Below are 55402 nucleotides of genomic sequence, written 5' to 3' on the forward strand. Positions count from 1 at the left end.
GCCGACGATGTTGCGCCGGATCGCCGACCACCCGCCGGTGCCCGGCGAGGACCTGAGCTCCCTGCGGGCGGTCGTCTCCAGCGGCGCGCAGCTGACCTCAGCCGTGCTGGCCGCCGCGCTGAACCGGTTCGGCTGCCCGGTCATCAACGTCTACGGCTCCAGCGACGGCGTCAACTGCCGTACGACGTGGACGGATCCGCACCAGGACGTGAGCCGGGTCGGGACGCCCGACCCGCGCGTCACCGACCTGCGCGTCTGCGGCCCGGACGACCGGCCGCTGCCGCCCGGCCGGAGTGGCGAGATCCAGGCGCGCGGACCGATGAGCCCGCTCTGCTACGTCGGCGCGCCCGAGCTGGACCACCGCTATCGGACCACCGACGGCTGGGTCCGCACAGGCGACCTGGGCGTGATCGAGCCGGGCGGCACGCTGCGCGTGCTGGACCGGCTCAAGCAGGTGGTCATCCGCGGCGGTTGGACCATCAGCCCGGCCGAGGTCGAGGAGCAGGTGCACGCCCACCCGGACGTCGCCGAGGCCGCCTGCGTGGCCGTCCCGGACCCGGACCTCGGTGAGCGTCTCTGCGCCTGCCTGGTCCAGCGGCCCGGCACGCCCCCGCTGGACGTCGCGAGCCTCGGTGCCTACCTGGGCGGTGAACGCGGTCTGGCCCGCCGCAAGCTGCCCGAACTCGTCCTGCATCTGGACCGGTTGCCGCTCGCGGCCACCGGCAAGGTCTGCCGCCGCACCCTGACCGCCACTGCCCTGACCGCCGCAGCCGCCGCGTCCCACACGGGGGAGCCGGGGGAGGCGCCGGCAACCACCTGAGCGGGAGACCGCACGACCGCACGACCGCACGACCGCAGCACCGCAGCAAAGCAGCACCACAATGCAGGAGGAGCACCCGCCCGATGGAACCCGCGTCCGCACTCGACACCGCGGCCCAGCCAGGAGCCCAAGCCCCCAGCCAGGCAACGGTCGTGACCCTTCCCGTCCGTCCGGCCGGAAGGTCGGCCGACGGTCCGGTGATCACGCCCGGCAGCCGGCGCGCCTACGCCAAGCTGGCCAAGCTCGACATCCTCGACTACTACCTGAGCATTCCGCTGGTCGCGGCGATGCTGGTCCCCTTCGGCGCGGCATCCGACCTGGCCTACGTGGGCCGGTCCGCCCTCGTGCTGCTGCTCTTCTTCCTCGGTGAACTCACCATGGTCGCCGGGATGGTGGCCTTCGACGACGTCACCGGCTACCGGGACGGCAGCGACGCCGCCAACTACGGCCCCGACGCCGCCGCGCGACGCCTCGCCCGCAAGCCGCTGATCGCCGGGACACTGACGGAGCGTCAAGCACTGCGCTTCGGCTCGGCCGCAACCGCGCTCTGCGCCGGGTTCTGGGGCGCGAGCGTGGCGCTGGCGCCCGCCCGGCCGCTGTGGGCGGTGCTCGGGACCGGGGCCTGTTTGGTCTTCGGGTTCCAGTACTCGTGGTGGCTCAAGCTCAGCTACCGGGGCTTCCAGGAGCTCTTCCTGGCCGCCCTCGGCTGGGGTTACGTGCTGCCGCTCTTCGGCCTGCTGACCGGGCAGGCCCCCGGGTTCGTCGTCGTCCAGGCCCTGGTCTTCGGCCTCGGTCCGGCACTGTTCGGCGTCTACTCCAACATCAACGACCGCGACGGGGACCGCGCCGTCGGCCGTCTCACGGTCGCCTGCGTCGCGTCCGTGCGCGGGAACGCCGCGTTCATCGGCGCGGTCTCCGCGTTCGAAGCCCTGCTGATCATCGTCCCCTCGTCCGTCGGGATCGGCCCGTGGTGGTTCCCGCTGCTGATGTCGCCGGTCATCGCGCTGCGCGCACTGCAGTGGGTCAAGGGGAACCTGCGCGGCAACGTGTTCGGCGCGCGGACGCTCGGCATCCGGCTGCACCGGATCGCCACCGCGCTGATGATCTCCGCCGACCTGCTGCTGGCGGTGACGCAGCGGTGAAGCCCCTCCACCCCGGCGTCGTCTTCGACGCGCTCGCCCGGCGGCGCTCGCCGACCATCGTCCATCTCAGCCGCCCGCTCGACCTCGCCCCCGAGGCGGGCACCCGGTGGACCGTGCCGCAGGTGGCCGGGCTGGTCCGTGCCACCGCGGCACGGCTGGCCGCCGCCGGAGCCCGTCCCGGCGACCATGTCGCCGTCGTCAAGCGCAACCACTGGGACTACGCGCTGATCGCCTGCGCCGCCGCCCGGATCGGCGCGGTCCCGGCGCTGCTCTCCGACCACCTCGACCCGCAGGTGCTGGACAGCCTGCTCGACCGGCTGCAGCCCGCCGTCCTGGTCACCGAGACGCGCCTGCTGCGCGCCGGGACCGCCGCCGGGATGGAGCTGACCCGGCACGCCGGGCAGACGGTGACGCTGGACCGGGGCGCGCCCGGCGACGGCCGCCGATCCGGTGTCACCGCGCTGCACGACCTGCCCGACGAGCCGCCCGCCCGGGTCCACCGCCGCGCGGACGATCTGCCGCTGGCCGTGTTGCACACCTCCGGCACCACCGGCGCGCCCAAGCTGGTCGTCCACTCCACCACGACCCTGATCCGTCGGCTGACCGGCTTCGAGGCGATGCCCTGGCCCGTCCTCACCGCGGGCCGCGCGGACGTCTTCGCCAGCGCCACGTCCTTCGCCCACGGCCGCGCGCTGTCGTGGACGGTGAGCACGTTCTGGCACCAGCCACGCGAGGTCGTCATCGTCGCCGACTCCGACTCCGACCCCGACACCGCCGGTCGGCTGCTGGACGCGCACCCGCCCACCATCGTGGAGGCGCTGCCGTCCACCTACGTGCGCTGGCACCGACTGGCCGCCGCGCAGCGCAGCCCGTTCCGCGACGTGCGGCTCTACATCTCCACCTTCGACGCGGTCCACCCGCCGACCGTTCGCGCCTTCCTCCACGCCAGCCGGCGCCGCGTCCCGCTGTGGATGCAGGGGTGGGGCCAGACCGAGACCGGGCCGCTGACCTTCCGGTTCCTCACCCGCCGCGCCCTCGCCCGGCGTGCCCAGCGGCACCCCACCACCCGCAACCTCGGCCGTCCGCTGCCGGGTTGGGTGGGCCTGCGGGTGGTCGACCCGCACACCTTCCGGCCCGTCGCGCGCGGCGAGGTGGGTCTGGTCCTCACCCGGACGAAGGCCTGCTGCCTCGGCTATCTCGGCGAGCAGGACCGCTGGCAGCAGAAGGTGCGCGGTCCCTGGTTCAACACCGGTGACCTGGCCGTCCGCACGCGCTCCGGCGCGGTGCTGCTGCTCGACCGCGAGGTCGACATGATCCCCGGCGTCAGCTGCGTCGAGCTGGAGGACGTGCTCCAGGACCGTCTGCCCGAGGTCGAGGAGGCCGTCGTCCTCGGCGGCGTGGACCGCACACCGCAACCGGTGCTCATCGTCAACGGGCCCATCGAGCCCGGGCGTTGGAAGGAGGCCGTGCGCGACCTGCCGGCCCTGGCCGAGCCGCTCGTGCTGGACCGGGACGACGTCCCGCGCACCGGGACCGGCAAGGTCCGCCGCCACGAGCTGCGCGACCGCTACCTGGCCGGAAGCGTCGGCCACGGCACGGGACGGTGGACATGAACGGCCTGGAGTCGGGTGGCGCCTCGGGTCTCGACCTTGACGTCGCCGTCGTTGGCGCGGGCATCGGCGGACTCACCGCCGCCTACCGGCTGCAGCAGGCGGGACGCTCCGTCCAGGTCTTCGAGGCCGCGCCGCGCGTCGGCGGGCGGATGGCCAGTTCCCGCGTCGACGGATACCTGATCGACGAGGGCGCCGAGACCATCGCCGACCGTGGCTACGAGGCCACGTGGCGGCTCATCCGCGAACTCGCCGTTCCACGCGAGGACCTGGTGCCGATCCGGGCAGGATTCGCGCTGTGGCGCGACGGGCGCGCCCATGCGCGGCTGGGCCACCCGCTCGGCCTGCTGACCGGTGCGGGCATGTCCTGGCGCGGCCGACTCGCCTGGCTCCGCTCCACCGCCCACCTGCTCGGCAACCGCGCGGAGTTCGACGCCGACCGCCCCGAGGTCTCGCCCCTCGGCGCGGCCACCGTCGCCGAGTACGCCGGCGCCTACCACCCCGAGCTGCTCGACTGCCTGCTGCAGCCGTTCTCCAGCCACTGCTTCGGCTGGCGTCCCGAACGCTCCGCAGTCGCCCCGATGTTGGCGTTGCTGCTCGCGGTCGGCGGCGCGGGAGCGCGGTGGTCCACGTACCGCACCGGGATGGACACGCTCGCCCGTGCTCTGGCACGGCAGGTGCCCGTGCAACTCGGCAGCCCCGCGCTGGTGGTCGAGCGGACCGGGTCGGACCGCGCCCGCCTTCACCTCGTCGACGGCCGCGTACTGACGGCCCGTCAGCTCGTGCTCGCCGTCCCGGCACCGGTCACCCTGGCCCTGGACGTGGACGCGACGCCGGAGGAGCGCCCCTTCCTGGAAGCGTGCACCTTCGCGCCGATGCTCAAGGCCGTCTGCCTCCTGGACCGGCCGCTGCCCAGCCCGACGCGCACCCCCAGCTACGCCCTCTCGATCCCGGAGCGGGAGAGCCGCATCTGCGCCGGGCTGCTGTTGGACCATCTCAAGGCCGAGGGCCGCGTCCCGGCGGGGCGCGGGATGGTCACCCTGTTCGCCTCACCGTGGGCCGGGCCGGACCTGCTGGACGCGCCCGACGAGGAGTTCACGCGGGTGGTCGCCGCCGAGGCCGAACGGTTCCTGCCCGGCCTCGGCGCGGCCACCACCCGCACGTTGGTGCACCGCTTCCGCCACGGCCTTCCGGAAGCAACGCCCGCAGCGCTCCGCCTGCGCGGCGCGTTCGCCGCGCGTCCGGCCGGCCCAATCGAGTACGTCGGCGATTGGACCCTCCTGCGGCCCAACAGCGAGGGCGCGGTCCGCTCCGCCGAACAGGCCGTGCGCCGCGTCGCCGGGTCGCTCGCAGCGGCCCCCCTGTGCGCCCGCATCCGCGGGTGACCGCTCACCCCTTAACCCTCACTGGAGGAAGTCTCATGCGTCGTACCGCAACCGTCATCGCCGGGGCCCTGGCGGCCTTCACGGCCGTCGTCGGCCTCGCCGCCGGTCCCGCGCAGGCGGCGACCGGTCAAGTGGTCGTCTTCTCGACCGAGCTCCAGCCGCTGGACATCTACCAGAACCCGACCGGCTGCCAGAAGCTGCCGCCGCTGGCCCACGTGGTGGACAACCTCACCGACAGCACCATCCGCGTCTACGCGGACCCGTTCTGCATGATCCCGGCCAGCCTCCCCGGCTCCGCCGGCGGCGTCGGCACGCTGGCTGCGGGCTATGGCTCCCACGTCTCGGGCGTCGGCAGCTTCTCCGCCTAAGGCCCGCTCTGACCGCTCGCGCGACGGCGCGAGCGGTCAGAGGTCCAGCCGCATGCTCTGGGCCTGCACCACGTACCCGAGGCTGTGGTAGAGGTTCTGAGCCCTGGTGTTGTCCCCGAAGACGTTCAGACCCATCGACGTCGCCCCGAGCTGCCGCCCGGCGTCCGTCGCCGCGTGCATGAGTGCCCGGCCGTAACCTTTGCCTTGGTGCGCCTCGTCCACGCCGACGAAGCAGATGTAGGCCTCATTGCTCTTCCCGAGGGCGCGCATCGCGATCCACAGCGTGCCGACCTGCTCGTCCGTCTCCGCGTCGTGCGCCATCCACAGGTGGTTGTCGGGCGTGGCGAGTCCCTTCGGTAGCAGCTGGTCGAACGCCTCCCGGGACTTCGCCAAGCCCTCTGCCGCGGACCAGAACCCCGCGTTGACGTTCGACCGCGCGTACGTCTCGACCCGCCGCTCCTCCCAAGGACCGAACTCGTCCTCGGTGAACGGCTCCAGACGCACACTCCGCACAGACTTCTCCATGCCGCCGATCGTAGATCACCTGTCCGTCGGCCCGTCCAGGATTCCGCCTGGGGCCGGGACAGCTTGTGCGGAGCTGTCCGTTCCGGGGTTTTTGTGAAGCCACAGTGAAAACCTGCAGGTCAACGCGGGGATCGTCCTGGCTGTCTGATATCCCTACCAACGGTTGCACATTGCTGACTTTGAGTTGTTAGGGATTGCCGCGTGAAGTCGATATTCTCCGAGGCCTTTCTCCGTCACGCGGAGTACCACGCCGCCTGGGGGACCGAGCAACTCGACGCGCTCGGGCGCGCGTTGCCTGCTGGCGGGGAGTGGACGGCGGACCTGGAGCAGCAGGTGTACCGGGCAGCGGGTCGCACCGTCCGCGTCGGACTGCTCGGCACCTTCGACGTCACCGGCCGCTCGTGGCTGTGGGCGTGGGCCAATCCCAGCCTCCGCGGCACGCCGGTCGTGGTGGCGAGCGAGCGGGTCGCCGAGTTCGGGAAGCGCAATCGCATCCCCGAGCTGCGGGAGGCGGGCGTGGACCTGTCCGGCTTCGACGATCCCCGCTGGGCCGCCGAGGCGCTGGCCTTCGTCGCGATGGGCGTCCTCAGCGCGCCCGGCTACATCGGCCAGTCGGCCGGCTCGGACACCCGGGTCTACTTCACTCCGGACGACCCGCAGATCCAGCTCGCCCCGCTGGACCCGATCGCCATGCCACGCTTCCTGATGACCGGCCAGACCCTCTTCAGCCGCTCCGCCCGCCAGGTCGTCCGGGGCTACTTCGCCCACCACGGCATCCGCGCCGAGAAGACCATCGACGGCACCCGCGCCCACCTGCCGGACGGCAGCACGGTCCAGGTCACCTTCGACCCCCTGGGCCGCATCGCGAACATCAGCGCGGGAGCGCGGACGAGCTGACCGTGCCGCGGGGGCAGGGTCAGGGTCGGGGTCAGGTCGGGGTCAGGTGAGGGATCGTCAGGACGCGTCAGTAGGCGACCGGCAGGGCGACCAGTCCGCGGGTGCGGATGGAGGGGCGGTGGCGGAGGTCGGCCGCCGGGACGGCGAGCGTGAGGTGGGGGAAGCGGGTCAGGAGAGCGTCGAGGGCGATCTCCGTCTCCAGGCGGGCCAGGGGTGCGCCGAGGCAGTAGTGGACGCCGTGACCCAGCGCGAGGTGGCCGGATGACGCGCGGTCGAGGGCAAGGCGGTCCGGCTCCGGGAAGCGGTCCGGGTCGCGGTTCGCGGAGGCGAGCGAGAGCAGGACGGTCTCCCCGGCCGGGATGGTGACGCCGTCGACGGTGACGTCCTCGACCGGGAAGCGCCGGATGGCGAGCGGCGCGGGAGCGTCGAAGCGCATCAGTTCCCCGACCGCCGCCCCCATCCGCTCCGGCTCCGCGCGGAGGGCGGCCAGTTCGTCCGGGTGGGCGAGGAGAGCAAGCACCGCGTTGCCGATGAGCTGGACGGTGTTCTCGTACCCGGCGAAGAGGATCAGGAAGGCGAGCGAGAGCAACTCGTCCTCGCTGAGACGCCGACCTTCGTCACGGTCCTCGTCCCTGGCCTCGATCATCGCGGACAGCAGGTCGTCGCCCGGGTGTTCGCGCTTGGTCGCGATGAGCCGGGTCAGGTAGCCGAGCATGCCCGCGATCGCGGTCCTGGCCTCGTTCGGGCGGGAGGGGTCGGGGGCGACGAGGGTGTCCGTCCAGCCGCGGAAGTCGCGGCGTTCCTCCGTGGGCACGCCGAGAAGCTCGCAGATCACCGTGATCGGCAGCGGCGCGGCGTAGGCGGCGACCAGGTCCACGGGGCCTTCGGCCGGGAAGGCGTCCAGCAGGGATTCGGCGGTGCGCCGGATCGGTAGCCGCAGTTGCTCGATGCGCTGTGGGGTGAACGCCTGGGACACCAGCCGGCGGATCCGGGTGTGGTCGGGGGCGTCCATGTTGAGCAGGTTGGCGTCCAGCGCGGCCGGGAGTGACAGGCCCTGGTAGTTGCCGGGCAGCGCGTGCCGCTTGTCCAGCGAGAGCCGGGGGTCGGCCAGCCCGCGGCGGACGTCCTCGTAGCGGGTGACCAGCCATGCGGGACGCCCGTCGGTCCCGGCGACCCGGTGGACCGGTCCGGCCTCCCGCAGGCGGGCGTACGCGACGTACGGGTCGGCGGCCAGTTGGGCGGCCAGTTGGGCGGCCGTTTCCTGGGCCGTTTCCTCGGCTGTTTCCTTGGCGTTCGTGGTGGCGTCAGAGCCGGAGAGTTCGGCGGGCGCGTGCGATGACATGGCCACAGGGTAGCCAGGCGCGGTGCCTCGTGATCAACGCCTGGAATCAGCCGAGTTGGGCGGAGTGGCACGGGCGGATCGGTGGCGACCGGGCATAGCGCCGCGCCTCTGGTTGGCTCGCCGGGGCCTCGACGCTGTGCCTGGTGGTCATCGGCTTCGGGCTCTCCATGGCCCCGTCCGCCATCGGTTGAGTCTGAACCACCTTCAGCTCGGGCCGGAACCTCGCGGGACGATGCGGCCCCCACCAGCGAAGACGCGGCAGGAGCGGCTGGTATAACGGCTCTCTCAAGACCCCGTCATGGAGACGGGGTCTTTGTAAGGAGCACAGATGCGCATTCGCATAGCGGCGCCGACCCTGGTCGGCGCGCTTGCGCTCGGCACGCTGGCGGTCCCGACCGCCGCGTCCGCCACCACCCCGTCGCCCGTGATCACCCACGCCTCGGCGACCACTCTCGTCCTGGGCCTGACCGGCAAGGCGTCCGAGGTCATCCGGATCAGCGCCACCGACCCGGACGGGATCGCGTCCGTCAAGGCCCTGCCGTGGCCGGACAACGCCGCCGCCGGCGGCGAATCGATCACCGCCGCCGATCTCGCCTCCAGCCCGGCGCTGCCGGTCGTCAGCCGCACCTCGACCGGCGAGACCGCCGGCATGACCGACACCGAGACGTACAACGTCAAGACGATGCAGATCCCCGACGCCATGGCGGGAATGGTCTTCGACATCGCGGTGCTCGTGAACGGCAAGGACGGCAGGACCACGTTCACGCCGAAGGCCGGCACTTTCACCATGTTCGCGCGCGCCGACGCCCTCACCGTCAAGCCCTCGGCCGCCACCGTGCGCAACGGCGCCTACCTGGCCGTCAAGGGCCAGCTCAACCGCGCTGACTGGGAGAAGTTCGCCTGGCGCGGATACGCCGGACGCTGGGTCGCCCTCCAGTTCCGCAGGGCCGGCTCCAGCACCTGGACCACCGTCCGCTGGGTCCGCACCAGCAGCACCGGCGCGCTCAGCACTTCGGTCCGCGACTCCCGCTCCGGCTCCTGGCGCTACGTGTACGGCGGCGACGCCACCAGCGGTGCGACGGTGTCAGCCTCTGCCTGGGTGACCGTCAAGTAGGAGCCCCTCGCCTCGGCGACGACGATTGAGCACCACGACGGCGGGTCCGTCTGACCCGCACGGGATCGATCGGTTGGACGGGTTGGTCCGCAGGTCCTCACGTACTGCGGACTGGCCCTTCGGCCCGACTCAGCGCTCCCGCCCGCGCGGCTGGAGCGGGTGGGTGGGGAGCGCCGGGGCCGGAGTGGACGCGCCCTCGTAGCCGAGGACGTGGCCGAAGCGGTCGCCGGTCGCCCAGTCCTGCCGGGCCGTGGCGATCTCGTCGTGGGTGCGGCCGACGAAGTTCCACCACATGACGAGCTTCTCGGCGAACGGCTCGCCGCCGAGCAGCAGGAACTGCGACTCCCCGTCCACAGCGCGCAGCGGCAGGTCACGGCGGCCGGTGCCGAGGTACAGCATCGAACCGGGGTCGAGGCGGACACCGTCGACCTCGGTGGTGCCGGACATGGTCAGCACGGCGTACTCGAAGTCCGGCTCGACGGGGAGCCGCAGCTCGGTGCCCTGATGGAGAGTCAGATCCGCCCCCATCAGGGGAGAGTGGACGGTGCCGGGGGAGGCAGCGCCGTCCAGCTCGCCGAGGATCACCGTCGCGTCCAGGCCGGGGACGCCGACCTGCGGCAGCTGCGCGTGGTGCTCGAATGCAGGGGCGGCGTGCCGGGCGCTGTCGGGCAGCGCGACCCACAGTTGTGCGCCGTGGAGCAGGCGGGGGTGGGGGACGGGGCTCTGCTCCGAGTGCGAGATGCCGCGTCCCGACGTCATCAGGCCGAGCTCACGCGGACGGATGGTCTGGACGTGGCCCGCGCTGTCGCGGTGCAGCACCTCGCCCGCGTGCAGCCAACTGACGGTCTGCAGGCCGATGTGCGGGTGCGGGGGGACCTGCATGCCGGGCTGGTCCGCGATGTTGTCGGGGCCGTAGTGGTCGACGAAGGCCCACGCTCCGACCATCCGTCGGCCGAGGGTGGGCAGTAGTCGGCGGACGACGGAGGAGTCCCCGAGCGTGAACTCCCGGGCGCTGAGCAGGTCCCGGACCGGGGCTCCGGGGACGTGCTCGCGTCCGCCGCGCTCGCGGAAGGCCGCCGCCGAGGGGTCGGGGGTGGTGTCAAGCACGCTCATGGCTGCACCTTGGTTTCTGGAGCTGCGGGCAGGGGGTGGTGGTCGGCCGCTGTGACGATCGGCGTGCCCTCGCGGACGGCCCGGGTGACGGGCGTGCGCTCGGCGATCTCCAGCAGCCGGGCGCGCTGCGCGTCGTCGAGCGGGCCGATCAGGTCGATGCGCCGGGTGATCCGGTTCGCGCCGTCCGGGCCCTTCTCGTAGGCGACGTGCACCCGGATGTCCTCCAGCGGCCAGGACTTGCGCTCGGCGTACATCCGCAGCGTGATCGCCGTGCAGGAGGCGACTGCGGAGATCAGCAGTCCGACGGGGGTCGGGCCGCTGTCGCCGCCGCCGTGGGAGGTCGGTTCGTCGACGGCGATCCGGTGTCGGCCGACGTGAAGGTCGACCCCGTAGTCGGTCGGCAGCCCGGTCGCGACCGCCGCGGCGGCGCGGACGTAGCCGTCAGCAGGCGGCGTCTCGCTCACAGGCCGAACCGCTCACGCTGCGTGGCGGGCACCAGGTCGACGTACTCAGGGTGCTTCTTGATCCACGCGCGGATGAAGGGGCAGTAGGGCAGGGCGGAGAGACCCTGCTCGCGCACGGCGTCCAGCGCGTTGCGGGCGAGCAGGCTGCCCAGGCCGTGTCCCTCGAAGCGCGGGTCGATCTCGGTGTGGATGAACGCGATCTCGTCGCGAAAGCGGTGGTACTGGGCGAATCCGGCGAGCTCGTCGCCCTCGAACACCTCGAAACGCGACTGCTCGGCGTTGTCCGTCACGCGCTGGTCCATGATTGGCCTCCCTGGCGGGTCTCCGTTGTGGATCAGCTTATAGTTGATGCATCAACTAGTGCAACTGGTGCACCTCGCGGAGCCTGTTAGCCAGCCGGGCGTCAGGCGAAGTGCCGCACCGTCTCCGGGGCGGCGGGCCGGTACGGCGACCAGGCGTCCGCGTCCGGTCGGCCGGTGGCGACGAAGGACGCAGCAGCTCGCGAGAAGGTGCGGCCGAGCGCGCGGACCGCGTCGGTGGGCTCGCCGAGCATCGGGCTGCCGGGGCGGGCGTAGGCGTCCAAGGTGTCGAAGAAGAAGGGGAGCTCGCCGCAGTGCGCCGCGCCCAGGTGGGCGGGGTCCGGCACCGGGGCGTAGTCGAACTGGTAGACGTACGCGGGGTTGCCGGTCGTGGCCTGATGGTCGGCGATGGCCAGGGTCCCGTCGCGGAACACGGTCTCGGTCACGACTGCGGTGACGACCTCGGCCGCCGTCGCGCCGGGACGCTGCGCGGCCATGCGGTCGAAACGCTCGCCGCCGTCGGCGATCTGCCGGGCCGCGACGGCGCGCGCCTGCTCGGTCGAGGCGGCTTGTATGCGCGGATCGAAGGAGAAGAAGGCCGTCATCTCGTCCCGCGTGGTCCCGGCCAGCAGCTGCTTGCCGTCGAGACGTCCGGCGGCCACGGCCTGCTCCCACGCCTGCGGCATCCCGAACCCGCCGAGGACGGGGTACATCGGCGGCGCGACGTCGCCGGGGCGGGCGAGGTCCTGGGCCAACTGTCCGTATGCCGCGAGCAGTTGCTGGACCGGAAGGGCTCGCAGGGCAGTGAGGACGTCCTGGCTGCCGTCCACCGCCAGGATCTTGAGCAAGCGTCGGGCGTGGTCCTCCGCGACCTCGGGGGCCTGCGGGGGGAGCCCGAATGGGCCGCTCTGGGTGATGAGCCGGCTGATCAGCGGGCCGGTGACCGGCGAGAGTCCGAGGTAGAGGGTCGAGAACGCTCCGGCGGACTGGCCGCCGACGGTCAGCCGGTCCGGATCCCCGCCGAAGGCGGCGACGTTCTCCCGCACCCAGGCGAGGACGGCGGCCTGGTCCCGCGTCCCGAGGTTGTCGCTGCCGAGCTCCGGAAGGTGCAGGTAACCCAGCGGGCCCACGCGGTAGTTGGCGGTGACGACGACGATCTCGCCGGCGGCGGCCAGCCTGCGGCCGTCGTACCAGTCCCACCCACCGGACCCGCTGGTGAACCCGCCGCCGTGGAACCAGACCAGCACCGGGAGTTCGGGCTTTGCGACGCCGTCGGCGGGCAGACGCGGGGTCCAGACGTTGAGCGTGAGCGAGCCGTCCTCGTCCCAGTCGGGGGCGCGCACCCCCATGACCAGCTCCAGACGCGAGGGCCCCTGCGGCACGGCCGGTCCGGGGCGGGAGGCGTCCCGCGCCCCGGACCAGGTCGGGTGCGGCGCGGGGGCGGCAAAGCGCAGCTCCCCCACGGGGGAGGCCGCATACGGGATTCCCCGGAACGCGGCGACGCCGTCCTCCCTCGTCCCCAGGACGCTCCCCGAACCGGTGCCCACGACCGGGCGTTCCGTCGCGATCATCGCTGCCACCTTCCCTTTCCTGTTCCGTTTCCTGTGTCGTCTCCTGCCTGACGACTCCGTTCTATCGCTGGGCGGCGGAAACCAGCGAGAACTGCCCCTCGGACTTCCCGATGTGCGCCACAAGTCATCAACTTCTGACGGAAGTGGGACAGTGGGACGCATGAGGCAGGCACTGGACGAGACGGACCGGCGGATCGCCGCCGTGCTGATGGCGTCGCCCCGGGCGTCGTGGCGTACGGTCGCCCGTGTGCTCGGGATCTCCGAGCGCACGGTGGTGCGCCGGGCGACGCCGCTGCTGCACGACGGAACGCTGCGCCCGACGGCGGTGCGCAACCCGGCCCGCTTTCCGGGACTGATCCCGATGGCGCTGCGGATCCGCTGTCGCCCGAGCCGGATCCGGACGCTCGCCGCAGCGCTCGCGCGGCGCGAGGACACCGTGTGGGTCGACATCCTTGGCGGCGGCGACGAGATCAGCAGCGTCCTCTTCCTCGACGGCCCCCAGGCCCGCACCTCGCTGCTGCTGCGCGACCTGCCCGCCACGGCCGCCGTGCAGTCCTGGGACGCCTGCGACCTGCTGAAGGTCTTTCCGGCGGGGTTTGCGTGGAGCGCGGGACTGCTGCCGCAGGACCAGTTCGACGCCCTCGCCCCGTTCGCGCACGAGCCCGCCGCCGCCCCCGAACTCCAGCCGCTGGACCAGGAGTTGGTCGAGCAGCTGACGGCGGACGCGCGCGCCGGTCACAGCGAGCTGGCCGACCGGCTGGGGACCTCGGCGTCGACCGTGCGGCGTCGGCTGGACCTGCTGCTCTCCGCACACATGGTGCGGCTGGCCTGCGAGGTCGACCTGGGGCTGCTCGGCGTCGGCAGCGAGGCGCTGCTGTGGATCTCCACTGGCCCCGGCAGCCTGGAGGAGACCGGCCTGGCGCTGAGCCGTCACCCCCAGGTGCGGTTCGCCGCGGCGACGACCGGGTCGGCGAACCTGCTGGTGGCGGTGGCGGCCCACGACCTCGGCGGGCTCTACGACTTCCTGACCGGGACGGTCGGATCGCTGGGCGACATCAGGGGATTGGAGGTGACGCCGATCCTCAGCACGGTCAAGCGGACCGGCTTGCTTCGCCCGTCCGAGAGCTGATCCACCGTCAGGCGCTCACAGCGGGAGCGGGCGGGACTCGACGACGTTCGCCATGACGAGCGTGGAGCTGAGGCGCTGGACCCCGGGCAGGGTGGCCAACCGCTCGTCGTAGAGCTGTCGGTAGGCGGCCAGGTCGTGGGTGACGATGCGCAGCAGGAAGTCCGGGTCGCCGAACAGCCGTTGCGCCTGGACGACGTAGGGGATGCCGGCCACCTCCCGTTCGAAGGCGGCGACGGTCTCGCGGTCCTCGTAGCGCATGGTGACGAAGACCAGCGCCTCGAAGCTCAGCCCGAGGGCTCCGGCGTCGAGCTGGGCGTGGTAGCCGGTGATCGCGCCGGAACGCTCCAGGGCGCGCAGCCGGCGGTGGCAGGGGGAGACGCTGAGCCGGACCCGCTCGGCGAGCTCGGTGAGCGTCAGCCGCCCGTCGCGCTGCAGCTCGGCAAGAATATTCCGATCGACGTCATCCATGGAGAAGATTCTTCCACTCGGTGGCGGGATCGGGGAAAAGATTGGAAGCACCTTTCGGACATATCCGCCTAGCCTTCCCTTAAGCGGTCAGCAAGAGCGGCCAGCAGGCCAGCAAGAGCGGTCGAGGTGTCACGAGCCCGACCGAGAGGGTGAGTGGAAGCAATGGCGATCAGCGCTCTGGCCGCGTTCTGGGTGGTCTCGTTCCTGCTGGTGCTGGTTCCCGGTGCGGACTGGGCCTATGCGATCGCCGCCGGACTCCGGGAGCGGACCGTGCTGCCCGCCGTCGGCGGACTGCTGGCGGGCTATGTGGTGCTGACTGCCGTGGTCGCGGCCGGAGTTGCCGCGTTGGTGGCACGCACGTCGGTGGTGCTGACCGTCATCACGCTCGTCGGTGCGGCGTACCTGGTCCGGCTCGGCGTGGGCACGGTGCTTCAGCCTTCCACTCCCCGGGTGGCGGAGGGCGCGCCCGAAGGTCCGGGGGCCGAGTCGTGGCTGCGGCAGGCGGTCCGGGGTGCGGGCATCAGTGGGCTGAACCCCAAGGCGATGCTGCTCTTCGTCGCCCTGCTGCCGCAGTTCGCCGCGCGCGGCGTCGGCTGGCCGTTCGCGGCGCAGATAGCCGTGCTGGGGTTGGTGCACACGGCCAACTGCGCTGTCGTCTACGCGGGCGTGGGCACCACGGCGCGCCGGGTGCTGCGGGCCCGGCCGACGACCGCCGCGCTGGTGTCGCGCTGCTCGGGCGTGGCGATGATCGTGCTCGGCGGGCTGTTGCTGGCGGAGCGCCTGGTCCACTGACCGGAAGTAAGGATGCAGGCAAGAACCTGATAATCGTTTCCAAGAACACCTGGACAGCCTTATTGAACATGATTATCTTTTCTTGCGTCGGCGGGGCTCCGCCAGTCGCTGCCCCGGTGTGCGGCGGTGACTTCCAGTTGACGTGAGAGCAGGGGATGGGCATGTTCAAGTGGTCGCGCGGTGCGCGAGTGGCCGTGGGTGCGCTGGTGGCGAGTACGGCGCTGCTGGCCTCGGGTTGTTCAAGCTCGGCCAACAGCGGTGGGTCTGCGTCCAGCACCGACTCCTCAGGCTCCGGCATCGGCTCCGGCACCGGGACGAAGATCGTCGCCGTCGGCGCCGAGAACGAGTACGCGGACGTGATCGGCCAGATCGGCGGCCAGTACGTCTCGGCCACCGGCATCATGAGCAACCCGGCCACCGACCCGCACACCTTCGAGGCGGACCCCAAGGTCGCGCAGACCGTCAGCGCCGCCCAGCTGATCGTGCAGAACGGTGTCGGCTACGACGACTTCATGAGCAAGATCGAGCAGGCGTCCGGTAGTTCGAGCCGCAAGGTGATCAACGTCCAGCAGTTGCTGGGCCTTCCGGACTCCACCCCCAACCCGCACCTCTGGTACAAGCCGTCGACGATGCCGGTGGTGGCCAAGGCCATAGCTGACGACCTGTCGGCGATCGACCCGGCCCACAAGTCCTCCTTCGAGGCCAACGCCACCACCTTCGACGCCTCCCTCAACTCCTGGACCCAGGCGCTCGCCAAGGTGAAGGCCGCCTACCCGGGCGCGGCCGTGGCGACGACCGAGCCGGTCGCCGACTACCTGCTGGACGCGGCGGGCATCAAGAACCTCACCCCGTGGGCGTTCCAGGCGGACGTGATGAACGGCACCGACCCGTCCCCGCAGGACGTGGCGGCCGAGAAGGCGCTCTTCACCGGCCACAAGGTCAAGGCCTTCGTCTACAACCAGCAGGTCACCGACTCGCTGACGCAGGAGCTGGCCGGGCTGGCCAAGCAGAACAACATCCCGATCGTGGGCGTCTACGAGACCATGCCCACGCCCGGCTACACCTACCAGACCTGGATGAACGCCGAGGTCACCGCGCTCGGCAACGCGCTCGGCCACGGCCAGTCGGCGCCGATCCTGTGATGAGCGGGTCGACGAGCGGCGAAACAAGCGAGCACGGAGCCGTCCTCGACATCGAGGGCGTCTCGGTGTGGCGCGGCGGACGCCAGATCCTCGACGAGATCGGGTTCGCTCTGGAGCCGGGCGAGTTCACCGGCCTGATCGGCTCCAACGGGGCCGGGAAGACGACGATCCTGCGCGTCGTCATGGGTCTGCTCGCGCCGACTCAGGGGCGGGTCCTGGTCGAGGGCAAACCGCTGACGCGCCGTCACCGGTCCGTCGGCTACGTCCCGCAGAAGCTGCTGATCGACCCGGACGCCCCGGTCCGGGCACGCGACCTGGTCGGGCTCGGGCTGGACGGCCACCGCGTCGGCTGGCGGATGCCGTCGCGGGAGCGGCAGCGCCGCACCGAGGAGATGCTGGAGGCCGTCGACGCGAGCCGGTTCGCCGACGCGCGGGTGGGCGAACTGTCCGGCGGCGAGCAGCAGCGGGTGCTGATCGCGCACGCGCTGGTCGGCCGCCCGCGGCTGCTGCTGGCCGACGAGCCACTGGCCAACCTCGACATCCGCAGCGGCCAGGAGATCGTGGACCTGCTCGCGCGCATCGCCGCCGAGCAGCAGATCGCCGTGCTGCTCTCCGCCCACGACATGAACCCGCTGCTGCCGGTGATGGACCGCGTCGTCTACGTCGCGGGCGGCCGGGTGGCGGCGGGGACGACGGACGAGGTGGTCCGCACCGAGGTGCTCAGCCGCCTCTACGGACACCCCGTCAACGTCCTGCATGTCGACGGCCGAGTGCTGGTGGTCTCCGGCTCCCACGTCACCGTGGACGCGGGTGCGGTCATGGACACGGGTGCGGGCATGGACACGGGCATGGACACGGGCGCGGGCATGGACGTGGGCGTGGATGCGTCCGTGGCGGCAGCGGAAAGGCGGTGAGCGGATCGTGGAAGCACTCTGGCACGCGCTCTTCGCCCCCGGTTTCTTCACCAGCCAGCCCGTGCGCCAGGCCGTCCTGGTCGGGGGAGTGGTCCCGATCGTCGCGGGCGCGGTCGGCGTCTTCACCGTGCTGCGCGGGCAGTCCTTCGCCGGGCACTCGCTGAGTGCGCTCGGCACGCTCGGTGGCTCCGGGGCCTTCCTGCTCGGGATCACCCCGCTGTGGGGCATCCTCACCTGCGGGTTCGCCGTCGCCGGGGTGATGGAGCTGGCCGGCACGCAGCGGCGGCGCGGACGTGACGTCGCGACAGGGCTGGTGCTCAGCACCGCACTCGGCGTCTCGGCGCTGCTGCTCTACCTGGTGACCATGTCCGGCAGTACCACCGGGGTGACCGTGACGTTGCTCTTCGGGTCGCTCTTCGCGCTCAGCGGGATCACCGTGCCCGCGATGACGCTTCTCGCGCTGGTCTGCCTGGCGGTGCTCGCGCTGCTCTACCGGCCCCTGCTGCTGAGCTCCGTCAGTCCGGAACTGGCTGCGGCGCGCGGCGTCCGGGTCCGGTGGCTCGGCCTGGCCTTCCTGCTGCTGCTCGCCCTGGCCGCCGCGCTGTGCAGCGTGGCGGTGGGCACGATCCTCAGCACCGCGCTGCTGATCGGACCGGCCGCCACCGCCCTGCGGCTGACCCGGCGTCCGGCGCGGGCGATGGTGCTGGCGGGGCTGGTCGGGGTGGTCTCCACCTGGATCGGCGTCGTCCTGGCCTACGACAGCTACCTCTGGCCGCCCGCCGGGAAGGGCTGGCCGGTCAGCTTCTTCGTGGTCGCGGTCATCCTGCTCTGCTACCTGCTCGCCGGATTCGCCCCCGCGGCACGGCGCGGCTCCGGCCGCGCCGGGCCCACAGGCCGCGCCGGTGAGCAACCGTCCTCCGGGCCACGAGAGCCCCTGACTCCGGCGAGGCTGCGCTGAGATGTTCGCGGACGCTGGGATGTTTGCAAACTACATGCTCAACGCTTGGGAGGTGGCGACGATCGTCGCCGTCGTCGCCCCGCTCGTCGGCTTCTACGTCGTCCTGCGCGGCTCCTCCTTCGTCGCCCACGCGGTGCCGGAGGCCGCCTTCGCCGGCGCGGCCGGAGCGAGCCTGCTCGGCCTGAACACCCTGTTCGGGTTGGGGATCTTCGCCCTCGGTGCCTCGCTCGGCATCGGGGCGTTCGGTCGGCGCGGTCGTCACGACGTGGTGACCGCACTGGCCATGGTGCTGATGCTCGGGATGGGCTCGCTCTTCCTGAGCTGGAGCTCGGAGTACGCGCCCGAGATCTACTCGCTGCTCTTCGGCGAAGTGCTGGGCGTCAGCAGCAACGAGATCGGCATCACCGCCGTGCTCGGCGCGATCTCGCTCGCGGCGCTGGCGCTGCTGCACCGTCCGCTGCTGCTCACCTCGTTGATGCCGGAGGTGGCCGAGGCGCGCGGCGTGCGCGGGCACCGGGTGGAGATGGCCTTTCTCGCCGTCGTCGCCCTGGCCACGACCGCCGCCGTGCCGGTGGTGGGTGCGCTGCTGATGTTCAGTCTGATGGTCGGCCCGCCCGCCGCGGCACGCTGCCTGGTCAAAAACCCGCTGGGGACGACGGCGCTGTCGGTGGCCATCGCGCTGGCCGTGGTGTGGGGTGCGATCGCCGCGTCCTACCAGACCGACTGGCCGATCGGCTTCTTCGTGACCGGATTCGCCTTCGCCGCCTACGTCGTGGCCCAGCTCGGACGCCGGCTCGGCACGGTGCGGCGACGTTTCGTCCGCGCGGGGGCGGGCGCGAACCCGGCCGTGACGGCGGGTGGTGTCGCGTGACGAACGGGGCCGCTGAGCGGGGGACGGCGCGGGGAGCCGGACGGCGGGGGCAGGACAGACTGCCCCAGCCGGAGGCCGTCGCGCTGCTCGGGCGGCCCACCCAGCAGCGGGTCCAGGTGCTGCGCGCGCTGATGGCGTGCACCGACTTCGTCAGCGCCCAGGACCTGCACGCGGCCCTGCACGCCTCGGGCTCCACGGTGGGCCTGAGCACCATCTACCGGACGCTCACCGCCCTGGTCGGCACCGGCCGCGCCGACCTGGTGCGGGACACCAACGGCGAGCGACTGTTCCGCTACCGCCCGGACGCCGAGCACCGGCACTACCTGATCTGCCGCGAGTGCGGCCTCAGCCTGCCGCTCGACTCGCGCCCGGTGGAGACCTGGGCGTCGGAGGTCGCCGAGCAGTCGGGGTTCGTCGGCGTGGACCACACCGTGGAGCTCTCCGGGACCTGCGCGTCGTGCGCTTCCAGATGATGACGCTGAGTCAGTTATTGGTGGTGCTCGGCTCGTTGGCGTGCCTGATCGCGTCCAGGACGATGTGCGCGATGTGCTCGTCCACCAGCGAGTAGACGACCTCGCGGGAGCGCCGTCGGGCGCTGACGATCCCGGAGGCGCGCAGCAGGCGCAGGTGCTGGGAGACCAGCGGCTGACTCACCTGCAGGACGTCGACCAGCTCCCCGACATGGCGGCTGCCCGACGAGAGCTCGCGGACGATCCCGAGCCGGACCGGTGACGCCAGAACGCGCAGCAGTTCGCTCGCCGCGTTGAGGTCGGCGTTCGGATCTGCCTGCGGAACTGCGCTCGGGTCGGAGGGCTCAGGGGCTCGGGTCGCCATATGCATACCTTAGGACATGGGAATGACTCCCATTCCCGTCTCAAATGCCCCAATTCGCCGGGCGGTCGGAGCTGAGCAGCTCCTGCCGCCCGGCGTTTTGCAGTGGTCGTCCGTCAGTGGTCGTCCCAGTGGCCCTCGTGGCTGGCGTGGCGGTGGCCGTCGTGGACGTAGTCGACGTGGTCGCCGTGCGGGACGGCCACGTGGCCGCAGCCGTCGCCGTGCTGGTGGGTGTGCTCGGCGTGGGCGACGTGCCCGGCGGTGGCGCACTCGTCGACATGGCCCTCGTGGGCGCGGTGCAGGTGGTTGTCGTGCGCGTAGTCGACGTGGTCGCCGTGCGGGACGGCGACATGGCCGCAGCCGTCGCCGTGGACGTGCGGATGGTCCTGGTGCGTGGGGTGGGTCGTGGGTGCGGACATCGGTCTCCCTCTCGGGTGCGGATGGCATGACGACATGACCTGCGGGCGCGCAGCGGCCCGGCGGCGTGCGCCGGCTGCTCTCGCATCCAGGATTCATCATATAGCGATGTCTGCATGTGTTGGGTGGATTTGCGGGCGGCTCACGCCGGGCAACTTTGTGACGCTCCGTCATAGTGAAATGGAAGTCGTTTTCATCTAGGCTGACCTCCAGAAGCCCCTCGCGAACGGAGACTTCACCATGCCGTCCTCCGGCGTCCCCCTCTCGGGCCTGCTGCGCCGTCAGTCGCCCGAGCACACCGCCCGGGTCAACGCCATCAAGGGCCAGACCCGGCGCGAGCTCGACCTCGACGACGGCGACACCGTCGTCGTCCGCCAACTCGACTGCACCGAACCGGGATGCCCGCCGGTCGAGACCGTCGTCGCGGTCCTGGGCGCCGGCGGCGCCAGCCGCCGGTGGACCCTGCACCACCCCGTCACCGAGATCACCCCGCAGCGGCTGGCCGAGGCCCTCGCCACCAGCCCTGCCACCAACGCCCCCTGAGGAGCCCCGCATGACCACTGACTCCACCAGCGCCGAACTCCCCGAAGAGCGGGACGTCGTGGACACCCGCGTCCCCGTCACCGTGCTCACCGGCTTTCTCGGCTCCGGCAAGACCACGCTGCTCAACCGCATCCTCACCGAGCAGCACGGGTTGCGGATCGCTGTCATCGAGAACGAGTTCGGCGAGGTCGGGATCGACGACGCCTTGGTGGTGGACGCCGAGGAAGAGATCTTCGAGATGAACAACGGCTGCATCTGCTGCACCGTGCGCGGGGACCTGATCCGCATCCTCGGCGCGCTGATGCGACGGCGGGAGCGCTTCGACCGCATCGTCATCGAGACCACCGGCCTGGCCGATCCCGCGCCGGTCGCGCAGACCTTCTTCATGGACGACGAGATCGCCTCCCAGCTGCGTCTGGACGCCATCGTCACCCTCGTCGACGCGGCCCACATCGGCGCGCACCTGGACGAGGTCAAGCCGGAGGGCGTGGAGAACGAGTCAGTCGAGCAGATCGCCTTCGCCGACCGGATCGTGCTCAACAAGACCGACCTGGTGGACGAGTCCGAGATTGCCGAGGTCGTCTCCCGGATCCGGGCGGTCAACGCCCTGGCCGAGATCCTCCCGGCCCGGCAGGCGGACGTGGAGCTGGCCAAGGTCCTCGACGTGCACGCCTTCGACCTCGACCGGGTCCTGGAGACCGACCCGCAGTTCTTGATCGACACCGAGCACCAGCACGACACCACCGTCACCTCGGTCGGCATCGACGTGGAGGGAGAGGTGGACGAGGACCGCCTCAACGCCTGGCTCGGCACGCTGCTGCGCGAGCGCGGTGTGGACATCTTCCGCTCCAAGGGCATCCTGGCCCTGGCCGGAAACCCCCGCCAGTACGTCTTCCAGGGCGTCCACATGCTGCTCGACGGCGAGTCGGGCCGTGAGTGGGAGGCCGGCGAGGAGCGCCGCAACCGGCTGGTCTTCATCGGCCGCAACCTCGACCGCGACGAGCTCGACGCCGGCTTCGCGGCCTGCCTGGTCAACGCGCCCGCACTCAAGTCCCGTGCGGCGGTGAGCGCATGAGCATCGCCGCCGCCCTGGACGTCGACACGGCGTGGGAGACCGTGGTCGACGACGCGCCCGTGGCCGTGCACGCGGCGGCAGGGCTCGTCGCCGTCGCGGGTGCGGACGGCACCTGCTGGGTGCTGACCGGCTCGACCGGAGAGCTGGTGGGCACGGTCACCCTGCCCGGCGGCATCCTCGCCGCCCAACTCTCCCCGGATGCGGAGCATCTGGCCCTGGCCGGTCCCTTCGGGCACGCGCTGTGGAAGCGGGCGACCGACACCACCGTGATCGCGAAGACCGGCGCCTGGTCCGGGGCCGTGCGCTGGGCGGGACCGGACAAGGTCGCGATCGCCTCCGGCCGCCGCGCGGTGGTCCTGGCCCCTGACGGCCGGGAGTTGTGGGCCATCGAGCCCGCGCCCAGTACCGTCACCGACCTGGTCTGGTACCGCGAGGGCCGCCGCCTGGCCACCGCCGCCTACAACGGCGTGCGCTGCTACGAGCGCCACAGCGCCAGGCCCGTCGTGGAGTACCCGTACCTCGGCTCGCACCTCGCGCTCGCCGTCGCCCCCACCGGACGCTGGATCTGCAGTGGCAACCAGGACGCCTCGATCCACATCTGGCGCACCCGGGACGGCGGCGACCTGACGATGAGCGGGTATCCCGACAAGATCGCCCGGATCGCCTTCGACGACACCGGCTACTGGTTCGCCTCCGACGGCGCGCCCGACATCACCGTCTGGGACTTCTCCGGCAGCGGCCCCGAGGGCACCCGTCCCCGTACGCTGCGCGCGCACGAGACCGTCACCGCCCTGGCGTGGCGTCCCGGCGGGGCCGGGATCCTGGCAAGCGCGGGCGCGGAGGGCACGTTGGCGCTGTGGCGGGCCACCTCCGGGAGCGCCGGGGCGCGCCTCCACCCGGCCCACGCCCGCGAACTCGACCAGGCCGTCACCGCCTTGACCTGGGCCGGTTCCGACCTGCTCGTCACGGCCGACTGGCAGGGCCGCGTCCAGGCGAGCCGACTGCCGCAGGCGCTGCCGAGGTGAGCCGTCGCAGCAGCGGTGGGGCGAGCGTCCGCGCGGCGGGCCGCCCCTGCACGGTGACGGTCTGTCGGGGCTGCTGCTGCGGCAGCCCGAAGCGTGGGGCCGACGCCGTCGCGGCGGCCCGCGAGCAGGCGGAGCTGCTGCGCGCCGCCGCGGGCGAGGGGGACGCCCGGTTCGAGTTGCGCGTCTCCGACTGCCTCGGACCGTGCGACCACGCGGACGTCGTCGTGGTCCAGCCCTCCACGGCCGGACGGCTGCGCGGCGGCCGACCGGTCTGGATCGGCTGGAGCACCGCGCAGGGCTGCACCGACGACCTGCTGGCCTGGGTCGCCGCCGGTGGCCCGGGACTCGCGCCGCTGCCGCCCGCGTTGGAGCTGCAGACCTTCCGGCCCCCGCGCGCGGGTCTGCCGGGTCGCCGCGAGTCAGCGACCGCCCGACTCCGCTCCGGCGCGACGCCACGCGGCATCGCGCAGCAGGCGTAGGCCGTTGAGGCCGACGATGACGGTGGAGCCCTCGTGCCCGAGGACGCCCAGCGGCAGCGGCAGGTGCCCAGCCAGGTCCCAGACGACCAGGCCGGTGATGAACACCGAGGCGACGACCAGGTTCTGCACCACCAGCCGGCGCGCCCGGCGCGAGAGCCCCACCACCGTGGGGAGGGTGGCGAGTTCGTCGCGGACGACGACGGCGTCGGCGGTCTCCAAAGCCAGGTCGGAACCGGCGCGGCCCATGGCGATTCCGGTGTGGGCGGCGGCCAGCGCCGGGGCGTCGTTGACGCCGTCGCCGACGACCATGGTGCGGCGGCCCGCCCGCTCCTGCTCGGTCACGGCCGCGACCTTGTCCTGCGGCAGCAGCCCGGCACGCACGTCGGTGATGCCGACCTCGGCCGCGAGCCGTGCGGCGGCACGGGGGTTGTCGCCGGTGAGCAGGATCGGGGCCTGCCCGGTCAGCGCCGTCAGCCGGGTGACGGTCGCGGTGGCGTCGGCGCGCAGGCGGTCGGCGATCCCGAGCAGGCCGACGGGCGTGCCGTCGCGCAGCACGAGCACGGCGGTACGACCGCTGTCCTCCAACTCGCGGACGGTCTCACGGACCCTCCCACGGACCGTGCTCGTGACGTCGACGTCGTCCTGCTCGCCGAGCAGCCGCGCGGGGGTGCCGACGGTGATCGTCCGGCCGTCGACGAGCGCGGTCACGCCGACGCCGGGGGTGGAGCTGAACTCCTCGGCGGCCGGGAGGGTCAGGCCACGGGTGCGGGCCGCGTCGACGACCGCGCGGGCCAGCGGGTGCTCGCTGGGGTGCTCGGCGGCGGCAGCGAGGGAGAGGAGTTGACTGTCCGTCAGTTCACTGCCGTCGAGCGGGCGGAGCTCGGTGACGCGTGGCGTGCCCTCGGTCAGCGTGCCGGTCTTGTCCAGCGCGACGGCCTGGACCTGACCCAACTGCTCCATCACCACGGCCGACTTGACCAGCACGCCGTGGCGTCCCGCGTTGGCGATCGCGGACAGCAGCGGCGGCATCGTGGCCAGCACCACGGCGCAGGGCGAGGCGACGATCATGAACGTCATGGCCCGCAGCAGCGCGCCCGACAGGGCCGCGCCGAAGGCCAGCGGGACGGCGAAGACGAGCAGGGTCGCCGTCACCATGCCGAGGGAGTACCGCTGTTCGACCTTCTCGATGAACAACTGCGTGGGCGCCTTGGTCTCCGAGGCCTGCTCGACCATGGCGACGATCCGGGCGACGACGGAGTCGGACGCGTCCCGCTCGACCCGCACCCGCAGCGCGCCGGTGCCGTTCAGCGTCCCGGCGAAGACCTCGTCGCCGACCTGCTTGGCGACCGGGAGCGGCTCGCCGGTGATGGTGGCCTGGTCGACCTCGCTCGCCCCGTCCAGCACCCGGCCGTCCGCGCCGATCCGCTCGCCGGGGCGGACGAGGATCACCTGACCGACGGTCAGTGCCTCGGTGGCGACGGACTCCTCCGTACCGTCGTCGAGGAGGCGGGTCGCCGTGGTCGGGGCCAGGTCGAGCAGCCCGCGCACGGAGTCGGCGGTGCGGGCGGTGGCCAGCGCCTCCAGCGCGCCGGAGGTGGCGAAGATGACGATCAGCAGCGCCCCGTCGAGCACCTGCCCGATCGCGGCGGCGCCGAGGGCGGCCACGATCATCAGCAGGTCGACGTCGAGCGTCTTCTCACGCAGCGCGGTCAGCCCCGCCCAGCCCGGCTCCCAGCCGCCCGCCGCGTAGCAGAGGGCGTAGAGCGGACCCCAGGCCCAGGCGGAGACGTGGGTCAGTTGGAGCGGCAGCGCCAGCGCGAAGAACGCCAGCGCGGCCAGCGCCCAGCGCGCCTCGGCGAGCGCGAGCACGCGCGTCCGCCGTCTCGGCGCGACCGCGACGGCGGCGGGCGCGGTGGGACGTTCGAGCAGGGTGGTCGACATCTGGCGTACTTCCTGGGAGAGGGCAGCCAAGCGGAGGAGCAGGCTTCGGCACAGACCACTATAAGGGAACGATTGAATGAGTGTTCACGCGTTCTCGGTAGTATTGACGCATGGGCCATGGGATGAACCGCATCAGCAGCAGCGCGCGTGAACGCCTCGACGCCGTCGGCGCGACCGCCGTCGCCACCACGCTCCAGGCCCTGGCCACCCCGTCACGGCTGCTGATCCTGGCCCAGCTCCAGGAGGGCCCCTGCGCGGCCAGCGACCTTGCCGACGCCGTGGGGATGGAACGTTCGGCCTGCTCGCACCAGTTGCGCCTGCTGCGCAACCTCGGTCTGGTCAACGCCGAGCGCCGTGGCCGTTCCATCGTCTACTCGCTCTACGACAACCACGTCGCCGACCTGCTCGACCAGGCCCTCGGCCACGTCGAGCACCTGCGCGGCCCCGCCGACCGTCCCGGCGACGGCGACTTCGAGGACGAGGCGGAGCTCGACACCGTCCGCTGAGAGGCCGTTCCGGTGCGCCTTTGCCGCCCGCGTCGGTCGTCCGTCGACGGGAGCGGCGGGCGGGCGGACGATGGAGGGGTCGCGGGGGCCGGACGGAACCACCAGGAGCGGGCGATGGGCACCACCACGTTGGAGGACGTACGCGCGCTGGGCACGCTGATCGCTGACGCGGTCCTCGACGACGACCTGATGCGCGGTGCGCGCACCGACGCCACCGTCACCCAGATCGGACGGATCGTGGTGGGCGTCGACGACCGGGAGTACGTCATCACCATCCGGCCCACCCCGCCGACCGTCGCCGACGAGGGCGTCCCGGACGACGTCCCCCGCTATGCCGAGGGCGACGTGCTGGTGGACAAGAGCGCGCCGGAGCGGCGCCTGGAGGTGCTGTGCGTGGGGGAGGAGGCGTACTTCGTCCGCCGCCTCGGCACCGCACCCGGCGGGCCCGACGGGTGCGACGGGTCCGACGGGGGTGAGCCGATGGAGTCGGCGTGGGCGTTCGAGACGGTGGAGTCGGCGACGGTGCGCGCAGGGGCGAACCTCTGACGCCGCCGCCCGCGTGTGGCGGTGGCGGTCAGCCCTGGACCTGACGGGCGGCGAGGGGTTCGGACGAGTGGTCCGGGAGCCAGCGGTCGGCCTCCCCGGCCTCCCGCCGCTGGGCGCTCGTCCACGCGGCGGCGCGGGCGGCGTTCTGCTGCGCGCGCCGGTTGAGCCCGCGGGGTTCGAGAGCTGCCAGTCCACGCACGGTGTGCCGGCCGATCGTCCGCACCAGGTCCCAGGTCCCGGTCAGGGTGAACACGGGTCTTCCTCTCACTGCCGCTCGCGCAGTAGCTCTCACGACGACGACGTGCCGCCGGTCCGACAGATGGCCGACGCGGAGGGCAGCCTGCTCGACCCTATGCGCTGACACGCCTGTCGGCCCGCCGACGGTTCCGTGGTTGGTCCGAACGAGGCCTTCACACGCTGCGCTGGGACGCGGTACGCAGCAGGCCGCAAAGGTGCTCCAGGGCCTCCGGGGAGGTGAGCGCCTCGGCGGTCACGGTGTTGGCGTCGAGGACCGAGCCGTCCGGGGCCGTGAGGCGGTGGTGATGGAGTGCGTCGAGCCTGCGGTACCCGTGGGTGAGGAGCTCGTGGACGACCGCGCCGGTCGCGGCGACCCCCGGGCGCAGCGCCTCGTCCGGATCGCCCACGACGGTCACGTCGGACTCTGCGACGAGGGTCCGGGTGAGCTCTCGCCGTCCGTCACCGGTGGAGAGCAGCTCCAGCACGTCGACGGCGGTGGCGGGACGCTTCAGCACCGTCGCCGCAGCCTCGATGACAGGCTCGGTGGCGGCTTCCTGCCCGTAGACCTTCGCCGGATCGACGTTCTCCCACTCGACCAGCTTGGGGGCCGCGTTTCCGGAGAGGAAAGACTTGGCGTATGCCCGAGCCAAGGATCGCTCCAGGGTGGGAGGGACGGTGATCAGCACCGGCACGGCGGCGTCGGCCGGCTCCTGCTCTGCCAGGTGTGCGAACTCGCCGTCCAGGGACGGGTGGAGGCGGCGCAGGTCCTCGGCGACGGCGCTGACGAACGACTGCCGGTCCTCCGGCAGGACGTAGCCGGCCTCGCGGCATTCCAGCCAGCCGCTGAACAGCATGCGCGGGACACGGCGGCGCCTGACGATCAGGTGGCGGTAGACGGAGGCGAACTCGTCGAACGAAATGAGCGTTCGTCCCGACGCCAGCATCGCTTCGGCCGCACGCAGCCGGGATCCGGCGGACTGGACGGCAGCCTGCTCGGCGCGCTCCTCGATGTCTGCGGCGAACTGCGCGGTGCGGTCCAGGAAGGCTGTGGCCCGGCGGATCAGGCGGGAGTCCCGCCCGGCCTCGACCAGGGCCGGGACGCCGGAGAACTGAAGCCGTTTGTGCAGCACCGCGAGGGCGGCGGCGGGGTTGGGCTCGGCCGTCGCGGCGAGACCGCGTGCCAACTCGATGCGCAACTCGTCAGCGGAGAGCGTGGCGAGCAGCGGAAGTCCTGCCTGGACCACCACCGTTCGGCGGGGGAACCGGTGCGCCGTCACCCTGATGACGGGATGTCCGACGATGCTCACCGCCGAGGGCACCGGCAGCCCGTTCTCACGCGCGGCCCGGGTGGCGATCTCGACCAGCTCCGGACAGTGCTTCCGCGCGCGGGGCTGTCGCTCGGCCGCCCGGCCGGAGGCCCAGACCAGTACGAGGACCCCGGCCAACGCGGGCAGGACGAAGTACAGCGGCGCCACACTCCAGTGCGCGCGCGACTCCGCCGCCAGGACCTGGAACGAAAGCACGGCGGCGCACATCAGCCCGAACACGACGGGTCCGAGGCGCCAGGCGCGGAGCCGAGCCCACAGCAGGTCACGGGAGGAGAGCCCACCAGCGGGCCGCGGTATGTGCATGGCTGACGGTTGTACACCCGGGGCAGGCGCTCCGCCAGGGTCCTCAACCCGACGTGTTCGGCGGCGTTAAGCCACTGATAAAATCCGACCATGGTGTGCCGGGAAGTCTGGTCGGCTCGGAGGGGTGGACTGTCCGCATCCGCGTGATGGCGCCCTCCCACGAGAGCGTCACGAAGGATGTCCCGATGCGCGCCGTAGGCACCGTCCTCCTCCTCGTCGTCCTGGCCACCGCCGTGGCGACGGGCGCGAAACGGTGGCGCATCCCCGCTCCGTCGCTGCTGGTCCTGGTGGGGCTGGGCATCGCACTGATCCCCGGGGCCCCGGCGCTGCACATCGCGCCGCAGACGATCGGGCTGGTCGTCCTCCCGCCGCTGCTCTACGCCTCCGCCGAGGAGCTGTCGGTGCGCGACCTGCGCACCGTGTGGAAGCCGGTGATCGTCCTCGCCTTCGGGCTGGTGCTCGCGTCCGCCGCCGTCATCGGACTCCTCGGCGCATGGCTGACGCCGCTGAGCGGCGCCATGGCCTTCGTGCTCGGCACCGTGCTGGCGAGCACCGACCCGGTCGCGGTGACCGCGCTCGGGCGGCGGCTGGCGCTGCCGGGGCGGGTCCAGGTGCTGGTGCAGGGCGAGAGCCTGTTCAACGACGCCACCTCGCTGGTGATGTTCAAGGTCGCCGTGGCCGTCGCGGTCTCCTCCAGCGCGGTCAGCTGGACGCGTGCCGGTGGCGAGTTCTTCCTGCTCGCGGGTGGCGGCAGCCTGGTCGGCGCCGTCGTCGCGGGCGTCGTGGCGCTGATCCGGCGGCAGACCACCGACCCCGTCCTGGAGACGGTGATCGCGCTGGTCACCCCATACGCCGCCTACGTGCTGGCGGAAGGGCTGCACACCTCCGGCGTCACCTGCGTGGTGGTCGCCGGGGTGCTGCTCGGCCGCTCCAGCCACCGGCTGACCGACGCCCGGATACGGCTGCAGCTCCAGGCCGTCTACGGGGTGGTCGTGTTCCTGCTGGAGAGCGTCGTCTTCGCGATCGTCGGACTCGAACTGCCCACCCTGGTGCGCGACCTGCCCGCCGGGACCGGCGCCTGGCCGTTGCAGGCGCTGGCCATCGCCGCGGCGCTGATCGTGCTGCGGCTGGCGTGGATGGTCCCGCTGTCCGCCGCGCTCAAGCCCACCACCGGCCGTCCGTCCTGGCGGCTCGCCGCCGTCGCCTCCTGGGCCGGGACCCGTGGCGTGATGCCGCTCGCCGCCGCCCTGTCGATCCCGCTCGTCGCCGCCAACGGGAGCCCACTGCCGGGACGGGCGTTGGTGCTGACACTGACCACCGCCGTCGTCATCTTCACCCTGGTCGTCCAGGGGCTCTCGCTCGCGGGCGTCGTCAACCGCTCCGGGCTGGCGCTGGAGCCCGAGCACACCGCACGCGAGGAGTCCCGCACCCGGCTCGCGCTGACCCGTGCCGGGTTGGTGCACCTGGACGAGATCGCCGAGCTGGAGGCCGTCCCCGAGGTCGCCCTCGACCGGGTGCGCCGCCGCCTGGACGCACAGCTCGACCACAACACCGACGCGGACGAGAACGGTGCCTCCGACGGCCAGACCACCCTCGTCGCCTACCGCGACCTGCGCCGCGACGTCATCGCGATCCAGAGCACCGAGCTGCGCCGCCTCTACGAGGACCACCAGATCAGCGACACCACCCGCCGCCACCTCCAGCACGAACTGGACCTGGAGGAGACCGCGCTCGGCCGGAACTGACCCCCGGGCGCTACCGTCGAGAGGGGGCGCACGCGACCTGGGAGCGGGCATGGACGAGCTGGCCGGAGGGCCGGAGACTGCTGTGGCACCGGAGGCTGCGACTCCGGACGCTGCGGGACTTTCGGGTGCGGGACCGGAGACGGACGCCTGGGTGGTGAACCGACCCGGTCCGATGGCGACCGGACCGCTGGTGCGCACCCGTCGGCGCGTGCCCGCGCCCGGCCCCGGCGAACTGCTGATCCGGGTGGACGTGTGCGGGGTCTGCCGCACCGATCTGCACCTCGCCGAGGGCGATCTCCCGCCGCGCCGCCCGCAGACCACGCCCGGGCACGAGGCAGTCGGACGCGTCCTCGCACTCGGGCCGGAGGCGAGGACCGCGGGCTTTGCCGAGGGGGACCGCGTCGGCGTCGCCTGGCTGGCGGGCACCTGCGGCCGGTGTGCGTACTGCACGGCCGGGCGGGAGAACCTCTGTCCGGCGTCGACCTACACCGGCTGGGACCGCGACGGCGGCTTCGCCCGGCACCTGGTGGCCGACGCCCGCTACGTCTACGCCCTCCCGGAGGGACGGCTGAGCGACGCCGAACTCGCCCCGCTGCTCTGCGCGGGGATCATCGGCTACCGGGCCCTGGAGCGGGCCGAACTGCCGCCCGGCGGACGGCTCGGCATCTACGGCTTCGGCGCGTCCGCCCACCTCACCGCGCAGCTCGCGCTCGCCCGGGGAGCGACCGTCCACGTGCTGACCCGGTCCGAACAGGCCCGCAGACTCGCCCTGGACCTGGGCGCGACCTCCGCCCGCGACGCCTACGCCGCCCCGCCGGAGCCGTTGGACGCGGCGCTCCTGTTCGCGCCGGTCGGCGACCTGGTCCCGGTTGCGCTGGCGGCCCTGGACCGGGGCGGCACGCTGGCCGTGGCGGGGATCCACCTGACCGACATCCCGGTGCTGAACTACGAGCGGCACTTGTTCCAGGAGCGCACGCTGCGCAGCGTCACCGCGAACACCCGTGCTGACGGCCGCGCGTTCCTCGCCGAGGTCGCCGACCTGCCGTCGCCGCTGCGGGTGCAGGTCGTCCGCTACCCGTTCGAGGCCGCCGACCGGGCGCTGGCGGACGTTGCCGCTGACCGGGTCACCGGCGTGGCCGTGCTCGGCATCGGCGGCGCGTGACAACCTGCGTGGTCACCTGTGGTGTCGGTGGTGCGCGTCCGGCTTGCGCAGCGTCACCACGAGCCATGTCGCCCACCCGACGGGCTGCAGCAGCCAGAAGCTGACGCCCCGGTAGAGCAGCGTCGCCGCAAGCGCCTGGTCCGCGCGCAGGCCGTAGAGGACGAGCAGCCCCGACAGCGAAGCCTCCGCGATACCGAGGTTGCCCGGCGTCACCCGGAGGCTGCCGAGGAACTGCGTCAGCGTGTACGCCATCAGCAGCCCGCGCCACGGGACCTCGATGCCCAGCGCCGCCATGCAGACGACCAGGACGGCGGCGTCGCAGACCCAGTTGAGCAGCGCCCAGAGCAGTGGCCGGGTCCAGCCGCGCAGGGTCGGATGGAGCGACAGCGCCTGGGTCGCCACGGTGCCGACGGAGTCCTGGAGCCGGGCGACCCGTGGCCGCCCCCGACCGATCCGGTGCCAGGCCCGGCTGCTGACACCCCGAACCTGCGCGGAGCGCGACAGCGCCAGCACGGCGAGCAGCAGCGCCGCGCACGAGGCGGCCGCGATCAGCACGCTTTCCCGCAGCCCGGGAGCCCGACCCGACGGCGAGGCCACCAGCGCACCGACGGTCAGCAGCAGGCTCAGCGCGGTGATGCTCATCGCCCCGGCCGCGGCGAGCGAGGCGCCGACGACGGTCAGGGCGACGCCACGCCGCCCGAACTGCCGCATGGCCCAGCCGAGTGCGAAGACCCCTCCGGCGGGCATGGCCCCGGCCACGGCGTTGGCTGACACGACGATGCCGGTGACGCTGCCCAGGCCGATCTCGGCCCCGCCGGCGCGCAGCAGCCACAGTTCGAGGGCCGCGAGCGCGACGATCGAGGCCGCCTCCAGACCGATCGCCACACCGAGGAGGTCGAGGTCGACCCGCGCGACGAGGTGCGCCGCTGCGCGCACCTCACTCCGGTGTGTGGCCGCCAGCACGGCGGCGGTGGCCGCGACGAGGACGACGGTGATCCACCACAGGTAACGACGCCACCTCGGGCGGGGCACGTCGGGTGAGCCGGGCGTGCGAGGTGGGTCCGGCGGCGCGGCGGAGCCTCCGGACACCCCGGAATTCCCGGAGACCCCGGGATTCCCGGACGGCTCGGACACCCCGGACGGCTCGGACGCCTCGGACACCGGTCTCACCCCAACGCTCGGACGGTCCGCACCAGCGGTCGCTGACGGGATCAGTCCGGCGGGGGCAGTGCCGACCGGTACGCGGTGCGGCAGGTCTCACAGCGCTGGCCGGGCAGCTCCTCCAGATCGGCGATCCGGCCGCTCTCGGCGTTCGGGGCCAGGTGGTACCCGCACAGGCCAGCCTCCTCGTCGGCCCTCACCACGTGCCACATGTGCACGCGTCGGCCTCCGCCCGGGGTCGGACGGTGTTCGGCTCTGAGCTCGTACTGCATCACGGCAGGCTCCCGACTTCAGGGCGGCCCCGCTTCCGATGCTAGAACCCGCGTCGCGCGCGTGCAGAACGTCAGCCTGGAAGGTCCAGCGGATTGCCGGGTTGCCAGACGAGCTGTGGGCCGTGCGCGCGCCGGGTTCGGCTGAGCAGGTCGGCGATCTGGTCGTGCAAGGAGTCGCGGACGCTCCGTGGCGTGTCGGGCGGGAAGTAGACGGCCAGGGTGAGACCGTCGGCGGCCTCGGTGCCGCTGCCGTCCCGCAGCAGCGCCACGAGATCGTCTTCCGAGCAGACAGCGGCGTATCCGGTGACCCGGCGCGCGCTCCTGACTTCGATGAGGGGGGTGTGGATGTCCTGCACGTAGGTGAGAGTACGCTGGTCCGCTTGTGTTTGTCTGCGTACATGCAATTTTTCAGAGCCATCTCTGATCATTTATGACCGCTCGCGACACCCAATGTCCGGTTCCACGACACGACCTGATGATTTGTCTGTTGACTAGCGACATCGAAGATTTGTGGAAAGTGTTGTCGGAGTGACGCGGCGACATCGAGCCGGGAGGCGAGCGGGAGTGGTGAGTGCGGTGGACACCTTCGACGTGGTGGTGCTGGGGGCGGGCCCGACCGGGGAGAACCTCGCGGAGCGGGCCAGGGCCGCCGGGCTCAGCGTGGCGGTCGTCGAGCGCGAGCTGGTCGGCGGCGAGTGCAGCTACTGGGCCTGCATGCCCAGCAAGGCGCTGCTGCGCCCCGCCGCCGCGCTGGCCGACGCCCGTCGGCTGGCCGGCACCCGGGAGGCGGTGACCGGGAGCCTCGACGCGGGCGCGGTGTTGAAGCGGCGCGACGACTTCGCGTCGCACTGGCACGACGACGGTCAGGTGTCCTGGCTCGACTCCGTCGACGTCGACCTCGTGCGCGGGCACGGGCGGTTGGCCGGAGAGCGCCGCGTCGTCGTGGAGACCGAGGACGGGACGGAGCGGGTGCTGACGGCGCGTCATGCCGTCGCGGTCTGCACGGGAACGAGCGCGGTGTTGCCGGCCCTGCCCGGCATCGAGAAGGTCGGCGTCTGGACCAGCCGTGAGGCGACCAGCGCGGACTCGGTGCCCGAGCGCCTAGCCGTCGTCGGCGGCGGAGTCGTGGCCGTGGAGATGGCCACCGCCTGGGCCGCGCTCGGCAGCCGGGTGACACTGCTGGTGCGCGGCGCTGCGCTGCTGACGCGCACGGAGCCGTTCGCGGGGGAGCAGGTGGCGGAGGGACTCAAGGCGGCCGGCGTCGACGTCCGCTTCGGCGTCTCGGTGAGCGGCGTCTCCCGCAGGCCGGGCGGCGAGGTCGTGCTGGACCTCGGCGGAGGTGACGGCGAGGGCGATGACGATGGCGAGGGAAAGCTGACGGCAGATCAGGTGCTGTTCGCGACCGGTCGCAAGCCCGCCACCGCCGATCTGGGGCTGGAGACCGTCGGGCTGGAACCGGGCGATTGGATCCGCGTCGACGAAACGGGCTTGGCCGTGGACGTTCCGGGCGCGTGGCTCTACGCCGCCGGGGACGTCAACCACCGTGCGCTGCTCACCCATCAGGGCAAGTACCAGGGCCGCATCTTCGGCGCGGCCATCGCCGACCGCGCGGCGGGCCGGGAGCTGGACACCGGGGAGTGGGGCCGCAGCGCGGCCACCGCCGACCTTCTGGCGGTCCCGCAGGTGGTCTTCACCGACCCCGAGGTCGCCTCGGTCGGCCGCACGCTCGCCGAGGCCGAGGAGCAGGGCCTGCGGGTGCGCGCCGTGGATTACGAGATCGGCAAGGTGGCGGGCGCCTCGCTCTACGCCGACGGCTACCGGGGCCGAGCCAGGGCCGTCGTCGACCTCGACCGGGCGGTCCTGGTCGGCGTGACCTTCGTCGGCCCGGGCGTGGCCGAGCTGCTGCACTCGGCCACCGTCGCCGTCGTCGGCGAGGTCCCGATCGCGCGTCTGTGGCACGCGGTCCCGGCCTACCCGACGATCAGCGAGGTGTGGCTGCGCCTGCTGGAGACCTATCGCGGCTGAGCCCGGCCGCCGATGCCGAGCCTTCAGCCGTCTCTCGGTGCTGGCCGGGCGGCGCTCCAACGACGCCGCGCGAACGCGCGCGGCACGCCGCTGGCGGCGTGAATGCGGTGGCCGGGGCGCTCGTCTGCACACGCTGGACCGTATGAGAGCCAAGCGCATCATGGCCAACCTGCGGGTGGCGGACATCGAGTCGGCGAAGAGCTTCTACGCCGACTACCTCGGCCTGAGCACCGAGGAGTTCAACATGGGCTGGGTGGCCCGCTTCACCTCGCCCGACGGGAGGGCCAGTATCCAGCTCGTCACCCAGGACGCGACCGCGCCCGAGGTGCCCGTCGTCTCCATCCACACGGACGACGTCGGGGCGGCGTACGCGGAAGCGCAGGCGCGGGGCTACGAGATCGTGAAGCCGCTCGCCACGGAGGCGTGGGGCGTCCACCGGTTCCTCGTCCGGGCTCCGGACGGGAACGTCGTCAACATCGTCCACCACGCGGACTGAGCAGCACAGGCCCTAGCGTCGGCCGGTGGCGAAGGCCAGCAGCGGGGCGAGGCGGCCAGGGTTGAAGCGGCCGAAGCGGGCGCGGCGTTGGACGCTTGCGCGGTCCAGTTCGTCCATCAGGCGGCGGGAGCGGTGTTCGGGGTCGAGCTCGTCCAGGATGCGGTCGACCTCCGCGAGCAGCGCGCCGTGGAGTTGCCAGGCCAGCGGGTGCTCCTGGACCTGACGCAGCAACAGGTAGGCGACGTGCTCGCGGCTGGCCCAGGCGGCGTCGAGCTCGGCGGCCAGTCGCAGTTCGGCGTCCTCCGCGTCGCGGCTGACCTGGGTGGTGACCAGGACCCCGAAGCTGACCAGCGCGCCGCCCAGGTGGCCCAGCAGGTCCTGGAGCCGGGCGGCGATCTCGGCGGGGAAGAGAGGCTCGTCCGGGCGGCGGCGTTTGGCCAGGTCGGTGAGGGTCCGGGCGATGACGCGGACCACGACGATGCAGATCTCCAGCGTGTCCAGGCCGGTGCGCAGCATCAGCCGGGCGAGCAGGCCCTCGCTGATGCGGGGGTTGAGCCGCAGGCTGTCCTCGGCCTGGCGCAGGGCGGCGTCGACCTCGGCGATGTACTGGTCCAGGCGGCGGGCCTCGTGCAGGCGTTCGGCGGCGCGCTCGACCGGGATGGGGGCGTCCAGCTCCTCGCTCAGGGCCAGCAGCAGCTGCCGGACCCGACGGGCCAGGTCCTCGATCGACTCGCTGGCGGGCTCCACCAGCACGGGCGGCGCGAGAAAAAGGTTGAAGGCCAGCCCGACACCCGCGCCGATCAGCGTCTCCAGCACCCGGTCCCACGCCTGCGAGGCCAGCTGCGTGACGCCCAGGACCAGCATGCCGCTGATGGCGACCTCGTTGACGAACTCGTCCACCCGGATGAGATGCCCGAGGACCAGCGCGGCCAGGATGATCAGACCGAGACTCCACCAGGACAGGCCGACGACCGCGCTGAAGCCGATGGCCAGCAGCACGCCCGCGACGACGGACACCACCCGTCGCACGCCCGTCGTCAGCGTCGAGTAGAGCGTGACCTGGACGACCAGCAGCGTCGTCAGCGGCGCGGTGAGCGGCGCGGGCTGGTTGCTGAGCCGCTCGGCGACGGCGTAGGAGAGCGTCGCCGCGAGCGTCGCGCGCAGGGTCTGCGCCACGAGCGGATCCCGGCGCGCCCTGGTCACGGCGGCGCGGACCGGGGCGCCTGGCCCCGGTCTGTCCAGGCGCTCCGGGGGCTCCAGGTCCGGGCGCTCCGGGCCGTCCGGGCTCAGTACTCGCCCTTGATGACGAAGAAGGAGCCGCGGATCTCGCCGGCCAGTTTGGACCGCTGGCGGGCGAACTTGAAGCGGGTCGCCAGCTCTTCGGGAACGTCCATGCCCTGGGAGAGCTTGAATCCGACGGCGCGTTTCGCGCCCTGCTCGACGCCGTACATGACGTTGATCGCCAGGCCGGACTCGTAGAACACGTAGGCCATCCGCAGCCCGTCCACCTCGAAGGACGTCACCTCGAGCGGGCGCGAGGCGATGACGATGTCGCGCTCGTCGGCCAGGACGCGGTCCACCCAGTCGAGGGTCTCCGGATCCTCGCTCGCGGGGGTCACGGTGAAGACGTGGTCGTACTTGTTCTTGTAGTAACGCGCCTCGTTGGCACGCAGCCCGGCCAGCGCCTCCGCGACCGGGGACGACTCCAGGCCGGTGGTGGACACGTTCACGAAGTCGACGGTGTACGGCATGCGCTCTCCCGATGTCGATCTGTCAGGACAACGCTAACGGGCAGGTCTGACACGGCGACGGAGGCTGGGCCATCCGCTGGGTCCGGTACGCGCGACGGTCCCGAGCACGTGCGTAGGCGCGTGGAGCGTCGTGGCGTTCTGCCGCGGTCAGGTGGACGACGGTTTGGCCGGACACGGACCGGCGGAGGCGAGCTCGTCGTCGCCGTCCTCGTTGCTGTCCGCTTCGCTGTCCTCGTCGCTGATCAGCCAGTCGATGATGGAGCGGGGAAGGTGGACGGACCCCGTGCGTTCGGTCCCGTCCTCGTGTTCGAACCTGTTGCTTGCGCTCATACGCCCAGCGTCCGCCCCGACCGGCGTCTTCGGGAGGGGGTGGCGCGGCATTCGCCAGATTCGCCAGGGCGAACCGGGGAGCATCTCAGGACAAATCAGGCGGCTGATGTACGTTCGCGAGCTGGTGACCCGCTTCGAGCCGTAGCCGTGGAAGTCGGCAGCCGTCCGGTGAGGACGGGGCCGAGGAAGGCGACGGCGAGGCTTCCGTTGATCAGTATGAACGTGAGGACATCGAAGTTCTGTTGCCCGACGAGTGACGCCATGAGGTAGGTGAGACCGGGTACTGCCGAGGCGATCAGCGTTACGGCCAGTGGCGGGGTGCGCTGCATGCCGATCTGCAGGACGAACAGCGGAAGGGCCGCGCCGACTACTTCGATCGACGCGATGAACGTCACGCGTGACGCGGTCCAGCCCTCGGCGGGGTGGCCCGCGAAGGCCAGCACCACTGCCGCGAGCAGATAGGTGAGATGGAATCGGTGCGCCGTGACCTGTACCGGGGTGACACCGAGTTGTCCGAGACGGTGCGAGAGGGTCGCGATTCCGGCCGCCGAGCAGCCGGCGATCGCGGCGATACCCACCCCGGCGACAAGCAGTGTCGGGGATTCGCCCCGGCCGGTCGAGACCATGCGCGATCCCACGGACAACGCCAGGGTCAGCGCGACTGCACCGAGGCCGAGTTCGGCCGCGCGGCGGGTGGGCGGAGAGTGACGGATGCGGAAGCAGGCTATGGCAAGCGGACCGACACCGGTCTCGACCGCAGCGGCCAAGGGGGCAGGGACTACGGAGAGAGACCAGTAGAAGCCGAGGAACGTCACGGCGGTGGCCACGTTGAGCGCCACCATCATGCGCAGCCGGAGGCCGCGCAGCGGTACGCGCTCACCGCCCGTGCGCAGCCGGGCCGTTACGCCGAACACCAGGGCCGAGGTGCCGAAGGCGATGAACGAGAGCAGGACGCTCTCCGCTCCGTTGAGATTGCCGGACAGCAGCCCGTTCGACACTGCCTGCAGTGTGACCGCGAAGGCGACGAGCAACGACCCACCCATGAAACGCCCACCATCTATCCGTTTTACCGGTTACCGCTCGGGCCGCGAGTCTGGCACGACAGGCCTCGAACGGACAACCGGTAATCGGGATAGCTGGTGTAATCTCGCCTGGAGTGGGCTCGCTCGGCCACTATCGGGAAAGGAGGCGTCGGGTGCTCGAACCGCCACCGGCCGCGCTGCTGATCGAGGCGTTCGCGAACACGCTCAACCTCGAGTACGGCACCGACGCTCTGGACACGCCCGGTCACACCACCGACTGGCTGCTCACTCAGGGGCTGCTCACGGAGCGCCGCCGCCTGAGTTCCGACGCGCACGAGCAGTATCTCGTGCTGCGCGCCGGCATCCGCGAACAGCTCGGCGCACACGTGGGGGGCAGCCCGGCAGTCGCCCTCGTCGACGCGGCCGACGCAATCCTGCGCACTCTGCCCCTGCACGCAAGCATCCAAGCCGCCCCACTCGCCCCGAGCGCGGAACTATCGCCCTCGCTCCGGCCACTGGCGGCCCTCGCCGTCGCCTGGACACAGATTCGGACGACCGGCGACTCGGTCCGCCTCAAGCGTTGCGCCGAGCATGCATGCGAGCTGGTGTTCTGGGACCTGTCGAAGAACCACAGCCGCAGGTGGTGTTCCATGCGCGTGTGCGGAAACCGGGTCAAAACCCGCTCCTATGCCGCACGCAGAGCCACCGCCTTCGAGGCTCCGGACGGGCCCTAGTTCTTGGCGGCCAGCAATTGCAGCTCCTGGAACTGCCGCTTGTCGTCGGGCTTCGGCTCGCACAGCACCCGGGCGACCTCGCTCACCCCGACGTCGCGCAGCATCCCCGTCAGATGGTCGGGCGACCAGCGGTAGGCCATCACCACCGAGTGGTCGAAGGGCTGCGTCCGGATCGCGGGGTTGTCGGTGGCGTAGCAGCTGATCAGCAACTGGCCGCCGGGGGTGAGGACCCGGGCGAACTCCGCGACCACCGCTGGGAGGTCCTGCGGCGGAGTGTGGATGATCGAGAATCGCGAGAGCACCCCGCCGAGCGCGCCGTCTGCGATGTCGAGCGCTGCCATCGAGCCGACGTCGAACCGCATGTCGGGGTTGGCCTCCCGGGCCAGCCCGATCATCGCGGGCGACGCGTCGACGCCGGAGGCGCGCAGCCCCAACGCCCGCAGATGAGCGGTGACATACCCCGGCCCACACCCCAGATCCGCGACCTCGCCGGCACCGCCGGCGCGCACCGATTCGGCGAACGCGGCGAGCAGCGCCCGCTCCAGCGGCCGGTCGCGCAGGGTGTCGGCGAACTGCTGCGCGTAGCGCGCGGCGACGGCGTCGTAGGCGTCGCGGGTGGCGGGGAGGGACTCCAGCTCGATCATTCGGGGGACGGTATCGGACGCCACTGACATTCCGTGAGCGCCCGGTTCCGGGCAGGTCTAACGCGCGGCATTCCAGGCCTTGTGGACGAACTCCAGGCGGTTGCCGTCGAAGTCGGCGACGTTGGCGGCGTAGTAGCCGGGGGCGAAGTACGTGCGGTCTGCCGGTCGTCCCTCGTCGGTGCCGCCGGCGTTGATCGCGGCGGTGTAGGCGGCGTCCACGGCTTCGTCGGTGTCGCACACAATGCCGAGGTACAGGCCCGTCTCGCCGGGATTGCGTCGGCGCAGCCAGATGCTCGATCCGACGCCGGTGCCGGAGACGTAGGCGTCGTCGCCGAGACCGAAGAGGTCGGGGACGTCGGCGGGGCCGGACGCAGCGTCGTAGTTCCCGAATGCGCGCCAGCCGAGGGGCTTCAGCGCCTCGAGGTAGAAGGCCAGCGACTTCTCGATGTCCGTGACGGAGATGTAGACATGATCGATCATGGCGAGGCGCCCTCCCGCGTTGCGGTGTCCTGTTGCGGTGTTCCTACAGGGGACCGTAGGGGATGCAGCTCGCCGAACGCCCTCGCCGCGACGATGCGTAGCCACCTTGGGCTACCACCCGGCTCGGCGGACGCCCCGCTGCGGGGACGCCCGTCCCGGGGACGCCCCGTCCGGCCCGGAGGCCGGTTCCGGACGAGGCGTCAGCCGACCGGGTGGGTCAGTCGACCGGAACCGTCAGCGGATGAACGAGATCTCCGGGTAGCTCTTGGACGGCCCGTTCATCAGCGGGTTGTTGTTGATGTGCAGGGCCACGTCGAAGTACGCGGCCAGGTAGGTGCGCTCGATCAGGAAGGCCCGGTTCAAGTTGAGCGTGCCGAGATCCTGCTCGATCTGGGCGGGCTTGAGGCCGAACTGGGCACCGGCCTGGCCGAACATGATCGCGTAGTCGCTGAAAGTCAGGTGCTCGGTGCCCGCCAGCTTCAACTCGTAACGCGGTCCCGTCTGGTGCGCCCAGAAGGTCGCCCAGCTGCCGTCCTCCACACGGTCGTGGTACGAGGCGCCGAAGAGGAGGAACGGCCGCTTGAGGTTCTGCGACACCACCGAGCCGTAGAGCTCGCCGTCGAGGTCCGCGCCCGCGACGATCCGCGGGTCGAGCTGCATCGACGTGGCCACGGTCGCGCCGCCGAGCGACCAGCCGAACATGCCGATCCGCGACATGTCGACGTCTCCCGCCAGGCCTGCGGGGAGCGGGGCGTGGTCGACGTCGGGGTCGGTGCCCTTGGCGATCAGGCCCAGTTCGTCGACGACGAACCTGGAGTCGGCCGAGCGGACGGTGAGCGTGTACTTGGAGCTGGCAGCCGTCTCCAACTCCAGCCGGTTGCCCGGGAACTGCACCTCTTCGGCGTCGTGGGTGCTGTCGATCTCGACCACCAGGAAGCCGCGGCTGGCCAGGTCCTCGGCGAGCGTCGTGCCCTGCGAGCGGTCCGAGTGGAAGCCGGTCGAGTAGAGCACCACCGGCAGCTTGCCCAACTTGGTGTCCACCGGCGCGCCCAGGTACCCGGCGGTCGTCGGCAGGCTCACGGTGCCTGGCCTCACGTTCCAGCTCGCAAGGAAGTGGCTTCCTGCCAGGGACTGGAGCCAAGGCGTGAGTTGGTGGCCGGTGGCCGCCACGGTGGGATACCAGAGCTGGACCATCAGCTCGCGCGGCGGGAAGGTCGGGACCCACGGGTCGTAGCGGGTCTTGTCGACCAGGTGCAGGTTGACCGTGCCGACCTGGTACGGGCCGGTCGGGGCCGGGATCACCGGCGTGACCGACCGTACTGCGCTGCTGTGCGGCCCCGCATGGGACTGCGGCAGGCCCGCCGTACCGACCTGTGTGCTGCCGCCGTTGGCGGCGGCCTGCGCCTTGGCGACGGCCGCGTCGTCGACCGGGCCGCTGACGGGACCGCCGGCCGTGTTGGCGAGCGGCGCGTCCGGGACGGCGGTGCCGGGGCCCGCGCCGGTGTGCGGCGTTCCGCTGTGCGGCGTGGCCGCCCCGGCGGGTGCGACGGTGGCACCCAGGACGAGCGCCATGGCGCCGACCGTGCCGGCCGCGCGGGCGGCCAGGCGGCTTCTTCGTATGCGGGAAACTGACATGGGTGGAACCCCCCCTTGCACGTCGGCCGCCTAGACGGACGGCGACCTGAAGCGCCCAAGGTACCGGGTGCTGAGCAGCAAGGAGACCCCGAGGTCGGTCATGACGGTGGCTGCGTGAGGAAACGGGCCGAATGCCTGGTGGGGGCGGGGCGTGAGGGTTGCCCTGAGCGCCCTGGGGCGTGGGTGACGCGCCGTCAGAAATCCTGTGGGCTCGCTGTGCAGTCCGACACCGGAAGCATCGCTTCACGGTGCAAATCGGTCCTTCCGTGGCGCTCGCGGCGGACGTATGTTCTGCTCTGCCCGGAATCGGGCCGCGCACTGCGGGGGGCGCACGGTCGGAGGTGTGGACTCATCCTGCCTTGTCACCGCCGCTGGTTCACGAAACGGACGCTGACAAGAGGAAGAGAAGCTGTGAGGACATCAGCAACGAGAGCCCGCGTCACGAGACTCGCGGTCGGGCTCGTCGCCGCCGCGATCGCCTTAGCCGGCTCGCCGAGCCAGGCCGCGACGGCAGCCGCAGTGGCAACTGCGGGCGGCGGCCATGCCGTTGCGGCGGCGAAGGCACCGACGGCGACCAGAACGACCCGAGCACCATCGGCCGCGTCCCAGGCGACGCAGGCGGGAGTTCACGGCACCTTCCCCACGCCGTCCTGGTGGGAGGGCATGTGTGACAACCGGCGCGCTCAGGGCGAGCACCAGCTGACCTCCTGGGACGGGTTGATCGCCTGCGGTGACTGGATCAACGGTGTCACGGTCGGGACCAAGGCCCAGGTGTCCTTCCCCGGTGGTGGTCCATTGGTCAGCGAGTTCCAATGCGTGGAGCTTGCCACTCGATATGCGCTCCTGGCCTGGGGCATCCCGGTCCAGCCAGTGGTCCATGCCAAGTGGTTCCCTCAGAAGTACAACGGCCTCACCGACAAGAACAGTGGCAAGAAGCTCGTTATGTACGGGTACAACCAGCCCTACACCGCCGCTGAACTGCCCCAGGTGGGCGACGTCATCGCCTCCGGCTACGTCACGGCGCGCAACGGAGATGGCCATGTCGGCATCGTCATTTCGGCGAACTACGACCAGAGCCACTCCGCGAAGCTCACGGTCATGGACGAGAACTACAACCCGACCGGCCTCAATACCATCACCGTCACCAAAGGTGTGGTCCAGCCGTTGCCCGGCATGCAAGGCGTCGACTGGCTCCACGACCCGGCCGGTAACCCCCCGCCGCCGCCTGGAGGGCCGTCGCTGACGGTTCACGGCATCAGCAACGGGCAGTCCCTGACCGGACCGGTCTCGCTCTCCGTCAGCGTGGACAACAACACCAGTGCCGGGACGCAGAACCTGACGCACGAGCACTACTACATCGACAACACCGTGGTCGCCGGAACCGACGGTCCCGGTCAGGGGAGCCTCGCCGGACCACCTTCGGGGTCGAGCGCGCCCGGATACACCTGGAGCCTCGACCCGGTGAAGCACACCGGTAGCAGCGCCAAGGTGGCCTCCTGGCCGATCCCGGCGAACCTGCTGACGCCAGGGACGCACCAGATCACGGCTGACGGGACCAACGCCGCAGGGGTGACCGGTACTTCGGCGCCCATCAGCTTCACCGTGCCGATCGGTCCGAAGCCGTCCACGCTGACGTACACCGGCGCGAAGACCGCCGACTACCACGACGCCTTCACCGCGTCCGCAAGCCTGACCAGCGACGGCAGTCCCGTCGCAGGTGCGCCCGTCTCGTTCGCGCTCGGCAACGGCGGGCCCGGCCAGACGTGTTCGGCGACCACCGACGCCACCGGCTCGGCGAGCTGCCAACTGATGCCAAGTCAGGTGGCAGGCTCCACCACGGTGACCGCCAACTACGCGGGCACCGCGCAGACGCTGCCGAGCCATGCCAGCACTGCGTTCACCATCACCCGCGAGGAGACCACCCTCACCTACACCGGACCGACCCACTTCGCCAACGGCGTCCCGGCGACGCTGTCCGGCGTCCTGCGCGAGGACGGTGCGGCGCCGATCGCCGGTCGCTCAGTGAGCATCGCGATCGGGAGTGGCTCCGCGCAGCAGAGCTGCACCGGCACCACCGACGGATCCGGCACGGTATCCTGCACCGTCCCGACGCTCAACCAGCCGCTGAACGACACCGCGACCCTGCTGGTCACCGCGACGTTCGCCGGTGACGGGTTCTACCTGGCGTCCAGCGGCCCAGCGACGGCCCGGCTGGAGTATTTCACCGGACGGGCGTTCGGTCTGTCCGTGCAGGTCAACGCGCTGCTTCTGTCGTTGCAGATTCCGCCGACGCCGGACACCGGCCCGATCCGCACCGCGCAGGCCGGGAGCGTCGCGCCCTCGTGCACCGCGACGGTCAGCGTCCTGGTGATCAACGCGGCAGCGCTGTGCGCCAACGGGACCACGACCCTGAACCCCGGCACGGAGACGACGACCGCCTCCCTGCAGCAGACCACGATCGGTCTGCCGGGCCTGCCGGTGATCGGACTGGGCGGCGTCACCTCGACGTCGGTCAGCACCTGCACGGGATCACACGGCAGCGCCACGCTGACGCTGACCATCGCGGGCGTGCCGGTCACCGTGCCGACCGCGCCGAACAGCGTGATCGACCTGGCCGGCGGGGCCAAACTGATCATCAACGAGCAACTGCCGACACCCGGCACGGACCCCGGCCTGACCGTCAACGCGGTCCACCTCGTCGCCCTCGGCGGCCTGGCCGACGTGGTGGTCGGATCCAGCACCAGCGGTGCGCACAACTGCACCTGATTACCGAGGATTACCGAGGATACCGAGATACCGGGGTCGGAGGCGCTGCCCATGCGGGCAGTGCCTCCGACCCCGTGTCAACACCCGCTCAGGAGAGCGTCCAGCGCAGGGCGTCGATCCTCGCCACTGCGGCGTCGAACTCCCTGTGGGCCAGGCGGTCGTCGGTCAGCGCCTTCGCCAGGTTGTCGACGACGGTCAGGCCCGCCGCCACGGTGCGCGAGCACTCGAGGATCAGGTCCATCCCGGCTTGGGCGGCCGAGACCGCGTTCTGCGGCTCGGTCCCGAAGGGGGAGAGCGCTCCGGCGTTGATCGCGTCGGTGACCGTCACGCCGCCGAAGCCGAGTCGTCCGCGCAGTTCGCCCTTGACGATCCGTTCGGACAGGCCCGCCGGGCGGTCCGGGTCCAGGTGGGTGTACGTCGCCCAGGAGACCATGACGAGCCGGACCCCGGCGTCGATGGCGGGCGGGTAGGGGTACTCGTCGATGCTGCGCAGCTCGGAGCGGGAGGCGGTCAGGGTGACCGGGCCCAGGTCGGTGTTCTGCTCCTTGGTGGCGCTGCCCAGACCGGGGAAGTGCTTGGCGGTGGCCGCGACGCCGTGCGCCTGCTGGGCGCGGATGAACGCCGCGCCGCAGCGTGCCGCGACCCTGGGGTCGGAGCTGTAGGAGCGCTGGAACTCGTCGTCGAAGTCGCCGGGAGTGCGGAAGACGTCCAGGACGGGTGCCAGGTTGACGTTGACACCGGCGCCGCGCAGCAGCTCCCCGGCCTGGCGGCCCGCGTCGGCGGCTGCGGCCGACGGGTTCGCGGACTCGCCGATCTGTTTCTGCGACAGCGTGGGCCCGCCCGGAAGCCGCCGTACCTCGCCGCCCTCCTGGTCGGTCATGACCAGCAGCGGGGAGCGCACCGGGCTCTGGCGGCGCGCCTCCTTCATCTCGGTGACCGCGGCGGTGATCTGAGCGAGGCTGGTGACGTTGTCGCCGAAGAGGATGACACCTCCGGCGAGTCCCTGCACGATCAGGTCGAGCAGGGACTGCGGCACGGCCGCGCCCGGGTACGAGAAGACGACGCGCTGTGCGGCCTGCTGGCGCGGCGTCAGGCGGGTGAGCGCGCCCCGCGCAGCCGGACGCGACGCGGCGGACGCCGGTCCGGCGGACGCGAGCCCCGCCGCAGCGGCAGCCAGTCCGGCACCGGCGAGCAGCGCGCCGCGTCGGGACAGCGATCTGGCGGCTTCGGTCATCGCACACCTCCACAGGAATCACAGGGATCACAGGAATCACAGAAACTCGAGGGGACCCTCCCCGGGTGTATCAGCCGCGCTTATATGCCCGGAGTAGGACGCGCACGAAACACGGCGAACCCCACCGGCTGGCCCCAACGCTTCTGGGCTGCGGTCTTCCTGTCAGGTCGTCAGGCGCCGCTCGGCAACCGTTGCCCGCCTCGGTCCCCGCCCCCGCCCCCGTCCCCGCCCCCGTCCCCGCGTCGGTCCCTCGTCGGTCGCCTCGTCACCCGGACGGACGCGGGAGGACGGGGCCCGGAGCGGGGATCCTTCCGCTGCCGCGCGCGGGACTTCGTGTACAAGCGCGGCGATACGTCCGGTGTGGTGGAGGACGCCCGAAGTGTCGGCGTGTCAGGTCCGTGATGGCATGGGTGACAAGGGTGACAAGGGTGGCCTGGGTCGCGGGAAGGGAGGTGGCGGGTGGGTCGGTGGTGGCAGGCGCGTGGCGATGGCGCGGCAGACGGCTCGGGCGACGGCCCGGGCGGGGACGCGGATGCGGCCGAGCGCCGTCGCGCGGGCGGACGGCGCGCGCACGGGCAGCCGCCCGCCGTGCGTCGGCCCCGGCAGCCGACCCTGGGACACCGGCAACGGACGGTGGTGGGCCAGACCTCCCGACGTGCGTCGGGGGTGCCGCTCTTCCTGCAGACCGCAGCCGGGTGGGCGTGGCGGCTGCTGGTGCTGGGAGTCGTGGCGTACGCGGCGTACCTGCTGCTGACGCGGTTCCAGTCGGTCGCGGTGGCGGTGTTCCTCGGGCTGGTGATCACAGCGGTGCTGCGTCCCCTCGCCGACCGCCTCGGCGCGTGGATGCCGCGTGCTGCGGCCGTGCTGGGCTCGTACCTGCTGTGCGGGCTGCTGGTGGCAGGTCTGCTGACCGCGACCGGGTTCCTGGTCTCGGACGAGTCGTCGCAGGTCGCGGCGCAGTTCGACACCGGCATCACCCGTCTGGAGCACTGGCTCGAGGCCGCGCCCTTCCACGTGCACCCCAGCGCGCTGACCGGTCTTCAGCACAAGGTCTCCAGCTGGGTCAGCTCCCACCGCGGCAGTCTGCTGGCGAGCGCGGTCAGCGGTGCGAGCCAGGCCGTCGAGGTGGTCACGGTCACCGCCCTGGGACTGTTCTGCTCGGTGTTCTTCGTGCACTCGGGGGAGCGGATGTGGGCGTTCGGCGAGGGGCAGCTCGCGCCCGCGCGGCGGGACGGCTGGCAGCGGGCGGGCCGGGCGGCCTGGCAGACGCTGTCCGGCTACATCCGCGGCATCATCCTGGTGTCCGCGACCAACGCGATCATGGTCGGCATCGCGCTGTTCGTGCTGCGCGTGCCCCTGGCCCTCCCGCTGTCCTTGCTGGAGTTCGCCGCGACCTTCGTCCCCCTGATCGGGTCGCCCGTCGCGCTCGCCGTGGCCAGCGCCGTCGCCCTGGCCACCCGGGGCCCGGTCACGGCCGTCATCGTTCTCGCGCTGATCGTGGTGATCGGCCAGATCGAAGGGCATCTGCTGCACCCGCTGATCATGAGCTGGGCCGTCCGGCTGCACCCGGTCGTGGTGGCCATCTCGGTCGTCGCGGGGGCCATCGCGCAGGGGATTATCGGGGCTGTCGTCGCAGTCCCCATCGTCTCGGTGGTCTGGGCCGTCACCCAGGCCCTGCGAGAACCCGGCGGAGCCGCGTCCGAATGACGGATCACCTGCCAGGTCCCTCGACGGACCGCTTGCCGGATCGTTTCGTCACAGCAGCTGGCACGGCGCGCTCGACGGAGGACGATGGGGTGGGGAAGTGAGGCCGGGTGCCGGTAGGAGTGTCCGGCGGTCTGGAGGTGGCCGGATGGGTGTCGAGCACGATGCCGGCCCGGGAGGCCCGGCAAGCCCGGGAGGCTCGGGAGGGGGCCAGGGCCGAGGCCCGGCAGGGGGCCCCGGCGAGTCGCTGCTGGAGCCCGGCGGCCTGCTCGACGTCCTGAGCGTGGCCGCCGTCGTGCTGGACGACGAGGGCCGGATCGTGCTGTGGAGCCCACAGGCCGAACAACTGTACGGATACCCGGCCGCCGAGGCCCTCGGTCGGTCCGCCCTCCAGATCCTGGTCGACGAGCCGAACCAGGAGGAGGTCGCGTCGCTGTTCGCGCAGGTGATGAGCGGTGGGGGCGCCTGGGCGGGAGCCTTCCCGGTCCGGCGCAAGGACGGCTCCACGCTGCTGGCGGAATTCCGCAACATGCGGCTGGAGGACGAGCAGGGCCGCCACTACGCGCTGGGCCTGGCCTCGGACCGGTCCACGCTGCGGCACCTGGAGCGGGGGCTGGCGCTGTCGATGCGGCTGGTGGAGCAGTCCCCGATCGGCCTGGCGGTGGTCGACACCGACCTGCGGTACGTGCTGGTCAACCCGGCGCTGGAGCGGATCAACGGCCTGTCCGCCGCCGAGACGCTGGGCCGGACCGTCCGCGAGTCGCTGCCGTTCGTGGACACCGACGTGATCGAGTCCGCGATGCGCGAGGTCCTCGCCACCGGCACCCCGATCCTGGACCGGTTCACCACGGGCCGGACCCCCGCCGACGACAGCGAGCACGCCTGGTCGGCGTCCTACTACCGGCTGGAGGACACCGCGGGGTACGTCATCGGCGTCGCGGTGACGGTCGTGGACGTCACCAACCAGCACCGCACCGCCGCCGCCGCGTCCGCGGCCCGCCGCAGGCTGACGGTGCTCGCCGACGCCTCCGAGCGGATCGGCACCACCCTGGACCTGGACCAGACCGCGCGCGAGCTCGCCGACGTCCTCGTGCCGGAGTTCGCCGACATCGCCGCCGTCGACGTGCTCGACTCCGTCCTGACCGACATCCCGACCTCCACGGCGACCGGCAGGACGGGGGAGACCCCGTCCGTCTTCCGGGCCCTGGCCATCAAGGCGGCCAGTCCCACCCCGGCCACCCTGGCCGCCGACCCCGTCGGCGGGATCGCCCGGTACGACGCGACCCGCCTGGTCAGTCGCTGTGCCCGCACCGGACGTCCAGTCCTGCTGGCCCACGTCACCGACCGGGACCTGCCGCGCATCGCCCGCGACCAGGACGCGGTGGGCCTGCTGAAGCAGGCAGGCGTCCACTCCTACCTCGCGGTCCCGCTGCGCGCCCGGGGCCAGGTCCTCGGCGCGCTCGACCTCAAGCGCACCCACAACCCGGAGCCGTTCACCGAGGACGACTGCGTGCTCGCCACCGAACTCGCCGCCCGGGCGGCCGTCGCCATCGACAACGCCCGCTGGTACCAGCGTCAGCGCCACGCGGCGCTCACGCTCCAGCGGCACCTGCTGCCGGGTCGGCCCCCGCCCTCGCCGGGGCTGGAGGTGGCCTACCGCTACCAGCCCGCCTCCATCGCCGGTGAGGTCGGCGGTGACTGGTTCGACGTCATCCCGCTCACCGGGGGCCGCACCGCGCTGGTGGTCGGCGACGTCATGGGCAGCGGCATCAACGCCGCCGCCACCATGGGCCAACTCCGCACCGCTGCACGCACGCTGGCGGGCCTGGAGCTGGATCCCGCCGCCGTGCTCACCCACCTCGACCGCACCGTCTCCGGGCTGGACGAGACCATCGCCACCTGCGTCTACGCCGTCTACGACCCGCACCGGTCCAGCTGCACGATGGCCACCGCCGGACACCTGCCCCCGGTCCACACCCGCGTCGGACACCCACCGCGGCTGCTCGAACTCCCCACGGGGACACCGCTGGGCGCCGGCGTCCCGGCCTTCCACGACGTCCGGGTCAAGCTGGGCGTCGGGGACGAACTGCTTCTGTACACCGACGGGTTGGTGGAGACCCGCGACCACGACATCGACACCCGGCTGCGCGCCCTCACCGACCTCCTCGACCGGCCCCACCCCTCCCTGGAGGAGACCTGCGACCTGCTCCTCAGCGCCCTCGCCCACCACGGCGGCCACGACGACGTCGCCCTCCTGCTGGCCCGCACCCGCCCGCTCCCGTCGCCGGGGCCCAGCCGCTGACTGCCCGAAGGTCTGCCCGCACGGACGGGACACACCCTTGACCGTTCGGGGACAATGAGGGGATGTCACCCCGCGGTCTGCGGAGGAAGAGAGTGGTTGCGATGCGCCGGTCGGCACCTGACGAGACCCACGCGCAGGGATCGGCCCGCGCGCCGAGGCGCGCCCCGGCGCCGCAGTCGACCTCTGAGTCGTCCCTGTTGGCCCTGCACGGCAGCGCGGGCAACGCGGCTGTCACCGCGGTGATCCAGCGCATGGAGGCGCAGGGCGGCGGCAAGCGCAGGAGGACCGGCTCGCCCGAGGAGCAGGGGCCCGCGAAGCACGTCCGGGAGGCCGGGTCGTCGTCCGAGGAGCTCTCGTCGTCGGAGGAAGAGACCAGCGAACCGCTCTCGGGGGAGGTCGTCGCCGCGATGGACCGCCAGCAGGCCAAGACGGTCGAACTGCTGGAGGGCATGGACAACGACGGCTATTTCGGGCCCCGGCGGGACATGCTCGAGGACCGGCTGGCGATCATCTCCCTGGTGCGGAACCTGCTTCCCCTGCGGTCCGTCAGGACCGCGCACGAGGCCGTCCGGCTGGTCAACACGAAGCCCGACAGCCCGGCCAGGAAGAGTTACCTGAAGCTGCTCCAGGATCAGCTCGACTACCTGGAGGACGATTTCCCCTCGGACGGTCCGCCGACCGCACAGACCCTCCAGGGCATGTGGTCCGAGCTCGTGCCCGCCTTCGGCACCGCGGGCGCGCAGGTGGGCGAGGACGGCTGTGAGGACCGGGCCCACGCGATCTGCCGGGCGATCGCGGCACACCACCCGGCAATGGCCGCCCACCACCTCGCCAAGCAGTGGGCCACATCCTCGGGCACCCGGCTGCACGCGGACCACCAGTGGAACCACCACGTCGCGGCCTCGGTGACGACCGCGAGCGGGGTCCTGGTCATCGACCCGGTCTTCTCCCGCACCGGTCCGATCCCGCTGAACCAGTGGATCGCCCACGTGCAGGTCGACCCGGCGCACGTCCACGAGGTCGCCTGGGGCTTCCTCGGGCGCCCGGGCGCGGACCACCGGCCGGACGCCCACAGCGCGGTGGAGTACGTGGGGTCCTGACCTGCGGCCGGTGCGCACGGAGTGTTGACCGGCCCGGCCCCCCCGGCCCCGCCCCCCGCCCCCCGGCCACCGGCCCCCGGACGCCGGACGCCCGTGGGCAGCGGCTACCGTGCCGGGTACGGTGCACCGGCCCTGGAAGGAACCAACGAGATCATGCGCGTCAGCGTCACCCCGGAGACCGGCGAGGTTCTGCCCGGCGAGGTTCCGACCGACCAGGTCCTGACCGACCGGCGCGGGCACGTCGGACTGATCGTCCTCAACCGGCCGAAGGCGATCAACGCCCTCACCCACGGCATGGTCCGGCAGATCGCCGCCGCGCTCGACGCATGGGAGCACGACGACAGCGTCGCGACCGTCGTCATTGCCGGCGCGGGGGAGCGGGGACTGTGCGCGGGTGGCGACATCGTCGCCATCCACCGGGCCGCGACCAGCGGTGACCCGCGCGCCGCCGAGGACTTCTGGCGCGACGAGTACCACCTGAACGCCCGGATCGCCCGCTACCCCAAGCCCTACGTCGCGCTGATGGACGGCATCGTGATGGGCGGCGGTGTCGGGGTCTCCGCGCACGGCGGCGTCCGGATCGTCACCGAGCGGACCCGGCTGGCCATGCCGGAGACCGCCATCGGCTTCGTCCCCGACGTCGGCGGCACCTACCTGCTCTCGCGCGCGCCCGGTGAGCTCGGCACCCATCTGGCGCTCACGGCGGACTCGGTCGGCGCCGGGGACGCGCTGCTGTGCGGGCTCGCCGACCACTTCGTCCCCGCCGACCGGCTGGCCGCGCTGCTGGACGACCTGGCCGTGCTGGACGTCCCCGCCGCGCTCGCCCGGCACACGGCCGACGCCCCGGTCGCGGTGCTCGCCGAGCACCGCGGCTGGATCGACGACTGCTACGGTGCGCCGACGGCGGAGGCGATCGTCGAGCGGCTGCTGGCCGTCGGTGTCGTGGAGGCGAAGGAGACGGCCGAGCGGATCACCGCCAAGTCGCCCACGGCCGTCAAGGTCACCCTGGCGTCCGTGCGCCGGGCACGGGAGCTCGGGACGCTGGAGGACGTGCTCGCGCAGGAGTACCGCGTCTCCTGCGCGGCGCTGCGCAACCCGGACGTCGCCGAGGGCATCCGCGCCCAGGTGATCGACAAGGACCGTACTCCGCACTGGCAGCCCGCCGCACTGCAGGACGTCGACGCCGCCACCGTCGAACGGCACTTCGCCCCGCTCGGCGATCGGGAACTCTGAGCCGGGCGAGGGCTCCCAGGGTCCTCGGAACCCTCGGGAGGCGGTTCCTCGGAACCCTCGGGCGGCCGCTCGCCACGGGCCCTCGGAGGGTCAGGAGAACATGAGAGTGGCACCCACCGACGTGGACTGGGCGGGCAGCGGAATGGTCGCCGAGTGGGTGGCCGGGTCGTACGTCCAGCCGGTCAGCGGGCGGCCGTCCAGCATCACCCGGGTGGGCGCGGCGGCGAGGCCGGAGACCCGCACGGTGTAGCGGCGGGTGGTCACCACCCCGGGGTAACTTCCCTGCCGTGGGGCGATGGTGACGGTGGTGGTGGCCCCGTGGGTGGCTGTGGCCAGCCTGGTGGTGGTGTACTCGCCGTGCTGGTAGCCGTGCCCCTGGCCGGCGTCCTCGTAGAGGCTGAAGGAACCGCTGCCGCCGGCCGCGACGTTCAGGGTGACCTGGTCGAGTGGATGTTGGGCGTTGTTGTCCACGTAGTCGGTGCGCTGCGGCAGGATCGCGCCGGACTTGAGGAAGACCGGCATGGTGTCCAGTCCGGTGGCGATCTGCGCGGTGGTTCCGCCCTGGTAGGTCTGACCGGTGAAGTAGTCGGTCCAGGAGGATCCCGGCGGGAACCACACGGTGGTGGTGGCCTGGCCGGCCGCGTCGTCCGCGGTGGTGACCGGGGCGACCAGCACGCCGTCGCCGTAGAGGTACTGGTCGGGGTGGGTGTACGCGGCGGGCTGGGCGGGATAGTCGAGGTACATCGCGCGCACCATCGGCAGCCCGGTCTGCACGGACTGCTCGGCCAGCGAGTAGGTGTAGGGGACGAGTGCCTCGCGCAGCCGCAGGAACTTCTCCGCGGAGGCCTCGGCGGCGCTGCCGTACTCCCAGGGCAGTCGGTCGCCGTGGTCGGAGTGCAGCCGCAGCACCGGCTGGAAGGCGCCGAGTTGGACCCAGCGGGCGTAGAGGTCGTCCGGGTCGTGGCCACCGTGGAAGCTGCCGATGTCGTCGGAGACGTACGGCAGCCCGATCGCCGCTCCCTCGTCAGCGGTGAACTCTGCCTCGAAGGCCAGCATGTTCCAGGTGGCGTAGGTGTCACCGGTGAACTGAAGGGTGTAGCGGTGCTCTGCCCAGGGGCCGGTGGGCAGCGGCGTCGAGCCGGAGTAGCCGGACGCGGTCAGCGAACTGCCCATCCGGGAGAAGGCGTAGCCGCGTTGGCCGCGGGCGTCGCCGTCGGCGGCGTACTGGTCGTTGATCCAGGTGTCCGGGGTGACGCCGGGGGTGCTGACCCCACTGTTGTCGCAGCACCAGTCCAGCCACCACTCGTCCACGCCCTGCTGCTCGAAGGGCTGGTGGAGCGCGAAGTAGGCCTTGAGCTGGTCGGCGTCGGACCAGTCGAAGGTGCAGGTGCCGCCGGAGCAGGCGAGCTTGCCCTTGGCGATCGCCTGCGCCTCGGCGTACTGCGGGTCGGAGGTGCTGATGCTGGGGTGGATGTTCATGGCCACCGTCAGGCCCTGGCCGTGCGCCCAGTTGAGGAAGGCCTGGGGGTCGGAGAAGAGGGCGGGGTTCCAGTTCCACCCGTCCCACTGGTTTGGGGACTTCCAGTCGGTGTCCACCACCAGGTTGTCGATCGGAGTGCTGTGTGCGCGGAAGGCGGGGAGTAGCGAGTTCTGGTAGTCGGCGGTGGTGTAGGGGTAGTAGCGGGAGAACCAGACGCCGAATGCCGACTCCGGAAGCATCACGTCCGGTCCGGTGAGGGAGCGCAGATCGCGCAGGGCCTGCTGGTAGTCGAGTCCGTAGCCGAAGAAGTAGCCGTCCTGGTACGGGAGTCCGCCGTGCGAGGGGCGCGGCGTGACCGTGTCGGTCGCCTGGTCGAAGAGCGCGGTGGTGGAGTCGTCGAGGAGGTACCAGCCATTGCGGGAGAGCAGGCCGGGGGCGAGCGGCGAGGAGCCCGACTGGCCGTCGAGCGCGCGCCGGTAGCCGCCGAGCACGGCGGACGGCTGGGTCGGGCCCGGCGGCGGATAGGCCGCGCCGACCGGGGTGGCGGCCAGGCTGTCGATATTGACCTTTCCGGAGTCGCCCGCGGCCTCGGCGATGGTCACCGTGTTGTCGCCGGCCGCGAGGTGCACGGTGACCTGGGCGGTGGCCCAGGTGTTCCAGTCCGCGGTGGGCGGCAGGCTGAAGCGCGCCTGCGCCGCCGCGCCGACCTCGGCGGTGAGCGTGCGGGTGGTGGTCTGGCCGTCACTGCCCTGGTTGTTGGCGTAGCGCATGGCCAGCGAGTAGTCACCGGCGGCCGGGACGCCGGTGATCCGGTAGCTGACCGAGGCCCCTGTTCCCTCGATGCCCGCCACGAAACCGCCGCCGGTATAGCCGGTGTGGTCGTCCGCCACGGTGGCGCCTCCGGCCAGCAGTCCGTCCTCCGCCTCGCACAGCACCCCGAAGGCGCAGTCCGGCGCGGTCTGGCCGAACAGCGGGTGGGCGGTGGCCTCCTGGTCCCCGACGCGCAGCCGGACCGCGGTGTTGTCCTGGGTGAAGGGGCCGCTCCCCTCCTTGTAGGAGAGGGTCTCCGCGGAGGTCGCGAGGTAGCGGTAGCCGTCCTTGGTCCAGGTCCGGTACGGGGTCGGTGGCTGGTCGCGGTTGACGACGTTGAAGGTGGTGCCGTCCTGGAAGTCGTTGTCGCCCGCATACTCCAGGCGGATCAGGGTCGGGCTGAGTACCTCGAACCGGGCGTGGCCGTCCACGACCGCGCGCGGTGCGGACGTTGCGCTCCCCACGGCCTGGGCGGCCTGGGCAGCCTGGGCAGCCTGGGCCGAGGCGGCGAGAAGCGCGAGTACGGCCGCGGAGGCCGTGAACGGCAGGCGCTTTCCGTGGATGCGAGATTTGTGCACGATCGTTTCCTTCAAGGTCACATCGTCGGCGACGGAAGAGATCACCCGGTGGCGCCCTGGCGGCCCAGGCTCAGGAGCGCGAAGATCCCGCCGACCACCGGCCTGGCCTGGAAACCGTTCTGCTGGTCGGAGATGGTGTCGTACCAGTCGGTGAACGGCACCCGCGAAGGGGAGGTGTCGACGAAGTCGTAGAGCGCGCCGATGAGGTAGTCCTTCACCGGGTAGTCGCGCAGCCATGCCGCGGTCCACATCTCCCAGTCGGCCTTGGTGTAGGAGTGCCGGATGTCGAGCGGTATCCCGTACTGGTTGCTCTGGCTCAGGTACCAGGCCGCCTCCTGACGGGCCACCGACTCCGGAATGAGCCCGAGGCCGAGCAGTGCGTCCGGGTAGCCGTTGTACTTCAGGCTCCAGGTGCCCGGCTGGTCGTAGGCGAGCTTGAGGTGGGCGGCGTTCGGGTCCTGGGCCTTGGTCGCCCACTGGCCGATGTACGAGGTGGCGGTGGCCCGGTAGCTCGTCGCGTCCGCCGACTTGCCGGCCGCCTTGGAGACCTGGGCCATGGCGCCGATCGCCAGGATCCCCTTGA

The 55402-nt window shown here is 71.9% G+C and carries 55 protein-coding genes (2 of these 55 cut by a window edge); 30 read left to right on the forward strand and 25 right to left on the reverse strand.

Annotated features, from left to right (window positions below; genetic code table 11):
- From ABH928_RS16140 to ABH928_RS16160, 5 genes are all read left to right on the forward strand, one after another.
- Positions 1–820, forward strand: the 3' end of a protein-coding gene (locus ABH928_RS16140; RefSeq protein WP_370066761.1) for a class I adenylate-forming enzyme family protein. Its footprint begins 914 nt before the window's first position; the window shows 820 of its 1734 coding nt (coding positions 915–1734); the start codon falls outside the window, past its left edge; its stop codon occupies positions 818–820.
- A gap of 83 nt (positions 821–903) precedes the next feature.
- Entirely contained in the window at positions 904–1962 is a 1059-nt protein-coding gene (locus tag ABH928_RS16145; protein WP_370066763.1) for a UbiA family prenyltransferase, read from the forward strand.
- Positions 1959–3575 (forward strand): class I adenylate-forming enzyme family protein, encoded by a 1617-nt coding sequence (locus ABH928_RS16150; protein WP_370066765.1) that lies wholly within the window; start codon positions 1959–1961, stop codon positions 3573–3575. The genes ABH928_RS16145 and ABH928_RS16150 overlap by 4 nt, the downstream gene beginning before the upstream one ends.
- Positions 3572–4957, forward strand: coding sequence for an NAD(P)/FAD-dependent oxidoreductase (locus ABH928_RS16155; RefSeq protein ID WP_370066767.1), 1386 nt, complete (start codon positions 3572–3574; stop codon positions 4955–4957). Before ABH928_RS16150 ends, ABH928_RS16155 begins: the two co-directional genes overlap by 4 nt.
- Positions 4958–4992: 35 nt before the next feature.
- Complete coding sequence (locus tag ABH928_RS16160) at positions 4993–5325, forward strand: hypothetical protein (protein ID WP_370066769.1); 333 nt, start codon at positions 4993–4995, stop codon at positions 5323–5325.
- Positions 5326–5361: 36 nt separating this feature from the next.
- Here the strand turns inward: ABH928_RS16160 and ABH928_RS16165 are convergent, their stop codons facing one another.
- On the reverse strand, positions 5362–5850 hold the full coding sequence (locus tag ABH928_RS16165; protein WP_370066771.1) for a GNAT family N-acetyltransferase: 489 nt from the start codon (positions 5848–5850) through the stop codon (positions 5362–5364).
- A 201-nt stretch (positions 5851–6051) separates the two neighbouring features.
- On the opposite strand from ABH928_RS16165, the gene ABH928_RS16170 reads away from it, so the two are divergent.
- Positions 6052–6747 (forward strand): DUF6882 domain-containing protein, encoded by a 696-nt coding sequence (locus ABH928_RS16170; RefSeq protein ID WP_370066773.1) that lies wholly within the window; start codon positions 6052–6054, stop codon positions 6745–6747.
- A 67-nt stretch (positions 6748–6814) separates the two neighbouring features.
- On the opposite strand, the gene ABH928_RS16175 is transcribed toward ABH928_RS16170, so the two are convergent.
- Complete coding sequence (locus ABH928_RS16175) at positions 6815–8089, reverse strand: cytochrome P450 (RefSeq protein ID WP_370066775.1); 1275 nt, start codon at positions 8087–8089, stop codon at positions 6815–6817.
- A gap of 328 nt (positions 8090–8417) precedes the next feature.
- On the opposite strand from ABH928_RS16175, the gene ABH928_RS16180 reads away from it, so the two are divergent.
- Complete coding sequence (locus ABH928_RS16180; protein ID WP_370066777.1) at positions 8418–9203, forward strand: hypothetical protein; 786 nt, start codon at positions 8418–8420, stop codon at positions 9201–9203.
- Between the two features lie 129 nt (positions 9204–9332).
- Here the strand turns inward: ABH928_RS16180 and ABH928_RS16185 are convergent, their stop codons facing one another.
- The 4 genes from ABH928_RS16185 to ABH928_RS16200 all read right to left on the reverse strand — a co-directional run bounded on the left by ABH928_RS16185 (position 9333) and on the right by ABH928_RS16200 (position 12650).
- The gene (locus tag ABH928_RS16185; RefSeq protein ID WP_370066779.1) at positions 9333–10316 is read right to left on the reverse strand and encodes a pirin family protein; all 984 of its coding nucleotides are present in this window, start codon (positions 10314–10316) and stop codon (positions 9333–9335) included.
- Complete coding sequence (locus ABH928_RS16190) at positions 10313–10780, reverse strand: OsmC family protein (protein WP_370066781.1); 468 nt, start codon at positions 10778–10780, stop codon at positions 10313–10315. The genes ABH928_RS16185 and ABH928_RS16190 overlap by 4 nt, the downstream gene beginning before the upstream one ends.
- The gene (locus ABH928_RS16195; protein WP_370066783.1) at positions 10777–11082 is read right to left on the reverse strand and encodes a GNAT family N-acetyltransferase; all 306 of its coding nucleotides are present in this window, start codon (positions 11080–11082) and stop codon (positions 10777–10779) included. The genes ABH928_RS16190 and ABH928_RS16195 overlap by 4 nt, the downstream gene beginning before the upstream one ends.
- A 101-nt stretch (positions 11083–11183) precedes the next feature.
- Entirely contained in the window at positions 11184–12650 is a 1467-nt protein-coding gene (locus ABH928_RS16200; RefSeq protein ID WP_370066785.1) for a carboxylesterase/lipase family protein, read from the reverse strand.
- A 160-nt stretch (positions 12651–12810) separates the two neighbouring features.
- Between ABH928_RS16200 and ABH928_RS16205 the strand changes: the two genes are divergently transcribed.
- A complete protein-coding gene (locus ABH928_RS16205) occupies positions 12811–13779 on the forward strand; it encodes an Lrp/AsnC family transcriptional regulator (RefSeq protein WP_370066787.1) in 969 nt (322 codons plus the stop codon).
- Positions 13780–13794: 15 nt separating this feature from the next.
- Here the strand turns inward: ABH928_RS16205 and ABH928_RS16210 are convergent, their stop codons facing one another.
- Entirely contained in the window at positions 13795–14247 is a 453-nt protein-coding gene (locus ABH928_RS16210) for an Lrp/AsnC family transcriptional regulator (RefSeq protein WP_370066789.1), read from the reverse strand.
- Positions 14248–14409: 162 nt separating this feature from the next.
- Between ABH928_RS16210 and ABH928_RS16215 the strand changes: the two genes are divergently transcribed.
- The 6 genes from ABH928_RS16215 to ABH928_RS16240 all read left to right on the forward strand — a co-directional run bounded on the left by ABH928_RS16215 (position 14410) and on the right by ABH928_RS16240 (position 19397).
- Complete coding sequence (locus ABH928_RS16215) at positions 14410–15039, forward strand: LysE family translocator (RefSeq protein WP_370066791.1); 630 nt, start codon at positions 14410–14412, stop codon at positions 15037–15039.
- A 161-nt stretch (positions 15040–15200) separates the two neighbouring features.
- Entirely contained in the window at positions 15201–16181 is a 981-nt protein-coding gene (locus tag ABH928_RS16220; protein WP_370066794.1) for a metal ABC transporter solute-binding protein, Zn/Mn family, read from the forward strand.
- The gene (locus ABH928_RS16225) at positions 16181–17095 is read left to right on the forward strand and encodes a metal ABC transporter ATP-binding protein (RefSeq protein ID WP_370066796.1); all 915 of its coding nucleotides are present in this window, start codon (positions 16181–16183) and stop codon (positions 17093–17095) included. The genes ABH928_RS16220 and ABH928_RS16225 overlap by 1 nt, the downstream gene beginning before the upstream one ends.
- Before the next feature lie 7 nt (positions 17096–17102).
- Positions 17103–18053, forward strand: a complete 951-nt coding sequence (locus ABH928_RS16230) for a metal ABC transporter permease (protein WP_370066798.1) — start codon at positions 17103–17105, stop codon at positions 18051–18053.
- A 34-nt stretch (positions 18054–18087) separates the two neighbouring features.
- A complete protein-coding gene (locus tag ABH928_RS16235; RefSeq protein WP_370066800.1) occupies positions 18088–18924 on the forward strand; it encodes a metal ABC transporter permease in 837 nt (278 codons plus the stop codon).
- Positions 18921–19397, forward strand: a complete 477-nt coding sequence (locus ABH928_RS16240; protein WP_370066802.1) for a Fur family transcriptional regulator — start codon at positions 18921–18923, stop codon at positions 19395–19397. Before ABH928_RS16235 ends, ABH928_RS16240 begins: the two co-directional genes overlap by 4 nt.
- A gap of 10 nt (positions 19398–19407) precedes the next feature.
- Here the strand turns inward: ABH928_RS16240 and ABH928_RS16245 are convergent, their stop codons facing one another.
- Together ABH928_RS16245 and ABH928_RS16250 are read right to left on the reverse strand one after the other, a co-directional pair.
- Complete coding sequence (locus tag ABH928_RS16245; protein WP_370066804.1) at positions 19408–19758, reverse strand: ArsR/SmtB family transcription factor; 351 nt, start codon at positions 19756–19758, stop codon at positions 19408–19410.
- Between the two features lie 113 nt (positions 19759–19871).
- Positions 19872–20174 carry a hypothetical protein gene (locus tag ABH928_RS16250; protein ID WP_370066806.1) on the reverse strand — a complete coding sequence of 101 codons (303 nt, stop codon included), beginning with the start codon at positions 20172–20174 and terminating at the stop codon, positions 19872–19874.
- Positions 20175–20412: 238 nt separating this feature from the next.
- Here ABH928_RS16250 and ABH928_RS16255 point away from each other — a divergent pair, with 238 nt between their 5' ends.
- From ABH928_RS16255 to ABH928_RS16270, 4 genes are read left to right on the forward strand one after another with little or no spacing between them, the layout of a single operon-like run.
- Complete coding sequence (locus tag ABH928_RS16255) at positions 20413–20715, forward strand: hypothetical protein (RefSeq protein WP_370066808.1); 303 nt, start codon at positions 20413–20415, stop codon at positions 20713–20715.
- A gap of 10 nt (positions 20716–20725) precedes the next feature.
- Complete coding sequence (locus ABH928_RS16260) at positions 20726–21790, forward strand: GTP-binding protein (RefSeq protein WP_370066810.1); 1065 nt, start codon at positions 20726–20728, stop codon at positions 21788–21790.
- The gene (locus ABH928_RS16265) at positions 21787–22815 is read left to right on the forward strand and encodes a WD40 repeat domain-containing protein (protein ID WP_370066812.1); all 1029 of its coding nucleotides are present in this window, start codon (positions 21787–21789) and stop codon (positions 22813–22815) included. The genes ABH928_RS16260 and ABH928_RS16265 overlap by 4 nt, the downstream gene beginning before the upstream one ends.
- A complete protein-coding gene (locus ABH928_RS16270; RefSeq protein WP_370066814.1) occupies positions 22812–23294 on the forward strand; it encodes a (2Fe-2S) ferredoxin domain-containing protein in 483 nt (160 codons plus the stop codon). The genes ABH928_RS16265 and ABH928_RS16270 overlap by 4 nt, the downstream gene beginning before the upstream one ends.
- On the opposite strand, the gene ABH928_RS16275 is transcribed toward ABH928_RS16270, so the two are convergent.
- A complete protein-coding gene (locus tag ABH928_RS16275; RefSeq protein WP_370066816.1) occupies positions 23235–25235 on the reverse strand; it encodes a heavy metal translocating P-type ATPase in 2001 nt (666 codons plus the stop codon). The genes ABH928_RS16270 and ABH928_RS16275 overlap by 60 nt on opposite strands.
- Before the next feature lie 110 nt (positions 25236–25345).
- Here ABH928_RS16275 and ABH928_RS16280 point away from each other — a divergent pair, with 110 nt between their 5' ends.
- Both ABH928_RS16280 and ABH928_RS16285 read left to right on the forward strand, forming a co-directional pair.
- Entirely contained in the window at positions 25346–25741 is a 396-nt protein-coding gene (locus ABH928_RS16280) for an ArsR/SmtB family transcription factor (protein WP_370066818.1), read from the forward strand.
- A gap of 114 nt (positions 25742–25855) precedes the next feature.
- Entirely contained in the window at positions 25856–26287 is a 432-nt protein-coding gene (locus tag ABH928_RS16285) for a hypothetical protein (RefSeq protein ID WP_370066820.1), read from the forward strand.
- A gap of 28 nt (positions 26288–26315) precedes the next feature.
- Here ABH928_RS16285 and ABH928_RS16290 read toward each other — a convergent pair whose 3' ends face one another.
- Together ABH928_RS16290 and ABH928_RS16295 are read right to left on the reverse strand one after the other, a co-directional pair.
- Positions 26316–26540, reverse strand: a complete 225-nt coding sequence (locus ABH928_RS16290) for a hypothetical protein (protein ID WP_370066822.1) — start codon at positions 26538–26540, stop codon at positions 26316–26318.
- A 157-nt stretch (positions 26541–26697) separates the two neighbouring features.
- Entirely contained in the window at positions 26698–28155 is a 1458-nt protein-coding gene (locus ABH928_RS16295; RefSeq protein WP_370066824.1) for a hypothetical protein, read from the reverse strand.
- A 185-nt stretch (positions 28156–28340) separates the two neighbouring features.
- Between ABH928_RS16295 and ABH928_RS16300 the strand changes: the two genes are divergently transcribed.
- Both ABH928_RS16300 and ABH928_RS16305 read left to right on the forward strand, forming a co-directional pair.
- Positions 28341–29900, forward strand: coding sequence for a Na+/H+ antiporter (locus tag ABH928_RS16300; RefSeq protein ID WP_370066826.1), 1560 nt, complete (start codon positions 28341–28343; stop codon positions 29898–29900).
- Between the two features lie 49 nt (positions 29901–29949).
- Positions 29950–31062, forward strand: a complete 1113-nt coding sequence (locus ABH928_RS16305; protein WP_370066828.1) for a zinc-dependent alcohol dehydrogenase family protein — start codon at positions 29950–29952, stop codon at positions 31060–31062.
- Positions 31063–31074: 12 nt separating this feature from the next.
- Here the strand turns inward: ABH928_RS16305 and ABH928_RS16310 are convergent, their stop codons facing one another.
- The 3 genes from ABH928_RS16310 to ABH928_RS16320 all read right to left on the reverse strand — a co-directional run bounded on the left by ABH928_RS16310 (position 31075) and on the right by ABH928_RS16320 (position 32851).
- Positions 31075–32151 (reverse strand): YbhN family protein, encoded by a 1077-nt coding sequence (locus tag ABH928_RS16310; protein ID WP_370066830.1) that lies wholly within the window; start codon positions 32149–32151, stop codon positions 31075–31077.
- Positions 32152–32273: 122 nt separating this feature from the next.
- Entirely contained in the window at positions 32274–32495 is a 222-nt protein-coding gene (locus ABH928_RS16315; protein ID WP_370066832.1) for a hypothetical protein, read from the reverse strand.
- A 71-nt stretch (positions 32496–32566) separates the two neighbouring features.
- Positions 32567–32851 (reverse strand): hypothetical protein, encoded by a 285-nt coding sequence (locus tag ABH928_RS16320; protein WP_370066834.1) that lies wholly within the window; start codon positions 32849–32851, stop codon positions 32567–32569.
- A 211-nt stretch (positions 32852–33062) separates the two neighbouring features.
- Between ABH928_RS16320 and ABH928_RS16325 the strand changes: the two genes are divergently transcribed.
- Positions 33063–34520, forward strand: coding sequence for an NAD(P)/FAD-dependent oxidoreductase (locus ABH928_RS16325; protein WP_370066836.1), 1458 nt, complete (start codon positions 33063–33065; stop codon positions 34518–34520).
- 142 nt (positions 34521–34662) lie between these two features.
- On the forward strand, positions 34663–35016 hold the full coding sequence (locus ABH928_RS16330) for a VOC family protein (protein WP_370066838.1): 354 nt from the start codon (positions 34663–34665) through the stop codon (positions 35014–35016).
- A gap of 12 nt (positions 35017–35028) precedes the next feature.
- On the opposite strand, the gene ABH928_RS16335 is transcribed toward ABH928_RS16330, so the two are convergent.
- The 4 genes from ABH928_RS16335 to ABH928_RS16350 form a co-directional block, all read right to left on the reverse strand.
- Positions 35029–36192 (reverse strand): aromatic acid exporter family protein, encoded by a 1164-nt coding sequence (locus ABH928_RS16335; RefSeq protein WP_370066840.1) that lies wholly within the window; start codon positions 36190–36192, stop codon positions 35029–35031.
- A 110-nt stretch (positions 36193–36302) separates the two neighbouring features.
- The gene (locus ABH928_RS16340) at positions 36303–36767 is read right to left on the reverse strand and encodes a phage tail protein (protein ID WP_370066842.1); all 465 of its coding nucleotides are present in this window, start codon (positions 36765–36767) and stop codon (positions 36303–36305) included.
- 147 nt (positions 36768–36914) lie between these two features.
- The gene (locus ABH928_RS16345) at positions 36915–37097 is read right to left on the reverse strand and encodes a hypothetical protein (RefSeq protein ID WP_370066844.1); all 183 of its coding nucleotides are present in this window, start codon (positions 37095–37097) and stop codon (positions 36915–36917) included.
- Between the two features lie 95 nt (positions 37098–37192).
- Positions 37193–38140: an EamA family transporter gene (locus ABH928_RS16350; RefSeq protein ID WP_370066846.1), complete on the reverse strand. Its 948-nt coding sequence runs from the start codon at positions 38138–38140 to the stop codon at positions 37193–37195.
- A gap of 152 nt (positions 38141–38292) precedes the next feature.
- Between ABH928_RS16350 and ABH928_RS16355 the strand changes: the two genes are divergently transcribed.
- Positions 38293–38853, forward strand: coding sequence for a CGNR zinc finger domain-containing protein (locus ABH928_RS16355; RefSeq protein WP_370066848.1), 561 nt, complete (start codon positions 38293–38295; stop codon positions 38851–38853).
- Here the strand turns inward: ABH928_RS16355 and ABH928_RS16360 are convergent.
- The 3 genes from ABH928_RS16360 to ABH928_RS16370 all read right to left on the reverse strand — a co-directional run bounded on the left by ABH928_RS16360 (position 38850) and on the right by ABH928_RS16370 (position 41549).
- Positions 38850–39497, reverse strand: coding sequence for a class I SAM-dependent methyltransferase (locus tag ABH928_RS16360; protein ID WP_370066850.1), 648 nt, complete (start codon positions 39495–39497; stop codon positions 38850–38852). The two genes, ABH928_RS16355 and ABH928_RS16360, sit on opposite strands and share 4 nt — an antisense overlap.
- A gap of 57 nt (positions 39498–39554) precedes the next feature.
- Positions 39555–39977 carry a VOC family protein gene (locus tag ABH928_RS16365; protein ID WP_370066852.1) on the reverse strand — a complete coding sequence of 141 codons (423 nt, stop codon included), beginning with the start codon at positions 39975–39977 and terminating at the stop codon, positions 39555–39557.
- A gap of 234 nt (positions 39978–40211) precedes the next feature.
- The gene (locus ABH928_RS16370) at positions 40212–41549 is read right to left on the reverse strand and encodes an alpha/beta hydrolase family protein (protein WP_370066854.1); all 1338 of its coding nucleotides are present in this window, start codon (positions 41547–41549) and stop codon (positions 40212–40214) included.
- A gap of 726 nt (positions 41550–42275) precedes the next feature.
- On the opposite strand from ABH928_RS16370, the gene ABH928_RS16375 reads away from it, so the two are divergent.
- A complete protein-coding gene (locus tag ABH928_RS16375) occupies positions 42276–44378 on the forward strand; it encodes a choice-of-anchor P family protein (RefSeq protein WP_370066856.1) in 2103 nt (700 codons plus the stop codon).
- Between the two features lie 88 nt (positions 44379–44466).
- On the opposite strand, the gene ABH928_RS16380 is transcribed toward ABH928_RS16375, so the two are convergent.
- Complete coding sequence (locus ABH928_RS16380) at positions 44467–45612, reverse strand: glycoside hydrolase family 3 N-terminal domain-containing protein (protein WP_370066857.1); 1146 nt, start codon at positions 45610–45612, stop codon at positions 44467–44469.
- Positions 45613–46071: 459 nt separating this feature from the next.
- Between ABH928_RS16380 and ABH928_RS16385 the strand changes: the two genes are divergently transcribed.
- From ABH928_RS16385 to ABH928_RS16400, 4 genes are all read left to right on the forward strand, one after another.
- Positions 46072–47319: an AI-2E family transporter gene (locus ABH928_RS16385; RefSeq protein WP_370066858.1), complete on the forward strand. Its 1248-nt coding sequence runs from the start codon at positions 46072–46074 to the stop codon at positions 47317–47319.
- 145 nt (positions 47320–47464) lie between these two features.
- Complete coding sequence (locus tag ABH928_RS16390) at positions 47465–49618, forward strand: SpoIIE family protein phosphatase (RefSeq protein WP_370066860.1); 2154 nt, start codon at positions 47465–47467, stop codon at positions 49616–49618.
- Positions 49619–49719: 101 nt separating this feature from the next.
- A complete protein-coding gene (locus tag ABH928_RS16395; protein ID WP_370066862.1) occupies positions 49720–50718 on the forward strand; it encodes a protein-glutamine glutaminase family protein in 999 nt (332 codons plus the stop codon).
- A gap of 153 nt (positions 50719–50871) precedes the next feature.
- Positions 50872–51951: an enoyl-CoA hydratase/isomerase family protein gene (locus ABH928_RS16400; protein ID WP_370066864.1), complete on the forward strand. Its 1080-nt coding sequence runs from the start codon at positions 50872–50874 to the stop codon at positions 51949–51951.
- A 90-nt stretch (positions 51952–52041) separates the two neighbouring features.
- On the opposite strand, the gene ABH928_RS16405 is transcribed toward ABH928_RS16400, so the two are convergent.
- Together ABH928_RS16405 and ABH928_RS16410 are read right to left on the reverse strand one after the other, a co-directional pair.
- Positions 52042–54819, reverse strand: coding sequence for a TIM-barrel domain-containing protein (locus ABH928_RS16405; RefSeq protein ID WP_370066866.1), 2778 nt, complete (start codon positions 54817–54819; stop codon positions 52042–52044).
- Positions 54820–54860: 41 nt separating this feature from the next.
- On the reverse strand, positions 54861–55402 hold the end of the coding sequence (locus tag ABH928_RS16410) for a DUF5127 domain-containing protein (RefSeq protein WP_370066868.1). 1681 nt of this gene lie beyond the right edge of the window; 542 of the gene's 2223 nt are visible here — the last part of the coding sequence; its start codon lies beyond the right edge, outside the window; it ends in the stop codon at positions 54861–54863.

It is taken from the genome of Streptacidiphilus sp. MAP5-3 (assembly GCF_041262505.1).
GTDB lineage: Bacteria > Actinomycetota > Actinomycetes > Streptomycetales > Streptomycetaceae > Streptacidiphilus.

Bases quoted from the DNA above. Each gene is read 5' to 3' on its own strand.
- ABH928_RS16145 (WP_370066763.1), top strand. From the start codon at position 904: ATGGAACCCGCGTCCGCACTCGACACCGCGGCCCAGCCAGGAGCCCAA.
- ABH928_RS16155 (WP_370066767.1), top strand. From the start codon at position 3,572: ATGAACGGCCTGGAGTCGGGTGGCGCCTCGGGTCTCGACCTTGACGTC.
- ABH928_RS16160 (WP_370066769.1), top strand. From the start codon at position 4,993: ATGCGTCGTACCGCAACCGTCATCGCCGGGGCCCTGGCGGCCTTCACG.
- ABH928_RS16165 (WP_370066771.1), bottom strand. From the start codon at position 5,850: ATGGAGAAGTCTGTGCGGAGTGTGCGTCTGGAGCCGTTCACCGAGGAC.
- ABH928_RS16175 (WP_370066775.1), bottom strand. From the start codon at position 8,089: ATGTCATCGCACGCGCCCGCCGAACTCTCCGGCTCTGACGCCACCACG.
- ABH928_RS16180 (WP_370066777.1), top strand. From the start codon at position 8,418: ATGCGCATTCGCATAGCGGCGCCGACCCTGGTCGGCGCGCTTGCGCTC.
- ABH928_RS16185 (WP_370066779.1), bottom strand. From the start codon at position 10,316: ATGAGCGTGCTTGACACCACCCCCGACCCCTCGGCGGCGGCCTTCCGC.
- ABH928_RS16195 (WP_370066783.1), bottom strand. From the start codon at position 11,082: ATGGACCAGCGCGTGACGGACAACGCCGAGCAGTCGCGTTTCGAGGTG.
- ABH928_RS16200 (WP_370066785.1), bottom strand. From the start codon at position 12,650: ATGATCGCGACGGAACGCCCGGTCGTGGGCACCGGTTCGGGGAGCGTC.
- ABH928_RS16205 (WP_370066787.1), top strand. From the start codon at position 12,811: ATGAGGCAGGCACTGGACGAGACGGACCGGCGGATCGCCGCCGTGCTG.
- ABH928_RS16210 (WP_370066789.1), bottom strand. From the start codon at position 14,247: ATGGATGACGTCGATCGGAATATTCTTGCCGAGCTGCAGCGCGACGGG.
- ABH928_RS16215 (WP_370066791.1), top strand. From the start codon at position 14,410: ATGGCGATCAGCGCTCTGGCCGCGTTCTGGGTGGTCTCGTTCCTGCTG.
- ABH928_RS16220 (WP_370066794.1), top strand. From the start codon at position 15,201: ATGTTCAAGTGGTCGCGCGGTGCGCGAGTGGCCGTGGGTGCGCTGGTG.
- ABH928_RS16225 (WP_370066796.1), top strand. From the start codon at position 16,181: ATGAGCGGGTCGACGAGCGGCGAAACAAGCGAGCACGGAGCCGTCCTC.
- ABH928_RS16235 (WP_370066800.1), top strand. From the start codon at position 18,088: ATGCTCAACGCTTGGGAGGTGGCGACGATCGTCGCCGTCGTCGCCCCG.
- ABH928_RS16245 (WP_370066804.1), bottom strand. From the start codon at position 19,758: ATGGCGACCCGAGCCCCTGAGCCCTCCGACCCGAGCGCAGTTCCGCAG.
- ABH928_RS16250 (WP_370066806.1), bottom strand. From the start codon at position 20,174: ATGTCCGCACCCACGACCCACCCCACGCACCAGGACCATCCGCACGTC.
- ABH928_RS16255 (WP_370066808.1), top strand. From the start codon at position 20,413: ATGCCGTCCTCCGGCGTCCCCCTCTCGGGCCTGCTGCGCCGTCAGTCG.
- ABH928_RS16260 (WP_370066810.1), top strand. From the start codon at position 20,726: ATGACCACTGACTCCACCAGCGCCGAACTCCCCGAAGAGCGGGACGTC.
- ABH928_RS16265 (WP_370066812.1), top strand. From the start codon at position 21,787: ATGAGCATCGCCGCCGCCCTGGACGTCGACACGGCGTGGGAGACCGTG.
- ABH928_RS16275 (WP_370066816.1), bottom strand. From the start codon at position 25,235: ATGTCGACCACCCTGCTCGAACGTCCCACCGCGCCCGCCGCCGTCGCG.
- ABH928_RS16280 (WP_370066818.1), top strand. From the start codon at position 25,346: ATGGGCCATGGGATGAACCGCATCAGCAGCAGCGCGCGTGAACGCCTC.
- ABH928_RS16285 (WP_370066820.1), top strand. From the start codon at position 25,856: ATGGGCACCACCACGTTGGAGGACGTACGCGCGCTGGGCACGCTGATC.
- ABH928_RS16295 (WP_370066824.1), bottom strand. From the start codon at position 28,155: ATGCACATACCGCGGCCCGCTGGTGGGCTCTCCTCCCGTGACCTGCTG.
- ABH928_RS16300 (WP_370066826.1), top strand. From the start codon at position 28,341: ATGCGCGCCGTAGGCACCGTCCTCCTCCTCGTCGTCCTGGCCACCGCC.
- ABH928_RS16305 (WP_370066828.1), top strand. From the start codon at position 29,950: ATGGACGAGCTGGCCGGAGGGCCGGAGACTGCTGTGGCACCGGAGGCT.
- ABH928_RS16315 (WP_370066832.1), bottom strand. From the start codon at position 32,495: ATGCAGTACGAGCTCAGAGCCGAACACCGTCCGACCCCGGGCGGAGGC.
- ABH928_RS16330 (WP_370066838.1), top strand. From the start codon at position 34,663: ATGAGAGCCAAGCGCATCATGGCCAACCTGCGGGTGGCGGACATCGAG.
- ABH928_RS16340 (WP_370066842.1), bottom strand. From the start codon at position 36,767: ATGCCGTACACCGTCGACTTCGTGAACGTGTCCACCACCGGCCTGGAG.
- ABH928_RS16345 (WP_370066844.1), bottom strand. From the start codon at position 37,097: ATGAGCGCAAGCAACAGGTTCGAACACGAGGACGGGACCGAACGCACG.
- ABH928_RS16350 (WP_370066846.1), bottom strand. From the start codon at position 38,140: ATGGGTGGGTCGTTGCTCGTCGCCTTCGCGGTCACACTGCAGGCAGTG.
- ABH928_RS16360 (WP_370066850.1), bottom strand. From the start codon at position 39,497: ATGATCGAGCTGGAGTCCCTCCCCGCCACCCGCGACGCCTACGACGCC.
- ABH928_RS16365 (WP_370066852.1), bottom strand. From the start codon at position 39,977: ATGATCGATCATGTCTACATCTCCGTCACGGACATCGAGAAGTCGCTG.
- ABH928_RS16370 (WP_370066854.1), bottom strand. From the start codon at position 41,549: ATGGCGCTCGTCCTGGGTGCCACCGTCGCACCCGCCGGGGCGGCCACG.
- ABH928_RS16375 (WP_370066856.1), top strand. From the start codon at position 42,276: ATGTGTGACAACCGGCGCGCTCAGGGCGAGCACCAGCTGACCTCCTGG.
- ABH928_RS16380 (WP_370066857.1), bottom strand. From the start codon at position 45,612: ATGACCGAAGCCGCCAGATCGCTGTCCCGACGCGGCGCGCTGCTCGCC.
- ABH928_RS16390 (WP_370066860.1), top strand. From the start codon at position 47,465: ATGGGTGTCGAGCACGATGCCGGCCCGGGAGGCCCGGCAAGCCCGGGA.
- ABH928_RS16395 (WP_370066862.1), top strand. From the start codon at position 49,720: ATGCGCCGGTCGGCACCTGACGAGACCCACGCGCAGGGATCGGCCCGC.
- ABH928_RS16400 (WP_370066864.1), top strand. From the start codon at position 50,872: ATGCGCGTCAGCGTCACCCCGGAGACCGGCGAGGTTCTGCCCGGCGAG.